The sequence below is a fragment of the Chryseobacterium sp. GW821-FHT04C04 genome, assembly GCF_059420365.1.
In genome coordinates this window covers 1,307,916-1,356,130 of sequence record NZ_JBWKTO010000001.1, presented here as the reverse complement: position 1 = coordinate 1,356,130, position 48,215 = coordinate 1,307,916, and the positions used below count along the sequence as shown (strand labels likewise).

The following is a 48,215-nucleotide window of genomic DNA, read 5'->3' as shown; positions in this document are numbered from 1 at the left end:
CCAGCGCCGATGGTACTGCTAACGCGGGAGAGTAGGCCGCCGCCAGTTTTTATTTTATTTTTAAAAAGTCCTTTATCATACGATAAAGGACTTTTTTGTTGTTATATACTTATCTTATACTTATACCTACAGCAAACTCCTATAATCACTTAGAATTCTTCTCTTATCTTCCTATTCCTATTCCTATTCCTATTCCTAGCTGCTTCTGGTTTATGAGTAATATAGGGTGAGAATCCAGCCTCATCCCCAGCTTCCAGTCTTTACTATCATTATTGATCTATCTTCCACTTAGCTGTCACTCCGTAGGAGTCTATATAATCATTATTGTACTTCATTGTATTTTCTTATTTTCTTCAGTTAATAAGAATTAATTAAAATATAAGTTTGAGCTAAAGCCATATGGAAATGGAACTTTTGACCAGAACGGGCTAAAGTCCGCTTCTATTGAATATTGTAAATGTAGAATAATCAAAGCTGATCAATCGCAGCCTGAAACCCTAACCTCGAATCTCATAATTCATAACTTATCATTCATAATTTTCTTCCTTTTAGCCCTGATAGTAATGGTTACCCCGCAACAAGCGTGGGACCTTTCGTGAACTAACAGAGTTGTATCTCTCATAATAAAGCTTTGGCGTGAGGAGTATGAATGGATAGCGGGATAAAGCTCCTGAAATAGCACAAGGTGGTCAATAAAACTATTTCCTTATACAACCCTGTTTTACTCGAATAAATTCAATAAGTTTGCAATAGTTTTCCAAAAATAATTATATGTCAGGAAACATTCTGATCATTGATGATGAGATCAAACTCCTTAAGTTATTAGGAATGATCCTCTCCCAAGAAAATTTTAATGTAAAAGAAGCATCTACAGCACGTTCAGCCATGACAATGCTGGAGCAATATGAATTTGATGTTGTTTTAAGCGATGTCCGGCTGCCTGATGCTTTTGGAGTAGAACTTGTAAAGTCTATCAAAAGTAAATACCCTCAGTTGGAAATTATTTTGATGACGGCATTTGGTAATATTACGGATGCTGTTCAGGCCATGAAGAATGGGGCTTATGATTATCTTGTAAAAGGTGATGATAATGAGAAAATCATCCCATTGGTATATAAGGCTCTGGATAAGGTAAAAGACAATAAATCAAGGGTTACGCAGCAGGTTGTGACCAAAGGATTTGACCAGATAATTGGTAAATCACCTTTAATCCTGCAGGCTAAGAAGCTGGCTGAGAAAGTGGCTTTAACAGATGCTGCTGTACTTCTTACAGGAGAAACAGGTACAGGAAAAGAAGTTTTTGCCAGCGCTATTCATGAGGGAAGTGACAGAAAGAAAAATAGTTTTGTAGCAATCAACTGCTCAGCCTTCAGTAAAGAGATTCTTGAGAGTGAACTTTTTGGTCACAAGCAAGGCGCTTTTACCGGTGCTTTGAGAGATAAAAAAGGATTAATTGAAGAGGCAAATGGTGGTACTTTGTTCTTAGATGAAATTGGTGAGATGCCTATAGAACTTCAGGCAAAGCTTCTCAGAGTTCTGGAAACCAGAGAGTTTATCAAAATGGGTGAAACCAAAGTTTCAAAGTCTGATTTTAGATTGATTGCAGCCACCAACAGAGATCTTGAAGATGAAATAAAGCAAGGAAACTTCAGAGAAGATCTGTATTTCAGACTGAATGTATTTGAGATAAGCCTGCCGGCTTTACGAAATAGAAAGGAAGACCTGAAAGCACTTGCCAGGAACTTTATTGATATTTTTTCACATAAACTTCACTTATCCTCTGTTCAGGTTGATCCTAATTATTATAAAGAATTAGATAAGAATGATTGGAAAGGAAATATTCGTGAGCTGAGAAATGCTGTAGAACGGAGTTTAATTTTAATGGAGAACAATATCCTTGATGCTGACAGCCTTCCTCATTACTCTGAAAAAGCGGTCCCGGAAAGTGATTCTTTAAGTATCCGGTCATTGGAAAAAATACATATACAGAAAGTATTGCAATATACAAAAGGAAATAAAGCGGAAGCTGCGCGTTTACTTGAGATTGGTATTGCTACGCTATATCGTAAACTGGAAGAATACGGATTAAAATAAATCTTTTATCATTTTAATAAAGAGCCTATCATTTTGATAGGCTATTTTGTTTTTATATAGGTTGGTGATGTTGTTTAATGTGTTGTTATTTAGTTATTTACGTGTCTTTTTTCCAGAATGGACCTTCTTTTGGCATATAGTACCTGAATAAAATATTTAAAAATGACAATTTCAAGAAAAACGTTTAAAAAACGGGAGCATTCTACCTTTAGTCTGCTGGTTGTATCGTACGTATTATTGACTCTTTTAACCCTAATGATTAAGATATGATGCTCATAAGTTTAATCCTGCTTTTCGCAGTGCTATTTTGGCTTTTATATAAATCAGTTGAATTTTTTGATAGAATATAAATTATGTGGAGTTTATTTTTCCTCTCAATACTTGCCTTTGTGTATATCTGTTATGTTTTAATTAAACCTGAAAAATTTTAATTGGTCATGAATACAGAAATTTTAGGCATTATAGCAATGTTTGCTATCACATTAGTTATCGGAATATTTCTAGGAAAATATATAGCTAATGTTTATGGATACAAAAAAACTTTTCTGGATCCGGTTTTTGAACCGATTGAAAAGTTAATTTATAAATTATCCGGAATTAATCCTACCCGTCAGATGAATTGGAAACAGAATATGTATGCCATGCTGACGATTAACCTTGTCTGGTTCATTATTGGATTTCTTATTTTACTGAATCAGGCGTGGCTTCCTTTAAATCCTGATGGGAATCCTAATATGTCACCCGATCTGGCTTTTAATACGGCCATATCATTCCTGGTCAATTGTAATTTACAGCATTATTCGGGAGAAACGGGAGTAAGCTACCTGAGCCAGCTTTATCTGATGTTTTTACAGTTTGTAACGGCAGCAACAGGGATGGCGGCAATGGCGGTTCTTTTCAAAGCTTTTAAAGAAAAAACCAGTACTGAACTAGGGAATTTCTATGACTTTTTCACAAAATCAATGATCAGAATCCTGGTTCCGATAAGTGTTATTGTCGCTTTAATTCTTTCTATCAACGGAAGTCCGATGACTTTCGAAGGAAAAGATCATATCATCACACTGGAAGGGCAGAAGGCTGATGTTTCCAGAGGTCCGGTATCTGCCTTTGTTGCGATTAAACACTTAGGAACCAATGGTGGCGGATTTTTCGGAGCGAATTCAGCTCATCCGCTTGAAAATCCTAACTATATCACCAATATGACAGAGATGATCGCTCAAATGATCATTCCGTTTGCATTGGTATTTGCACTTGGATTTTATCTGAATAAAAGAAAACTTTCATGGGTAATTTTTACCGTAATGACGGTCGGATTTCTCGCCCTTACTGTTCCGAATGTTGTGAATGAAACCGGGGGAAATCCTCTGATTACACAAATAGGAGCAGATAGCAGTCTGGGAGCAATGGAGGGTAAAGAAATCCGTTTTGGAAGCGCTGCATCAGGCTACTGGAGTATCGCAACTACGGTTATTTCAACAGGATCTGTGAACTCTATGCATGATAGTACAATGCCTCTTTCGGGAATGAACGAGCTGCTTGCTATGATGATCAACTGTTTCTATGGAGGCTGCGGGGTTGGAGTTCTGAATTATTTCATCTTTATCATTCTCGCTGTATTTATCAGTGGTCTGATGGTAGGGAGAACCCCGGAATTTATGGGTAAAAAGATTGAAGCCAAAGAGATGAAAATCGCTATGATCGTGGCTTTGTTCCATCCTTTCCTGATTCTTGCAGGAACAGCTTTAACGGCTTATTTGCCAGAATTTGGAACAAAAACATTGAATAATCCTGGGTTCCATGGTTTCAGTGAAATGCTTTATGAATTTACTTCTTCTGCCGCGAATAACGGATCTGGATTTGAAGGACTGGGAGATAATACTCCATGGTGGAATATTTCAACAGGAATTGTCCTGTTGCTATCAAGATTCATCCCGATCATAGGACCGGTAGCGATTGCAGGACTCTTAGCCCAGAAGAAATATATCCCGGAAAGTTCAGGAACACTGAAAACAGATACGGCCACTTTCGGATTTATGACCCTGGCGGTGATCTTACTGATTGCAGCACTGTCTTTCTTCCCTGCATTGACGTTAGGACCTATTGCAGAGCAGATTCAGTATTTCTCAAAATAAATGTGAACATTAAAAATTAGAATCAATATTCAACCATTAAGGGAGCCGAAAAGTGGGAGGAAGCTAGTCTGACACTTACTGAAACGTTCACTTATATTATCCATATCTATCCTTATTATTTGGCAGACCTTGATGGTTATTATTGATTTACAATGATATAAATTCTTTCAAAAAAATGAAAAATCAGTCACAAACATTGTTTCAGAGAGATTTGGTAAACGAAGCGATAAAACAATCCTTCGTAAAACTGAATCCGAAAATTATGTTTAAAAATCCAGTAATGTTCCTGGTGGAAATCGGAACCGTTGTCATGTTTATCGTAAGCATGTTCAGTCTTACTGGTGATAAAACCCAGGGAAGCTTTTCCTATAACTTTTTAGTATTTATTATTTTATTTTTCACTGTTCTGTTTGCCAATTTTGCAGAAGCTATTGCAGAAGCAAGAGGAAAAGCACAGGCTGATACCCTCAGAAAAACAAGGGAAGAGACTCCAGCTAAATTAGTGCTTGATAATAAGCCGGGATTCCAGGTAGAAACAAGGCTGAAGATGTCTGCTGAAATGACATTAGGCGATATTTTCCTTTGTGAAGCCGGAGATCAGATTCCAATGGATGGTGAGATTATTGAAGGTCTGGCAACTATTGATGAGTCGGCAATTACAGGAGAAAGTGCACCGGTAATCCGTGAAGCAGGAGGAGACAAAAGTTCTGTAACAGGAGGTACAAAAGTACTTTCAGACAGAATTAAAGTAAAAGTAACCACAAAACCGGGAGAATCCTTCTTGGATAAAATGATCGCTCTTGTAGAAGGAGCATCAAGACAGAAAACACCTAACGAAATCGCATTAACTATACTTTTAGCAGGATTTACCCTTACATTTATTATTGTTACCCTCACTTTAAAGCCTTTTGCAGACTATGCGCAGACGCCGATTACTATTGCGGCATTTATATCTCTTTTCGTTTGTCTTATTCCGACAACAATCGGCGGTCTGCTTTCTGCAATCGGAATTGCGGGTATGGATAGAGCACTCAGAGCGAATGTGATTACCAAAAGTGGGAAAGCTGTAGAAACGGCAGGAGATATTGATGTTCTTTTGCTTGATAAAACAGGAACAATCACGATCGGAAACCGTAAAGCAACCCATTTTCATCCTTCCAATGGAATTCAGCTTAATGAATTCATTAAAGCTTCTGCTTTAAGTTCTGTAGCCGATGAAACACCGGAAGGAAAATCAATTATTGAGCTGAGTGCACTACAATCTGAAGATTTATTGGTTCCCAATCCTACTTATATCGATTTTACAGCGGAAACGAGAACTTCGGGAATCGATTTTGATGAGACAAGAATCCGTAAAGGAGCGTATGACACGATAAAAAAACTGACTGAAAAAGCCGGGAATATCTTCCCACAGGAAACCCAGGATGCGGTAACCAAAATAGCTGAAAACGGAGGAACTCCTTTGGTAGTCGCCGTAAATGAAAAGGTATGGGGAGTGATAGAACTTCAGGATATCATCAAAACCGGAATCCAGGAACGTTTCCAGAGACTTAGAAAAATGGGGGTGAAAACGGTAATGGTAACCGGAGACAATCCTTTAACAGCAAAATTCATTGCAGAGAAAGCAGGAGTAGATGACTTTATAGCCGAAGCTAAACCTGAAGATAAGATGAACTACATCAAAAAAGAACAGCAGGAAGGTAAGCTGGTAGCCATGATGGGAGACGGAACCAATGATGCTCCGGCACTGGCTCAGGCCGATGTAGGAGTAGCGATGAACAGCGGAACGCAGGCTGCAAAAGAAGCCGGCAACATGGTAGACCTTGATAACGACCCGACAAAACTGATCGAAATTGTGGAAATCGGAAAACAGCTGCTGATGACACGAGGAACCTTGACGACCTTTAGTATTGCCAACGACGTAGCGAAGTATTTTGCTATTATTCCTGCACTCTTCATCACTTTTATTCCTTCCCTACAGAAGCTGAATATTATGAATCTTCACAGTCCCGAAACAGCCATATTATCAGCGGTTATTTTCAATGCGATCATCATTCCGTTTCTGATTCCGCTGGCTTTGAAAGGAGTAGCCTATAAGCCGATTGGTGCAAGTGCATTACTGAGAAGAAATCTTTTAATCTACGGTCTGGGCGGGGTAATTGTTCCATTCATTGGGATCAAAATCATTGATTTGGTAATCAGTTTATTCTATTAAAATTAAAAAAATGAAAAATCATATTGTTTCAGCATTCAGATTAACTCTTGTAATGTTGATAGTTACAGGTATTTATCTGGCAGTTGTATATGCAGGTTCTAAAATACTTCCCAACAAAGGAAACGGAGAAATTGTTTACAATAAAGGGCAGAAGTTCTATGCTAATATCGGGCAGGAATTCAAAGCTGAGAACTATTTTCATGGCCGTCCTTCTTCAGTCAATTATAATGCAGCAGGAAGTGGGGGAAGTAATAAAGGCCCCAGCAACAAAGAATACCTGGAAACCGTACAGAAAAGGATTGATACTTTAAAAATGAATAATCCTGAAATGGGAAATACCAAAGTTCCTGTAGAGCTGGTTACAGCAAGCGGAAGCGGGCTGGATCCGGATATTTCTGAGGAAGGAGCATTGTATCAGGCAAAGAGAATTGCAAAAGTGAGAAACCTTTCAGAAGAGCAGATCAAAAACTTAATCAATAATCAAACTGAAAAGCCTTTCTTAGGACTTTTCGGACCTTCAAAACTGAATGTTTTAAAACTAAACATGGCTTTGGACCAGTTACATTAAAAGTATATTCATAGAATCAAAAATATTCTCTTTTTAAAAATTTTATTCAAATAAAAATCAAAAGAGAACTCTCAGTTAAAAAATGAATTCTGTTTAACATTTTAAATCACTTTCAGAGCAGAATTCATTTTTTCAATCATCAGGTGTTTTTAACGTGGAAATCTATTACCACACAATTATTCAGCACATTATTATCAATATTTATATAATGAAATCAAAAACTTTTCAAGCAGCATTTTTTCTTGGGCTTAGTACCTTAAGTTTTATCAATGCTCAGGAAATAAAAAAAGACTCAGTTATCGCTCAGCCTAAAGATTCCTTAATAGCAAAAACAGATTCTAAAATTCCCTTTGACGGCTATGATCTTACATGGATCAATGGGCAAAACCGCCAGACCGACTTTCCTTTAACCTTAAAAGATAAAAATGGAGAAACTATACTTACTGGAGTAACCTATGTGGATGCTTATTATAATTATGATTTTAACCGTCCAAAAGATAATACACATACCATTTCCTCCGCAATAGGACGTTCTAATGAAGTGACGATTAACATGGCCAGTATCGGATTGGAAACCAATTATAAAAATGTGATAGGCCGTTTATGGCTGCAATTTGGACAAATGGGTTCTATTGTTCAGGATCTTGACGGAACGCTGAATCATGGTAAAAATACAAGCGGAAGCAATTTAAAATACATTCGTGAGGCTGCAGCGGGATACCATTTTAATGTGATGCACGGTTTGAATGTGGAAGCGGGTATTTTCATGAGTTATATCGGTTTGGAAAGCTATGTTTTGGGAGAAAACTGGAACTATCAGAGGAGCTTGGTTTGTGATTTTACACCTTTCTATTTTCAGGGCGCAAGAATTCAGGCTTTTCCTTCTAAGAAATTCAAAACAGAGATCTGGGTGCTGAACGGGTGGCAGACGTATAATTCCTGGAATACAGGTCTTGGATTGGGAGTTTCCAACTATTACAGACCGAACGAAAATTTACAATTGGTTGCCAACTTTTACCTTAACGGGCAGGATACGAGAAACAATTCCGGAGTTCGAAGATTTCACCATGACCACAGTATTGTCGCCAGATATTATAAAAATAAAGACAGTGATGGGTTGTCACAGGCTGCCTTCAGTATCAATAACCATTATGGATTTCAGAGTGGAGGCGGTGTAAAAGCTAAAGACAACTACATGATCGGTACTTCTGTGGCCAACAGACTTTGGTTTCATCATAATAAAATTGCTTTAACGTTAAGAGCTGATGCTGTTTCCAATCCAGGAGCTTATTTGGCATTTACCCCTTCACCCGTAGCCAATAATGACTTTAATGACGCGATTGCTGCGGGAGACAAGCTTAAAATGTTTCAGGGAACCGCAACTGTTGATATTATGCCCAATCAATTTGTAACTTTCAGATTGGAATATGGATTCAGAAAAAGCAATATCCCATATTTTGCAGGCAGAGAAGGAACTACCAGTCCGGATGGATGGATTGATACCCCTGTAGAATCATGGAGACCCGATTTGAGAAAGTCTGACAGCAGGTTTACGCTGGCAGTGATGTTCAGACTATAATATATCATAAATGAAATAATGATTAAAAACTATATGAAAAAATATATTGTTGTTGGGATATTAGCAGGGATATTTTTTCCAAAAGCCCAAACTTCAGACTCCGTGAAGCATACCTCTAAAATAAAATTTTCTGCCTATGCAGAACTCTTTTATACGTATGATTTTAATGAGCCGTCTAACCATATTCGTCAAAATTTCCTGTATTCCTATAACAGACATAATGAAGTAAATCTTAACTTAGGTTTGGTAAAAGCTTCTTATGAAAGTGATGTGCTTCGTGCTAATTTTGCTTTAATGGCTGGAGTGTATGCACAGGATAATATGGCATCGGAACAAAATGCCTTACATTATGTCAATGAAGCCAATATTGGAATTAAAATTTCAAAAAACAAAAACCTATGGATTGATGCGGGAATCATGCCGTCCCATATTGGCTGGGAAAGTGCTATAGGAAAGGATAATATCAATCTGACAAGAAGTTTAGCAGCGGAAAATTCTCCCTATTTTGAAACAGGAGCCAAAATTTCTTACACCTCAGATAATGGGAAGTGGTTTTTAAGCGGATTGGTACTGAACGGATGGCAGCGAATTGCAAAGCCTGAAGGGAACCAGACTCTTTCTTTCGGACATCAGGTGACTTACAAGCCTAATGATAGAATTACCCTGAACAGCAGTTCATTTATCGGGAATGATAAACCTAAGGATGATAAAAGAATGCGCTATTTCCATGATCTGCATGGGATTTTTCAGGTGACAAAACAGTTTTCTACTGTATTAGGGTTTGACATTGGGGCAGAACAGAAATCAAAAGGAAGTGAGCAGTATAACATCTGGTATACCCCGAATATTCTTATGAAATATCAGTTGGATGACAAATGGGCTCTGGCCGGAAGACTGGAATATTATAATGACAAAAATGGAGTTGTTATCAACACCAAAACGGCGAATGGTTTTCAGACCTTTGGATATTCCTTAAACGTAGATTATGCTATTTTAAAGAATGTTGTATTTCGTACGGAAGCCAGAGGTTTTACCTCTAAAGATGCAGTATTTGTTCATCATAACGAGATGAAGCAAAGCAATTTTTTCATTACGACAAGTCTTGCAGCTTGGTTTTAGCAATCAATTCAGGCACAGAAAAAAGTGTTTAAAGTAAAATTAAAAAGAATAAAATCAATGTCATCAGCAAAAGATTTTTTAGAACTGATTCAAAAGTCCCGAAAAGGAAAATTCAAAATCTATATCGGGATGAGTGCTGGTGTAGGAAAAACTTTCCGGATGCTTCAGGAAGCACATTCCCTTTTGCGAAATGGCATTGATGTAAAGGTGGGCTATATCGAAACCCATGGTCGGGAAGAAACGGTAGCGCTTGTAGAAGGTCTTCCTGAAATTGAAAGGAAATCAGTTTTTTATAAAGGAAAAAATCTTGAAGAAATGGATCTTCAGGCCATTATCAATGAACATCCGGAAGTCGTTCTAGTGGATGAGCTGCCCCATACTAATGTAGAAGGTTCCAAAAATAAAAAAAGATGGCAGGATGTATTGGAGATTCTTGATAACGGAATCAACGTCATCAGTGCAATGAATATCCAGCACATCGAAAGCCTGAACGAAGAAGTGAAGAAAATTACCGGAGTAGAAGTGGCAGAGCGCGTTCCGGATAAGATCCTGGCTCTTGCTGATGAAGTGGTCAATATAGACCTTACTGCTGATGAATTGCTGACCCGCCTAAAAGAGGGTAAGATTTATAAAAAAGAAAAAGTTCAGACCGCACTCAGCAATTTCTTCCAAAGCGGACATATTCTACAGCTTCGTGAGCTGGCCTTAAAAGAAGTAGCCACTCATGTAGAAAGAAAGGTAGAAACAGAGATTAAAACCGAAAATTTTAAACCTATAAAATTCCTGGCCTGCATCAGCAGTAATGAGAAAATCGCCAAAACAATTATCCGGAAAACAGCAAGGTTAGCCAGCTATTATAACAGTCCATGGACTGTTATATACATTCAGAAGCCCTCCGAAAATCCTGAAAAAATAGCGCTGGATAAGCAGCGGTATTTAATTAATAATTTTAATTTAGCACAAGAATTAGGGGCAAAAGTAGTCCGGATCAAAGAAAGCAGTGTTCACAATGGAATTCTGGAATATGTGATTGCCCATAATATTACGACAGTCTGTATTGGAAAGCCACATGCCCATTTTTGGCAGCGGCTGTTGGGGTACAGCTGGATTTATACTCTCATGAACAGATTGAATGAGAGACAGATAGATATTATTATTTTATCTTAAAAAGTAATGAAACTTAAAACGAAACTTACCTTAGGTGTTGGCCTTTTATTTCTGCTGATCGTTCTGCTTTCAGTGATAGGTTCTGTATACATCAATAAATTAAAATCTGATACTGAAAAAATTCTCACAGCCAATTACAACAGTCTGGAGTTTTCCAAAAATATGCTTCTTGCTCTGGATAACATCAGTACAGACAGTACGGTTGCGGTCGCAGATTTTAAAAAAAATAATAAGCTTCAGGAAAAGAACCTTACAGAGTTTGGAGAAAAAGAAGCCACTCAGAATCTGAATCTGCATTTCAACAGCTATCTGAAAGCTCCTGATTCTAATAAGGAGAAGTTGATTCGTGAAGATCTGGCGAAGATTATGTCTTTAAACATGAAAGGGATAGAGCGGAAGAGTGACATTGCTATCATTACGGCAGAAAATGCCACATTCTGGATTGTAAGTTTAGGAACCGTATGCTTTCTGATTGCTTTTATCTTACTTTTCAATTTGCCTCAGGCTATTGCAGAACCTATCAGTCAGCTTACATTTGGTATAAAGCAGATTGCCGGTAAAAACTACAGTGAAAGAGTTCATTTCAAAGGAAGTGAGGAGTTCAATGATCTTGCAGAATCATTCAACACTATGGCAGAAAAGCTTCAGGAGTACGAAAGCAGTACACTTTCTAAGCAGTTGATGGATAAAAAACGGATCGAAACATTGGTCAACAATATGCATGATGCTGTGATTGGTTTGGATGAAAACCATTTTATCTACATGATCAATGATGAAGCCCTGAAAATTACCAACCTCCATAAAGAAGAAATTATTGGAAAAACAGCTCATGAAGTAGCCATCAATAACGATCTTATCCGTGAGCTGCTGAAAAATATAGATCATCCGGTAAAAGATCCTATCAAGATTGTTCGTGATAATAAGGAGAATTATTTTGAACAGGATATTATTCCCATCAATATCGTAAAGACGGGCGAAAAGGAAAAAAAATATATTGGAAAAGTAATTTTGTTAAGAAATATTACCCCTTTCAAAGAACTGGATTTTGCCAAAACCAATTTCATTGCGACGATCTCCCATGAACTGAAAACTCCAATTTCAGCTATCAAAATGGGCGTACAGCTTCTTGGAAACCAAAAATTCGGTGAATTGAATGAGCAGCAGCAGGAATTGTTGAAAAGCATCAATGAAGATGGACAGCGTTTATTGGATATCACGGGTGAACTGCTCAATCTTTCTCAGGTAGAATCCGGAAATATCAGACTGACCGTAGAGAAATGTTCCCCTAAGGAAATTGTACAGACTGCTATGAAAAATGTTGAAAAACTGGCAGAGCAGAAAAATATTTTGATCAGCACCCAATATCTTTTGGAAGATAATGATTCCGTGACTGCAGATTTTGATAAAACGGTTTGGGTGATGAACAATTTTTTGACCAATGCAGTGAAGCATTCTTTTCAGGATGAAAATATTCAGATTGTGGTAGAAAAACGGGACGCCTTTATTCAATTTAGTATTATTGATACCGGAAGCGGAATTGATGAAAAATACCACCGTCAGATCTTTGACCGTTATTTCCAGGTTCCCGGAGAACATCAGAACGGGACAGGATTGGGGTTGGCTATTTCAAAAAACTTTATTGAAAAACAACACGGAGAAATAGGAGTGAAGAGTTCTTTGAATAATGGAAGTACATTTTACTTCAGACTGCCGGTTTCATAGGGATTATTGTTATATCTTTGAATAAGAAAATATCTGATTTTCTTATTTAAAGATTTGTAATTCTATCCTTTTAAATTCATGGATCCTTTTTTCTATTTGCCACTGGTGGGTGTAGCATTTTTTATCATTTCAAGAATTTACTTTTATATCCAGAAAAATAAAATTATCGAAAAATACAGGCAGCCTGATGCGATGAAACTAAACAAGATTAATGGAACAATTGCTACAGTGACTAAAGGAGGACTTAGAGCTAGTAAAAGATTCCAATGGTGTAGTTTTGAAATTTTCATGAATCAGAATTCTATATTTTTGTTTCCTAAAGATTTTTACATTATTCCCGGTAAGTGCATTAATCTGAGATTTGGATCAGATCGAAGAAATACAAGAAAGCCGGAAGTTCTGAGAGAGTTTCATATACATGATAATTATGTTGAACTGATTCTTTATCCTGACTGGATGCCCAATACAAAACGTACCATTTCTTTGGAAGGATTAAACAAGGAAGAAATTTTACTGTTCCGGAAAGCTTTGATTAAAGAATAGTAATTTAAATATTAAGGTATTTAAATCTATTTTAATAAGAACTTTCTCAAACAAAACTTCAACTCCTATTATTTATATTTGTAATAAAAATAGAAATGAGAAAAACGTTAGGACTTTTATTATTTTCAGTTGTACTAAGTATTCAGATTTCTGCTCAGACCTTTACATTAGAACAGCTTAAGGGATTCAACAAACTTACCATGGATGAGTTTAAAAAAGAGATGAAACAGCTTCAGTTCAAATTTTATGACAGAACAGAAGGCTTAGGCTTTCTTTTAAACGAATATGATTCCCCCGATTACACCTCAAAAATTGGGAAGTTTGAATATGCTGAAGAAAAATCAGAAGACAGAATTGAATTTGAGTTTAAAACAAAGAAAGAATATGATCAGTACTTTAAACTGATTTTAACAGACGGATATAAACCAACAGAAAAAGGAAAAATTATCACCAAAGAGCCATATGTGGATTACTACAAGGATAAAGAACATATCAGGTTGATTTTGCCAAAGACAGGAGAAAGTTCTCCCTATACTATTATTGTTTTCAAGTAAATAGGATTGCACATATAACCTGAAGTAATATTATGCAAACACTGCAGATTTTATGATTTTGAGTAAATGGCTTTAAATAAAATTTCTAAATTTGAACTTAAATCACACAAGATGAATACGTCAGATTTAAAAATTAATTTGATCAACAGGATCACCCAATTAAAAGAAGTCAGAATTATTGAAGAAATTCAAAAAATTCTTGATTTTGAATTGGACCAGAATGAATATATTCTTACTAATGAGCAAAAAGAAAGAGTTGCTGAAGGAAAAAAAGAATATAAAAGTAAAGCATACCTTACTGAAGATGAAGCCAACCAGGATATAGAAAGATGGCTAAAAGAAAAATAATCTGGATTTTACAAGCCAACAAGGAAAGAAAAAATAAAAGTGAATAATTGCATTTACTTTGCTGAAATAAAAAGGCTGTGAAATCTATCACAGCCTTTTTATAACATTTTGTAAACTTACTCTTTAATAAACTTCTGTACAATTGCTTTTTCCTTCGTGAAAGCTTTCAAAATATAGTTTCCTTTAGAAAGTTCTGAAATATTTATTGAGTTTCCTTTTACATTTGTTGAATTGATAATTCTTCCTGCAGCATCATAGATTTCAGCTTTTACAATTTCATTTTTAGATTGAATATTTAGAATATCCCTTACAGGATTAGGATAAACAGAAATACTCTGGTTTTTCTTATCAATTTCTGCTGTTGCTAATACATTTTGAACGCTTGTTGTGTAAGTATTGGTAACAATCGGGTTGTTGTAATCAAAATAGATTTTGGCTGTATTGCTGAAGCTGTCCCCAAGATTTAAGGTAGACTTTGTTTTGATTTTAAACGATACATATCCATCATTATTCGTATTATTAAAAGGAAGCTGAATATTTTCAAAGATAAATTCAATAATATTCGGACTGCTGATTTTAGTAACAAAATTATGGCTTCCATTTAACGCAACAAGCGAAGAAATATTAAATTTATTTATGTCAATTTCATCCTTTACCACAATATTCTGTGCATTGGCTGTCCCTGTATTTTCAAATCGGATTAGATAATGTACATAGTCTCCCACCTGAGTTTGGGTGATAGAAGTTCCTTCCAGACAGGTTTTATCATTAGGATCAAAAGAGTTGACAACCGTTTGGTTTAAAGTAAAACTATTGTCAGCAGGTGTTTCATCAGTTGCACCATTGATCTGTGCAGTGTAATGCAGAATATCACCGCCATTGACTGGCGGAGTTTGTGTTGGAGTATTTAATTTCAGAGTTACGGTAATTTCTTTGGTTTCAAAAGGAAGAAGATTCGTGAAGTTCCAGTTCAACATTCCGGTAGATTGAGCGCTTGGAGATGTCGTTGCACTAAGATAGTTCATCAGGTTATTATTGAAATTAAAAACTATATTTCCCGACTGAGCTGCAGTACCTTTGTTTTTATAGATGATTTTATATTTTGATTCAAAGCCAGGTGAAGCTGCTGTCACAGGGATAATAGCTGTTTCTAAATCATTGTGAATCCCATTGGGAGTTATGCAGAAATTTTGAGTGAAAGGACTTATCTGTTGAGGGAAATTAGCCGTAAAACTTGCCGGAGAAATATTGAAATAGGTAGGGTTTTCCAGAACCGGAGTTACTGTATGACTACCTGTCTGTACCGGAATATTGTAATTTCCGGAATTATTGGCAATCATACTTCCCGTTATTCCGCCTCCTGCTATTGTGAATTTCTGAAAAGCTTTGTTGGGATCATTGGGATCGCATCCGTTATTGTTGATGTCAACTTTTGTATTCCCTTGAATAGTGTAGAATGTACCTCCCGGGGTGAATGAGCAATATGAATTGACCATAGTAGTGGGTAATAATGAAGTGATATTGGGAATTTCAAAATCATCTGCACAGATATAAACAAGATTGGGAGTCCCTGAAAATGTTGAAGTATTATTTTGTGTAAAGTTATTGACCCCATTTTTAATAAATAAATACTTAAGATTCGGATTCATATCACATCCGAAAATTTGAAGTTTTTCATTTTGGGAGAGATCAATACTTGTAAATTTATTGTAGGTACAATTTAGGGATTCAATTTTTGGAAAAGCACTGAAATCGAGTGACGTAAACTTATTACCGGGGATCCCTAAAAATTTCAGATTAGGGGTTTGGTTTAAAGGAAGTGTCTGAAGATTATTGGAGACCAGTGATAAGTTGGTCAGATTCGTGTTGTTATTTAAAAAGATATTAGAAAGCTGGCACTGGGTCATATTCACATCATATAAATTTGTCAGTCCTGATAGATCAATCGAAAGGACTTTAGTAAAGAAAATATCCAGATCATGCAACTGGCTGCAACCCTGAAGATTTACTGATGACAAAACATAGCATCTGCTGATATCCAGTTTATATAATACTGTATTATTACTAAGATCTATACTTTGTAACAGGGGAAAATTGTCAATATTAAAATGTACCAGATTCGTAAAGCTTTTTATCCCTTCTATTGAAATCACATTATTAGAAAAGGAGGTGTAATTTTGCAAAGTAGTGGTGTCAAAGTTTAATTTACTGATATTGGCGGCTTCAGATAACTGGATTTCTCCATCATGGTTGGTATCAATAATCGTACTGTTACCCATAATATTTGTAGCCAGATAAGGTATATTGGCTACCAGCAGGCTTTTAAAATTAGCATCAGGAATATTGACAATCTGTGACTGAAGTATAGAAAATAGAGTCAGCAAAATGGCTGAGTAGAGTTTTTTCATGGTTGAGTTGGTTACGTTTTAGTTTTTTAGTATTTGATTAAAAATCAAAAGCAAAAATAAACTTTTAAGTGAATACTTTATTATTTTTTATGTCTGAATTCAAAGCATTTATGTCAAAATGAAAATAAAAAAGACTGTGATAGATTTCACAGTCTTATATAAATGATTAAATCATTATTCTTTATTGCTTTTCAATCAGATCCAGAAACTGCTGTTCATCCAGAATTTCAATTGTTCCGATATCCTGTGCTTTTTTCAGTTTGCTTCCTGCCTTTTCACCTACTACAAGATAGTTGAGGTTTTTTGAAACTGCCGAAATATTTTTCCCGCCATGTTTTTCTACCATTTCTTCAGCAGATTCTCTGGTGAATAAGGACAATTTTCCGGTAAAAAGGAATGTTTTCTCTTCTAAAATATTAGACAAAACTTCATTCGTGCTTTCTCCTTTTTCAAGCTGTACTCCATAAGATTTTAAACGCTCGATCATCAATATATTTTCAGAATTCTGGAAGAAATCTACAATACTTACTGCAATTTTAGCTCCGATATCTTCTACCTGACAAAGTTCTTCTACAGTTGCACTCTTCAACTCTTCAATCGTTGGGAAGTTTTTGACCAGTTTCTTGGCAACCGTTTCTCCCACATGCTTGATTCCGATTCCGTACAGTACTTTCTCAAAAGGAATTTCTTTAGATTTTTCAATTCCGGTGATAATGTTCTGAGCAGATTTCTCAGCCATCCTTTCCAGTGGAAGCAGCTGTTCTTTTGTCAACACATAGAAGTCAGCAGGGTTTTCAACCAGTTTTTCCCGGTAAAGCTGTTCAATTGTTTCACTTCCAAGATTATCAATATTCAACGCTTTTCTGGAAACATAATGAATCATTCTTCCCACTACCTGTGGCGGGCAGTGAAGTTCGTTCGGGCAGAAATGAATCGCCTGGTCTTCAATCTTTACCAGTTCGGTACCACATTCAGGGCAATGCTTGATGTATTCTATTTCTTTGCTTTCTTCCGTTCTTTTATCAATGTTTACGCCTACAATTTTTGGAATAATTTCACCCCCTTTTTCTACATACACAAAGTCATTTTCATGAAGATCCAGTTTCTTGATGATATCTTCATTATGCAGAGATGCTCTTTTTACAATTGTTCCAGCCAGTAAAACAGGTTTAAGGTTGGCAACAGGAGTAATAGCACCTGTTCTTCCTACCTGATAAGACACACTTTGAAGTTCTGTCTCTACCTTTTCTGCTTTAAATTTATAAGCCATCGCCCAACGTGGAGATTTTGCCGTATAGCCAAGCTGTCTCTGCTGCTGTAATGAATTCACTTTTAAAACAATCCCGTCGATTTCAAAAGGAAGGTTATGACGCTCCGTATCCCAGAACGTTATAAATTCCTGTACCTCAGCCATTGTTTTACATAATTTTGCCTGCTGTGATGTTTTGAAGCCCCAGCCCTGAGCTTTTTGAAGTAATTCCCAATGGGTTTCTGCAGGTACTTCATCGGAGATAAATTGATACAGTACAGAAGAAAGTCCGCGTTTTCTTACCTCAGCACTGTCCTGCATTTTCAAACTTCCGCTGGCTGTATTTCTTGGATTCATGAAGGGATCAAGACCTTCTTCCTGACGCAGTACATTAAGTTTATCAAAGTTTTTTCTGGTCAGATAAATTTCTCCACGCATAAAAAACTGAGTTGGGAAATCCCCTTTTAAAGTCAAAGGAATATCTGAAATGGTACGTACATTCGGAGTGATTTCATCTCCCTGGAAACCGTCACCACGGGTAACAGCCTGTGATAGCTTTCCGTTTTCATAAAGAATAGAAATGGAAGCACCGTCATACTTCAGCTCAGCAACAAATTCTACCGGATCTTCAATTGTTTTGATGATTCTTTTTTCCCAGTCTTCCAGATCGTCAAAATCATAGGAATTATCCAGAGAATACATTCTGAATTTATGCTGAATCGTAGGAAAAACTTTGGTAACACCACCACCTACACGTACCGAAGGAGAGTTTTCATCATAAAATTCAGGATATTGGGCTTCCAGATTTTGTAATTCCTCCAGAAGCATATCGAATTCAAAATCCGAAATAGTGGGAGTGTCCAGTAGATAATAGTTTTCGTTATGCTGGTGAAGCTCTTTACGGAGCTGTTCTATCTTTTGTTGAATGTTTTCAGACATTGCTTTTCTATCTTTTGAGCAAAAATAACTAAAGTAATCGCATTTAAAAAATAATGGAATTAAATAGTACAGGAAAATTAAGAATCCGTAATATGCTTTAACAGACTGGTTTTGTATGGAATAGATCGCGTGTTTAAAGTAAATTAACATAATGTTCTGATTTAATTAAAAAAATGTTAAAACTTTCTTAAACAGCTCCCCTTTAAAGTCAAGATACCTTTGCACATCTAATTGAAAGAAACCTCAACATGATCTATCAATGTGAAAATCAAAGAGGTTTCCTGGTTATTATCAAAAAATTAATAATATACATCTTCGGAAGAAATGAAAAAAGTAAAGATTGTACTGGGATTATTGTTTTTAGGGCTGGGGACTATGGCTTATGCACAGACCACACAGGCTTCTATTGTAGGGAAAGTAACCGGACCGGGAAGTACGGCTCAGGAAAAAGTGAAAGTAACGATCGTGAATGAGTCTACAGGATTCAAAACGGAAACGGAAACGAACTCAAAAGGGGAGTATATTTTTAAAGAAATTCCTCTTGGAGGACCTTACACAGTTATTGTAAACGATGATAAAAGAGAAGGCTACAATGTTAACTTCGGGGATCAGGTGACTGTCAATATGGATCTGGGAGCTGAAAAGCATATCGAAGAAGTAAAGATTACCGGAAATCTTAAAAACAAGATCGGAAACCTTGGAGCGGCTACAGCAATTTCTGCTAAAAACATCAGTATGCTTCCGGTAAACGGACGAAATTTTGCCAATCTTGCCGAACTATCACCATTAAGTGGAAAAGGAGGAAACCTTTCCGGGCAGCTGGGATCTTCCACCAATTTTACCATTGACGGGATGACTGCCAAAAACCCTACTTCTGCAGGAGCTACCACCAGTCGAAGCGGCGCCCCTTTTTCTATTTCTATTGAAGCAGTACGTGAATTCAAAATTACCACCAACCAATATGATGTGACATTGGGAAGAAGTGGTGGTGGAACCGTAAGTGCTGTTACCAAATCCGGAACCAATAAATTTTCAGGGAGTGCCTGGGAATATTTAAGAACCAACTGGCTTTCCAGTCCGTATGACATCAGAGGAAACAAAAGAGATAATGATTTCTCTACCTCTCAGTTCGGATTTTCATTGGGAGGACCGATTATTAAAAATAAATTACACTTCTTCGTAGCATGGGATCATCAGCTGGATTCAAGACCGTTGGCTATTGCTGATATCAAATCTCCGGATGATGAGAAGAGATTCAGTACTACCACGCAAACCCTTAATCAGTTTCTGGATATTGCAAGATCAAAGTATGGGGTAGGGAACAGTCCACAATTCGGAACTTTTGATAAAGTAAGAAACTCGGATGCTGCATTCTTACGTTTAGACTGGCAGATCAACGAAAAAAACTTATTAACATTAAGAAATAACTTCACTTACGATCTAAATAAAAACGGTCTTGGTGACAATACAAATATCAATTTCTTTGAATCTTACGGGAACGATAAAAACCTTGACAACAGTTTATTGTTAACCTTAAGAACCAACCTGCAGTCTAATTTAACCAATGAATTAAAGGCTCAGTATCTTTATACTTTCCAGGACAGTTACCAGAACAATCAGTTAGGAAAACCTGTACCGAGAGCTATTGTTGAAGGAGTAGCTTCAAGTGCAGGATCTACTAATATTCAGATTGGAGGACACCGTTTCGGACAGGAAAGTTTTAGAAATAATGTAATCCAGATTGTAGATAACTTATACTATAATACCGATAAGGTAAAATATACTTTCGGAGCTGATCTGATGTATACAACAGCAAAATCTGTGTACGGAAGTGAAGTAAACGGAAGATTCCATTTCCAGGGAATGAGTAATTTTGATGCGATGACCCCTTACAGATTCTATAGAGAAGTTCCATTAATGGAAGATCCGTCTGTAAGATCAAATATCTGGAATATCGGAGTATATGGACAATTCCAGACAAAAATAGCAAAAGGTCTTGATTTAATGGCAGGTTTAAGATTAGACTACGGAGGCTATCCAAAAGCAGAGCTCAACCAGAAATTGTTTGATGAAATGGGAATCAGAACGGATAACAAAATCAAATCATTCGTGATTCAGCCAAGATTCCAGTTTGACTGGAACATCAATGAAGGAAATAAAGACTTCCTTAAGTTCGGGGCCGGAATTTTCTCTTCCGATATCAACAATTATATGATCATCAACAACCTTGTATTCGACGGAAAACATTTGGCTACTGTGGATGTGAATCCTACAGCTATTGGTCTTACTCCTGATTTTAATAGCTATAGAAATGATTATGGATCGGTTCCTTCACTTGCTCAATACCAGATTCCAACCATCAATTATACAGGGAAAGATGCAAAAATTCCAATTGTTTATAAAGCGAATATTTCTTACACCCATTTCTTCAATGAAAGGTTCAGAGCAGGAATTGCAGGATATATGGCTTTGGGTAGAAATAATTACTATTACTATGACAGAAACATGGTGGCCAATCCTTTCTTCACCTTAGCTAATGAAGGTGGAAGAGGAGTGTTCATCCCTACAAGTGCTATTACCAATAACGCGAATAACAGTGTAAGCTTTGACTGGAAAGCAGGAAGAATCAATAAAAATTTTGGTAGAGTACTGGAGCTGGTGAGTGATGGTAAAGTAAACCAGTTCTCATTCGTAATAGATACAAGTTACCGTTATTGGAAAGATGGGGAGATCACAGCAAGTTATACATGGTCTGACATCAAAGACAATACTTCCTACAACGGAAACGTAGCGAACTCTGCAACACTATCTACCATGATTCAGAGTGATCCGAGAGATTTAAGAATGACCTACTCGGATAATCAGTTCCGTAATAAAGTGGTGATCTACGGTAACTCACCTACCATTGCAGGATTTACATTGGGGATCAGATATTCAGGAATCGGAGGTACCCGTTTCTCTGCTACAACAGGAGGAAATATCAACGGAGATTTTGTAGATTCCAATGACCTTGCCTTTATCTTCCCGAATATCACCAAAGCCATTCTGGATGATCCACAGGTAGGACAGGCTCTGAAAGATTATATCAACGAATACAATGGCAAAATTGCAGAACGTAACGGAGGTAAAAACGGATTTTATGGCGTTTGGGATGTACGTGTAGCGAAGAAAATTAAATTTGACAAAGTAGGTGCTTTTGAACTTTCTGTAGATATTTTCAACGTAGCCAATCTTCTTAACAAAGAATGGGGGGTAAACAAGTCATACGGCAATACATCTTTGTACAAAGTGACTAAGTTTAATAAGGACACGATGCAGTATGAATACACCAAAAACGTAAGTGGCGGTGGTTTGGTTCCTCTTTCAGGAAATCCATATCAGATCCAGATTGGTGCGAAGTATAGCTTCTAACCTTACTTTTAAACCATTGAGGCATAAAAGATTTTAGGTTAAAACCTAGGGTAAGGTTTACATTATTCTTTTATGTCTCTGTGGTTTCAACATTTTATTAACTACCTTTATCAGAAAGTTTCAGGACTTTGTTTTTAAATATCTAAATTATATTATGAAAAATTTTATCTTAGGGTTAGCAGTTTTAAGTACAGTTATGATGAAAGCACAAACCCAGATCATTGCCCATAGAGGATATTTCCAGGCTCAGCCTCCTACAACGGAGAACTCACTTCAATCATTGGAAAATGCCCAGAAATTGAAAGTATATGGGTCTGAATTTGATGTAAGAATGACAAAAGATGGTGTATTGGTGATCAACCACGATGAGCATCATGGTAAAATGGAAATTTCAGAAGCTACCTTCAAAGAATTGGAAGCATTGAAATTATCCAACGGAGAAAAATTTCCGACGTTAAAAGATTATTTAAAACAAGGAAAAAAAGATAAAGCTCTGAAGCTGATCGTTGAAATCAAACCTGCCAAGACTCCGGAAATTGAAAATGAGATCACTCAAAAAACGATCAAAATGATCAAGGATATGAAACTGGAATCTCAAAGTGAGTTTATTTCTTTCAGTCTTAATATCTGCAAAGAGATCAAAAAGCTGGCGCCTGCCTTTAAAGTTCAGTATCTGAATGGTGAACTGTCTCCTGAGCAGATCAAAAAAGAAGGATTGGATGGTATGGATTATCACTACAGCGTTTTCCAGAAAAAACCTACCTGGATTGCTGAAGCAAAAACATTAGGATTAATTACTAATGCATGGACAGTAAATGACATTGCTGTATATGATGAATTGAAAAAACAGGGAATCGGGTTCGTAACAACCAACATTCCTGATCAGTTAAAGAATAAATAACGATTGAATATCCTTCACCAATAGTACAACTGAAGGACAAAATATTCCCATTCCTTGGAGGGGTGGCAAAAATTCAAAGAATTTTTGGCGGGGTGGGTTAAAAAGACATCCCAGTTAAACCAATAACAATCATAATTTACACAGTCTGCCTTATTTTAAAAGGGCAGACTGTTTCTTTTTAGACACTAAACACATCTTCTTAATAATAGCGAAAGAAAGAGTATAATTGAATTCTTGGTATATTGCTGAAAATCAACTGTTTGTACGTGTTGTGCAATATTATCTCAAGGAAAGACAATAAAGATACATAATTATAGTTATAGAATACTATTAAAAACACTTAATTGCTTAAGTGTTTATTAATTAGATATTTATCCAATGTTATTAAGGGTGGGTTAATATATCGTTTAATAAATTTTTAAGAAACGTTAAAATTGTGTTAAGGCGATCCTTGTTATGTCGTTCTAATTTTGCGCAAACAAAAAGGAAATGCGTAAAGAGACACAGAAACTGTTGGTTTTGTCACTGTTAGGATTGGTCAGCGTCAATCTGGCAGCTCAGCAGAAAGCTAAAAAAGACACGATTAAAGGACTTGATGAGGTGGTAGTTACTGCTTTGGGAATTAAGAGGCATGACAGAGCCCTGGGGTATGTTGCAGAAAAAGTAGAAGCCAAAACATTTGAAGAAACCCAGAACAACAACTGGGCACAGTCCATGGAAGGGAAAGTGGCAGGTCTTAAAGTTCAGACAGCCGGTGCAGGGCCGCTTGGGACTTCCAGAATTACCTTGAGAGGAGAAAAATCCATTATGATGGATCATAACTACGCCCTGATTGTAGTGGATGGTGTTCCATTAGGAAATTCTACCACAGGTTCCGGGACAGCAGCATACGGAGCCGGTTCCGGAGGAGATGTTCCGATTGATCTTGGAAATGGACTGAACAGCATCAATCCGGATGACATCGAATCTGTAACGGTATTGAAAGGAGCTTCTGCTGCCGCATTATACGGATCCCGAGCCGCTAATGGAGCCTTAATGATTACCACAAAATCCGGAAAAACAAAAAACGGGAAACTGAGAGTAACTTTTAATTCTTCTTCAAGCTTTGATAGCGTATTGAAATGGCCGGACTGGCAATATGAATACGGACAGGGAACGCTGGCAACCAATACAGCAGGAAACTTTTACTACTCTTATGGTCTTTCCGCAGATGGACCGAGCACCGGTGGTACAAGTAGTGCTTTCGGGCCTAAATTTGCCGGACAGTATTACTTCCAGTATGATCCTAATATACAGGGACAAAGTAAAGACAGGCAGTTGTGGAGACCTTACGAAAATAATATCAAAAGTTTCTGGAGAACAGGTTCTACCTATTCCAACAGCATTTCCGTAGAAAGTTCCAATGAGAAAACAAGCTTCAGATCTTCGCTTACGTATCTTAATAATGAGTGGATGATGCCAAACACAGGCTTTGACAGGTTCAATTTCGCCTTATCATTTGCCCATCAGCTGACTAAAAAATTAAAAATATCAACCAAATTTGCCTATAACACTACTACCAGTGACAATCTTCCTGCAACGGGATACAACAACCAGTCGATCTCCTATTTTATGATTTTTCAAAATCCGAATGTGGATTTGGAATGGTATAAACCCATCTGGAAACCCGGACAGGAGCAGGTAGATCAGATACATCCTTTCAGTTCCTATATCGACAACCCTTACATGATTGCTTACGAAATGCTGAATGGAGTCAGAAAGAAAACAATTACAGGAAATATCACCGCAGAGTATCAGTTTAATAAAAATTTCAGCTTAATGTTGAGGTCAGGACTTGAAATTCTGAACGAAAAAAGAACCACCAAAAGACCGTGGAGTTCTGCCAACTACCTGAAAGGTTTCTACAGAGAGCAGTTTATCAAAAATCAGGAATATAACAATGATGTTTTATTCTCCTATAAAGCAGATTGGAATAAATTCAGTATTTCCGCATCAGCAGGGGGAAGTATCCGTTATAATGAATATCTGATGACCGATTTCCAGGCCATCGGATTGAAAACTGCTGGTGAATACAGTCTTACCAATGCGCTTTCTATTCCGGTTAAATATCCTGCACCAAGAGATAAACATGTAGACAGCGTTTATGGATTGCTTACATTGGGATATGACAATAAAATATTTGTAGATGTTACCGGAAGAAATGACTGGAGTTCCACTCTTCCGAAACAGAACAGATCCTTCTTTTATCCTTCGGTGAGTACCAGTTTTATTCTTTCAGAGATTTTTAACCTGAAAAGTAATAATCTGAACCTATGGAAACTGAGAGCTTCATGGGCGAAAGTAGGGATAGACAGTGACCCTTATCTTCTAGATAACTATTATACCGCAAGTAATATTACCGGAAGCGTAGTGGCACCAAGCACCTTTAACAATCCTTCCCTTAAGCCAGAGAACAATACCAATATTGAAGCCGGTATGGATTTCAGCTTTTTCAAAAACAGATTGAATCTTAATCTTACGGCTTATCAAAACGTTAGTGAAAACCAGATTATCCCGGTGTCTCTGCCTTATGAAAGTGGCTATTCCAAAAGGGTAATCAATGCAGGGAAAATCCGAAACAGAGGACTTGAACTTTCAGCCGATATCTTTGCTGTAAAAGGTAAAAATTTCTCATGGAAAGTAGGTGGAAACTGGTCTGCCAACGAAAACAGAGTAATGACCTTACCTGAAGGATTTGACGGAATTGTTTCCAACGTAGGCGATGTGGTTTTCTATAAAATGGAAGTAGGAGGTTCACTGGGAGATATGTATGGATTTAAATTATTAAGAACTCCGGACGGAAAAGTAATCTACGGAGACAACGGACTTCCCGGAAGACCTGCAGACATCGAAAAAGTAGGAAATGCATTCCCGAAATGGAGAGCGGGTCTTCAGAATGATTTCAAGATTAAAAACTTTACAATAAGCTTCTCGTTTGACGGTCAGTATGGAGGGGTTGCTTATTCTCAGTCGCATCATAAAATGTCTGAGCAAGGTAAACTGAAATCTACCCTTCCGGGAAGAGATAATCCGGGCGGAATCATTGTAGGAGAAGGGGTCGTTCAGAATCCTGACGGATCTTACAGCCCCAATACAAAAGGAGTAACGGTATCTTCTTATTATGCAGATTATTACAGAAGAGCTAATGTGGAAACCAACAGCTTCAGCACCGATTTTATTAAGCTTAGGGATGCCAGAATTGCCTATTCTTTCCCGAAAGAAACCATACAGTCTTTAGGGCTGGATGATCTTACGCTTGCCATTTTCGGAAAGAATCTGTGGATGTGGACGAAGTTTCCAATGTTTGATCCTGAAGTAGCCACGCTGGATAATGCAACCATTACTCCGGGAGTGGAAATGGGTCAGCTGCCTACAGCAAGAACTGTTGGGTTTCAGTTAAATCTTAAATTCTAAAATCTTTAAAAATGAAAAAAATAATCATACCTCTTGCATTGGCTGTTTCTGTTGTCATGCTTCAGTCCTGCGACAGAACATTCGAGGAAATCAATACAGATACCAGCAAGATCAAAGATCCGTCGGTAGGAAGCCTTCTTGCACCTATCCAATATGAAATGGGAAGTTATGGATATAACAGAGCAGACGATTTCACTTTTGATATCATGCAGATCGCTTTAGATTTTCCGAGTGAAGGAAATACCTACAGCAGATATTATATGGATGAAAAAAGTGGTAACGGCTATTGGAATACTTCTTATAAATGGTTGAAACAGGTAAGTGACCTTAAAAAATATGCCACAAAAGAGCAAAATAATAATTATCTGGCCATATCAATGGTTTTAAATGCCTGGATTGCCTCTAATCTTACCGATGCATTCGGAGATGTACCTTTATCGGAAGCGGTGAAAATTGAAGAGAATATTCTAAGACCGAAATATGACAAACAGAAAGATATCTACATCCAGCTTTTAAATGACCTGAAAACAGCCAATTCACTATTTAATACAACACAGGCACTCACAGAAACGGATTTGTTTTATAATGCCAATACCAATAGCCAGACAGGGATTTTAGGATGGAAAAAATTCTGTAATTCATTGTCATTAAGATTGCTGACCAGAATTCTAAGCAGAAACGGAGAAGTAAATGTATATGAAAGAATTCAGGGGATTGTCAACAATCCGGCTCAATATCCTATTTTTCAAAGTAATACAGACAGTGCTGTATTACCGCTCTCCGGAGTATCTCCATACTTGCCGCCAATTGCCCGACCACAGGATTTTACGGCGTACAGATCAGCAGGCGAGTTCTTTGTGAATGCGATGAAAGATAATAATGATCCAAGGATGAGTATTTTTTTTACGAAAGCTAAAGCTACCACTGGAGAAGATCTTGGTTATAAAGGAGCTCCTTCAGGATATGCGTTGGGAACAGCTTTCAACTATCAGCCTTCTAACCTTAACCAAAATTTAGCAAAAGCACCTTTAAAGATCTTAATCATGACCTATTCTGAAGTTCAGTTTATCCTGGCAGAGTTGGTCAATAGAGGAATTGTTGCAGGAAATCAGCAAACCTATTACGAAACAGGAGTGAAATCTATTATTGAACAATGGGGAGCAACGGTTCCGGCCAATTATTTCAGCAATACAAAAGTAGCTTACGATGGTTCTCTGGAAAAACTTATGCTTCAGAAATATATTTCATTGTTTTTTGTAGACCATCAGCAATGGTATGAATTCAGGCGTACAAAACTTCCGGTACTTCCTAATAATGGAGGACTTCAGAACGGAGGGCAGATGCCTGTAAGATTTATGTATCCAACAACGACAAAAGTGATGAATACAGATAATTATAATGCAGCTGTACAATCCATGGGAGGAGACAATATCAATATAAAAATGTGGTGGAATAAATAATAACCTCAATTGAAAAATTTAAAAATAATTTAAAGATTTAAAAATGATGAGTATCAGTATAAAATTTTTAATGCCTTGTATGTTGGTTTCAGCAATGGCATTTTCACAAACTTCTGTTTCAGGATATGTTTACGAAGACAGCAACAAAAACCAAAAGAAAGAAAACCGCGAGAAAGGAATAGAAGGTGTATCTGTTTCCAATGGTGTTCAGGTGGTTCTTACCGATAAAAACGGAAGATACAGCCTGCCGGTTCAGGAAGATCAGACTATTTTTGTGATCAAACCTTCAGGTTATCAAACGGCTTTAAACGCAAACAATCTTCCACAATTCTACTATCATCATAAACCAAAAGGTTCTCCGGCAGATTTTAAATACAAAGGAGTAGCTGCTACAGGAGACCTTCCCAAAGAATTGAACTTCCCGCTTTACCCTCAAAAAGAAGACAAAAACTTTGATATCCTTGTTTTTGGTGATCCACAGCCTTACACAGAAAAAGAACTGGACTATTTCAAAAGAGGAATTGTAAACGAAGTGAGAAATACCAAGAAGAATGCAGTGTTGGGAATCAGCCTGGGAGATTTGGTAGGAGACAACCTGAGCCTTCAGAAACCTTACGCAGATGTGATGAAAGATGTGGGACTTCCCTGGTATAATGTAATGGGAAATCATGACATGAACTATGATGCAAAAGAAGACAGGCTTTCCGACGAAACATTTGAATCCAATTTTGGTCCTGCCAATTATTCCTTCAATTATGGGAACGTGCACTTCATCATTCTGGATGATATTCTTTATCCCGATCCGAGAGATGGCAAAGGATATTGGGGAGGATTCCGTGAAGACCAGCTTCAGTTCATCGAAAACGATCTGAAACTGGTAGATAAAAATAAACTGATTGTCATTTCTTTCCATATTCCATTAGAACATAAAAACGAAGACAACTTTAGAAATGCTGACCGTCAGAAATTATTTGATTTCTTACATCCTTTTCAGAATGTATTGCTTTTATCAGCACATACACACATTCAGCAGCAGATTTTTTACGGAAAAAAAGCAGGCTGGAACGGAATCAAAGAGTTACATGAATATAACGTAGGAACCACTTGTGGAGATTGGTATTCAGGAACACCTGATGATGCAGGACTTCCTACCTCAACCATGAGAGATGGAACCGCAAAAGGATATTCTTTCATCAGCTTTACAGACAATCAGTATAGAGTTAAATACAGAACAGCAGGAAAACCGGAAGACTATCAGATCAAATTATATGTTCCGAAAGTGATTCCATCCTCAAGAACTTCTGCAAAAGTATTGGCTAATTTCTTCATGGGAAGCAAAAAAGACAAAGTAGAATACAGAATAGACGGAGGGAAATGGGAAGAAATGGAATACGATGAAACCATAGATCCAAATTTTGCTCTTTCCGTTTTCAAATGGGACACCACAGAGAAAATTCTTCCGGGAAGAAGACCTTCCAATCCCGAAATGTCAAAGCATATCTGGGAAGCTGACTTTCCTAAAAAATTATCATTAGGAAGACACAAAGTTGAGGTGAAAGCTGTCGACATGTATGGCAATGAATTCTCGGCTTCAGAAGAATTTGAAGTTCAGAATGCCATTCAGATTCCTTAAGCATTTTATTTTTTTTACTATACCTTTTTTAGATTTTGAAACCGGTTCTCATGAGCCGGTTTTAATTTTTTGCTGAACCCTAGATTAACCACAAAAGTCACAAAAGTTTTTAATTTTTTTTTATAAAAATCTACATTTTCATCTTATGTAAACTTTTATGCAGGATGATTACAACTTTCAAATATTCTCAATATTAATCATCTTTTGTGACTTTTGTGGTTAATGAAATATAAGTTAAATCTGTGTTTTCACCACCTCATAAAAATGTTCTTTCGTAACTTTGTATCAAGAAAAGTATCATTACTATGAATATAAAGGGAAAAAATGCCATCGTAACAGGTGGTGGAAGAGGACTGGGGAAAGCGGTAGCATTAGCTTTAGCCAATGAAGGAGTAAACGTTGCCATTACAGGAAGAAACGAGGAAAATCTTAAAATGACGGTTGAAGAAATCAAAAAGCTGGGCGTAAACTCAGCCTATGCTGTTTTTTCTGTAGACAATGAAATTCAGGTAAAAGCTGGGATAGAATCTTTAGCAGAGCAATTGGGAGGAATTGATATTCTGATCAACAACGCAGGAATTGGAGACTTTGGATCCATTGAAGAAATGCCTTCTGAAACTTGGGAGCAGGTTATTAAAACCAATCTTTTCGGAGTGTATTACGCAGCCAAAGCAGCTCATCCATTTATGAAAGCTAAAGGTGAAGGAGATATCGTAAACGTAGCATCTACTGCAGGTCTGAAAGGTGGACCGAATATGTCTGCATATGCCGCTTCAAAAGCAGCAGTAGTATCTCTGTCTCAATCCATGATGGCAGAATGGAGAAAACAGAATATCCGTGTCATCACTTTAACTCCAAGTACCATTGCTTCTGATATGAGCATCCAGGGAGGACTTACAGACGGAAATCCTGATAAAGTATTACAGCCGGAAGACTTCGCAGAATGGGTAAGAGATATCCTGAAAATGAACAGAAGAGCATTAATTGCAAACGGTTCTATTTTCTCTACGAACCCATAATAAGGTTTAAAAATTTAAAGTTCAAGGTTCTGAGTTTAATGTTTTCGACAAAGAGTAGTTGATCTTCCTTGAATAATAAAAATCAATAGGAGCGGGCTTTAGCCCGCTTTATTTTTTATCATACTTCTGGGGCTTTAGCCAAAACCAACAATCAAAAAGTCAACATAATAAAAATAACCCGGGAATTTATTTTCAGGTCTTTTATAATAGGTTTTGGGTAAAGCCAATGGAATTAATCTTCATTTTTTAAACGGGCTAAAGCCCGCCTCTATTGAATATACTGTATGCAAACATCTGTGCAATCAATGTAATCTGTGGAATAAATAATCACAAAAAACTCCCCGGTTTCAGCCAAAAATCTCTTCATCATTTTTTTAACCGTAATAACATTAGTATTTTTGCAGCAAATTAGTCACATGCAAAATTATTTAGAATTCAATTTCAAGATTTCTCCATTGCAGCCTTGGAATGAGATATTAATGGCAGAGCTTATAGAAATAGGTTTTGACAGCTTTACAGAAGAGATTGACGGAATTTTAGGATATATCCAGACAGAATTGTTTCACGAAGATCAGTTGAAAGCACTTCCGATCTTTGAAAACGAAAATGTAAAAATCGAATATTCTTTCGAAGAAATGCCGAACATCAACTGGAATGAGGAATGGGAAAAGAATTTCTCTCCAATTAATATTGATGATAAAGTATTGATCAGAGCAGAGTTCCATGAGTCTGTACCGGGAATGCATGAAATTATTATTCAGCCTAAAATGTCTTTCGGAACAGGACATCACCCTACAACCCACCTGATGATCCAGCAGATGATGGATATTGACATCCATGGTAAAAAGGTATTGGACATGGGATGCGGAACTTCTGTGTTGGCCATTTATGCAAAACAGCAGGGAGCAGGAGATACAAAAGCCATTGATATTGATGAATGGTCAGTAGAAAACTCAAAAGAAAATGCGGTAAGAAATAATGTAGAACTGGATATTGAACTGGGAACTGCAGAAAACCTGGGAAAAGAAAATTTTGATATTATTTTAGCCAATATCAACAGGAATATTTTAATTTCAGATATTCCGACGTATGTTTCAGTATTGAATGAGGGAGGAAAATTATTGCTTTCAGGATTATGTTTCTTTGATGTGGCTGATATTCTTGAAGTATGTAAAGAAAGCGGACTTGAACTGAAAAAGCAATTACAGCGTGAAGAATGGGTAAGTCTTCTGCTTGAAAAATAATACACAAAATACAAATATGAAAACTTTATGGACTGCTTTATTGATACTGATGCTGCAGTTTTTTACAGCTCAGGAAAATGAAGTATATGCAGATGGAATCTTTGGTTTTGAAGAGAATAAGACTCAGAAAATTTTTACAGACTGGACCCGCGTGAGATCAGATCCCGGAGTGAATACTAAGATTATAGACTCATTGCAGACCAATCAGCAGGTGGTGATTCTTAAAAAAGAAGATACCGTCCTGAAGTTGGGAGAAAGAGCCGCCAATTGGTATAAGATCTCTTATCAGAAAGGAGAAAATACATGGGAAGGATATATCTGGGGCGGTAACCTTTGTGTAGGATACCGTAATAAAAATGGGTATGATTTCCTTTTTGGGCTTTCCAAAACGATTGACCGAAAGAATAAAGAATATAACGAGATCGAAAAGAAGAATATTGCCGGAATAAAAGTAATGGAGGGAAATACACTCATTGATGAGGTATATTTTGATACAGGAAAAGGAGAGGAGTTAAGTTCTGCCTCTTTCAATATAGAAAGTGGTCATAAACTGCAGAATGTTGAATGCACCCTGAAAGCGATGGTTTCCGGTGAAGCCTGTGGTATAGCAGCATATGATCAGTATGTTCTTTTTAAAGATAAAAAACTCATTGCGCTTCCACAGCTAATGAATGTAGGGGATGCCGGTGCTTTTTATCACAGTGAAGAATATGTTTTTCCTAATGATAAAGGAGGAATCTCCAACGCATTTATCCTTAAAGTAGAAGATATGGAGGTGGATGAAAAGGATAGGGAGAAGAAAAAACACGCTACCAAAACGTATCTTTGGAACGGAAATTCTTACAAACTGAAATAATGATATGTACTCAATACAAAAACCGTTGCCTTTGCAGCGGTTTTTTTGTGTAAAGATCTTTTACAATTGAAAAAAATCAAATAAATTTAGAGAATAAAAATTACACAAATGGATTTACTTGATGATCTTCTCCCCATCTTATTTTCGGTTTTTGTAGGAGGCATCATAGGAATTGAACGGGAATACCAGCTGAAGTCTGCAGGGCTGAGGACAATGATTCTGGTGACATTGGGATCGTGCTTATTTACCATGCTTTCCATGAGTTTGGGAGGCCCGGGAAGTCCGGATCGTATAGCGGCCAATATTATTACAGGAATAGGCTTTGTAGGAGCAGGCGTGATCTTTAAAGAAGAAAACAGAGTGTCCGGCCTTACGACAGCCGTTACAATATGGATATGTGCTTCCCTGGGAATGACAATAGGTGCGGGTTATTATGAGGAGGCTATTGTGGGCTCCATCGTTGTGTTTTTGCTGCTTATCATGTTCAAATATGTTCAGAATATCATCGAAAAGATCAGCATCCGTTACACGTATCAAATGACACTTCCTTACCAGGATGGAATAGCAGAAAAATATGAGCAGATTTTCAAAGAACACCATCTGAAATCCGTCAGAGGAAAACAAGTAAGAATGGGAGATCAATATACCATTATCTGGCGTGTACAGGGAGCTGCAAAAAAACATGAAATATGTACAAAGATTCTGCTTAATGATCCGTCTATTGAAGAATTCCGATTTTAATTACCTATTAAAATAAATCTCATTTATATCCATAAAAATCGGTGGAAATCTGTGCCATCTGCCGGGAAAAACAAAAAATAGGACTGGAACAAACCAATCCTACCCAAACATGATTAAGTGTATCATTGAGCCCTAAATGGCTACAAGGAATTAAAGCACAAAAAGATTTTTATTGATCCTTAATCAATGCTTCTTTTGATACTAATTAAAAACTAACTATGTAATCTTTCACTAAGTTTACCCTATAAAATTAGCATGTATTACTCCCTCTCAGAGCAAAAGTTAAACTGATGCAGTAAAATGAGTACGTGAAACGGTATTTTTATCCTATGAAACGGATGGAGTAGAATCTATTGGCTTTTTATTACTCTTTGTTTATTTTAGCCAATCATTTACCGTAATAATATCGGCCTGTCTTGGGAAAACTTTATTCATTAGCACATTATGGACCTCTTCATCCCCGTCTTTACAGCAGTTTTCAATCACAGTGAGTCTGTAATCTTTATCCGAAGCTTCTCTTAAAGTCGATAAAACCACTCCGCTGGTGGATACTCCGGTCAGTACCAGATGTTGAACATCCAATCCGCGTAAGACAACCTCAAGATCACTCCCGGTAAAAGCACTGAATCTTTTTTTGGTAATGATGATCTCTTTTTCTTCGGGACTAAGGTCAGGATGAATAGTTACCCATTCTTTCATATTGATATCTCCCATATGCTGCTTTAACCCTGAAAATACTTTATTGTTAGCGCTTATTTCAGGCATTCCCTGTCTGAACCCTACTACGATGTAAATAACCGGAATTTGGCGGTTTCTTGCGTTTTTGATAACCTCTTTGACATTAGATACCAACTCTTGTGTATCAGGTAAGTTGCTTAGTATTGATGACTGCATATCCATCACCAATAATGCTGTTTTCTTGTTTTCCATTTTTAATTATACTTTATTTATGAATTGTTCTTCTGATTCTTCTAAAAGTTGGTTGTTGACAGTTTTGGTCTTATTCTTTTTGAATAATAAACGTCTGAAGACAATGGCAATTAAAATACCTGCAATTCCTTCTATCAACAAAGTTTTTGGTGCTCCTATTTTCTCTGATACAAATCCGATAAGTACACACCCCAAAGGCAGCATCCCGAATATGGCAGTCAGCAAAATACTGATCGCTCTTGACCGCATTTCGGGAATCACTTCAGACTGCACAATAATGTTACAGGTGGTAAACTGTGCAACACCTCCCAAGCCTGTGAGCGCCGCAAAAAACATAGACCAGTAGAAATTGGTGGCGTATGAAAAACAGATCAGTCCAATACTCAGAATAGCTGTACTCAGGATAAGAATGTTCCTCATAGAGGCTCCTTTTTTCATCGAAGCCAGAAATACTGTCCCAAGAACAGCTCCAATTCCAATGAAACTAGATATATAACCGAATGTTTTAGCATCACCTTTAAAAATTTCTTTGGCATAAACAGGAATTAAAGTATCATAGGGCAAGATCAATAAACCTGTAATACTCAGCATAATGATAACCAGACTGATGGATGGTTCTTTTTTGAGATATTTAAAACCCTCAGCTAATTCTGTAAAAGTTCCCTTTTTCGTTAATTTTTTAGGAATAATCTTTATTTTCATCATGGAAATGGAAACCATTACTGCTGCAAAGCTGGCTGCATTAATCAGAAAACAGGTTCCTGCTCCGAATTTTTGTAAGATGATTCCGGAAAGGGCAGGGCCTGCTAATTTGGCGATGCTTGCCATGGCTGCACTCAGTGAAAGAGCGCTTGGAAGATCTTCATCATCAGTTACCACTTCATTGATCATCGCTTGCCGTGCCGGAATGTCATATGCATTGATAATGCCGAGAAAGACACTCAGCACAATGAAACTCCATATATTTTGATGCCCGGTCATTACCAGGAAAGCCAGCACAGATGCCTGAATTAATGATAAAATTTGAGTGATCTGTATAATTTTATAGCGGTTGTACCGGTCTGCGGCCACCCCTCCAAAGGCAGAAAATAAAAAGGAAGGGAACTGTTCCGCAAAAATGGTTAACCCCAGCATAAACGCAGACTCGGTCATGCTGTATACGACCCATACTACGGCTGTACGCTGCATCCATGTCCCAAACTGGGAGACAGAACGCCCGAAAAAATATAATGTATAATTTGTACTCCTAAAAGCCCGGAATGTACTTATGTTAGTTATTTTGTTCATATTTTAAAATAAACTATTTGACAAATAATGTAAAAATGTCAAAAATGAGACAAAAAATTTTTAACCAATATGTTTAATAACCATAGAGGTCAGTGTATTCACTGTATTGTTCAAATTTTCAAAATTGTTTTTTAAGCCCATTTCGCGCCTTATTCCCCTGATACTGCTCTGAAGGATGAAGACAATGGTTTCCTGTTCTTCAATGGTAATTTTTGGAATTTCACCATTGTTCATACTTGTTGAAAATAAAGTAAGCAGCAGATTCCTTTCAGCCTCCATCATTCGGTTGTGGGCATCAGTAATATGCTTTGATTTTTCCTCATTGTCCATTCCTGCTTCTATAGCCCTGAAAAATGAAGATCTTTCTTCTGAGGTCTTTACTTTGGCAAGACAAAACTCGTGGATTTTTCCTTCAAAAGTCTTTAATTTCTTCATATTGGCATCAATCTCAGAAATAACTTCTTTGATCAAATTCTCCAGAACCGCCTGAAAAACCTCCTCACGATTTTTATAGTAATAATAAATAGACGTTCTGCTTTTGCCAACAGCCTTCGAAATGTCATCCATTGTCACTTTCTTCAATCCATACTTCAGATAGAGTCCGGAAGCGGTCTCCAGGATTTGTTGCGAAAGCTGATCTTGTTCTGTATGAGATGACATTGTCTGAAATATGAGTACAAAAATAATATATTTTTGACATAAAAACAAATTTTGTCAAATTGTATAAATTAATAGTTTAAAAATGAATCATGAAATGATCTTAGTACAAAATTTATTTATTATTGCTGAGAATAGAAATATAGATGAAATAGTTTTAATCCCTGTTTTTTGAAAAGAACCCTTGATTGTTTTTTAGACTTAACTATGTTTTTATATTTATCCAATTTATCCAGACTTGCTCTTTATTTCTGTATTTTTCAAAATTTTGAAGTATAAATTTCTTATTATAATCTATTTTTTGAGTGTGATATAATTTTCCGTTTAGATAAACTTTAATTTTTTTGTTAAGATCGATCATTTCAGGAGAAAGATTGATCGAAAAAGATTGTATACAAGAGGTTTCAATATAGAAAATATTGTTTTCATATTTTGCTTTTATTTTTCCGGATTTCCTTGTGAGGTCAAAGGCATTTTTATTAACATTTTCGACAATCAAACTGTCGTTTTTATCATAACTCAGCCATTTTGTTATTTTAAAATTCAATTCTTTATGCCAAGGCGCTTTTACTTGTAGCGTATCAAGTTTTATATCCGATATCCAATCGATATTGCCATATTTCTCATCATCAAATTCCCAGGAAATTTCCTTAGGGAAGGGATTTCTTTTTCGGTTCATCAAATCTTTAAAAAGTATCTGAAATGCAGGTTCAGATTCTCCAAATTGAGGAAACCAATGAGGAAATCCATTGTATCGATAGTCTTTATAATCTGCTTTTATCCCTTTCATTAGTTTTGTAAGATCATCATTGGCATTGGGAGGATAATAGTAATCTTTATCTGTAGAGAAATTAATGAATGAGTGATTTTTGATATTCTCTACAAAAGTTCCTCCAGTGAAAACTTTAGGATAGGTATTAAATCCGTAAAAGCCAGCAAATGGTGTAGGCTGTTTCATTAAATAAGAGAAAGAACCTGTTGCTCCGTTGGAATGCCCGGAAATAAAAACCCTATTGTCATCAATATTAATAGTTTTCTTGATTTGTTTCAGCATTTGCGGTATCATAAAAAAACCGTTATCTGGGGTCATCCAATTGTATTTTTTGCCTCCTTTAGGAAATACTAATATTACATCATTTATATTTGCATATTTGGTGTAAAATCTGTTCCAGCCACCTAAATTTTCCTGAACCATCTGGTAATCTGACAGGACATTGTTACGAACAGCGCCGTGCAGAAAAAAGAGTAGGGGATATTTATTTTGTGGATTGTAATGTTGGGGTAAATGAATAAGATAAGAAGTTGTTGCAGAATCATTTATTTTAAATGTAATGGAGTAATTCAACTGCTTTTTCGGTAAATATGGATTGTAATTTTTTATTTTTTCATACAGCATTTTCCCATTTTGGATCTTATCAAGATCATAACTCTGTGTTTTGAAAAACTCATCTTCAATTTTCTTTAATTCTATGTAAAATTTTTCTTTATCTTTTATAGCATTTTGTTTTAAAACATTCCATCTTGGATCTTGAAGTAAATTTTTATATTCACTTTCTGCGGACTCTCCAATGACATAACTCCAGCCGGGAAAGCCATCCTTATCAGTCTGCATTTTCGCCAATGGAATAATATATTTAAAAGCTCTATCATAATCTTTCAACTCTGATGCGATCACAGAAGATTTGTAAAGTCCAGTTCCATCAATGCTGTCAGGATATATTTTAAAAGCCTCTTCATACATATCCAGTGCCTTTTTGTAACCTGCTTCATCTTTTGATTTCCACATTGTTTCCAATGCCTTTTGTGTCAATACTGAATAATTTTCTTGTCCGCTGGCGAGAAAGCTTATTGAAAGTAAACTAAATAATATAATATATCTCATAAAACCTGAAATTCGATGAGACAAAATTATAGATAATAATCGGCAGAAACTTGTAAAAATGGAACATTGCTAATTATGATTGCAATCTCCAGAATGTGCCTTGAGTGCCTATAACAGTTCCTTTATCGAAAAAACTTTTAGGGGAATTGTCGGTAAGATTTTTGTAGATTTTATTAAGGTGTGATTGATCATTGTAATTGAACTCATGCGCCAGTTCAGTAAAGTTTCTTTTGGGCTCTTCAAATAGTTTATTATTGACTGTTCTTCTAAAAAGTACTATTTCGTGGAACTTTTTAACGGAAATTCCCAATTGCGATTGAAAATTCCTGTTGAGGTGTTGTCTGCTTATTCCGATAGTATCAGAAAGGTTTGCAACGGAAAAACTTTCACAATTGTTAAAAATATATCGAATAGATGGATCCAAAATAGAATTCTCAAAATGTTTAAATCTTTTTTCTAAAAATCTGTCTAGTGAATTTGTTAATATATCAGGATTTATTGTTGAGAATATTTGGTTAAGCTCATTTTGTTTGAAGAAGTTAAAAGTTGTAATATAATCTGTAAAATTAAGATCTTTGAAAAACTGTTGAACTCCTAAAGGATGAAATACAATTACGATTCGATAGACTCTTCCTATTTGTTTTACATTGAGAAGTTTCTGGCGGATAGGTGTGAAGATTTGTAAAGTTTTTGCCCCTTTTTCAAAAATAATTTCACCATTTTCAGATCGGAGATGAGATTTATAAAGCGATATTGTATTGTTAAAATGAGGAAAACATTGAAATTCATTAATATTATTATTTGGTTTTACATCCAAATAATAATAATCCACATATTTTTTTATCAGTATATTCCTGGGTTTGAAGGTTTCAAATATTTCTTTCATTGTAAATACTATAAATCTCATTTATAAAAATAGATATTTTAACTTAAAATTTCACTTTTTGTAAGTTTAGAATTTCCAGGTAAGGTGTTTTTTTAATAAGTAATTGATTGTGTTACGTGAATATTAGGTTTTGTCCTAAAAGACATCTTTCTGGCCAAGGATTCGAATCTTTGCTGTCCCGATTAAAATCGGGATGCTCTATTTTGTATGATTTTTTAAATAAGGAGTAAAAACAAAAAAGACTCGCTATTTCTAGTGAGTCTTTAAGTGAGCGCGAAAGGATTCGAACCTTTGACCGTCTGCTTAGAAGGCAGATGCTCTATCCAGCTGAGCTACGCACCCATTAAGTAATTTTGAGAAAACTACTAAAACAGTCGGGGCGGCAGGATTCGAACCTGCGACCTCCTGGTCCCAAACCAGGCGCGATGACCGGACTACGCTACGCCCCGAAGGTGTCATCAGTAACGATATTTACTTCGTTTTTGCGGTTGCAAAGGTATAATATTTTTTCAAATAAAAAAATAAAATAAAGAATAATTTTTAATTAATTTTTCATGAATCCTTTTTGATTAACCATACTTGTTTAAAAACCATAGTCTTATATTTTTTTATTATCACTTGCTAAAATGGCTGACCCTTACCCAGAATTCAGCAAAAACAAAAATGACTCACTGTTTCCAGTAAGTCTTTTTTAAGTGAGCGCGAAAGGATTCGAACCTTTGCCGTCCCGATTACAAATCGGGATGCTGTATTTTTTTTGCTGTAAAAGCTTTCTGGTATTGTATGAAAACAAAAATGACTCACTGTTTCCAGTAAGTCTTTTTTAAGTGAGCGCGAAAGGATTCGAACCTTTGCCGTCCCGATTACAAATCGGGATGCTGTATTTTTTTTTGCTGTAAAGGCTTTCTGGTATTGTATGAAAACAAAAAAGACTTACTGTTTCCAATAAGTCTTTTTTAAGTGAGCGCGAAAGGATTCGAACCTTTGACCGTCTGCTTAGAAGGCAGATGCTCTATCCAGCTGAGCTACGCACCCATTAAGTAGTTTTGAGAAAACTACTAAAAACAGTCGGGGCGGCAGGATTCGAACCTGCGACCTCCTGGTCCCAAACCAGGCGCGATGACCGGACTACGCTACGCCCCGAAGGTGTCATCAATAACGTTTTTACTTCGTTTTTAGGGCTGCAAATTTGCAATTCTTTTTTTAATAAAAAAATAAAATGGAGGATAATTTTTTAATTAATTTTTTTGAAACCTTTTTCATTACCTTTAGCCTGTTAATAACCATTGATTTAGCCTACTTTTAAAATGATTAAAAAAAAATCGCTTTTTTTGTTCACATTAAACATTCTTATCCCAAAATATAAAAAAACAGCTTTGAAAACGGGAGTTCATTTTCTTCTGCTCAGTTGTTTTTTGATGATGATGTATTCTTGTTGCAGGGATGAAAAATTTATAATCCATAAAATTGCCAATATATCTCTTAGTTTACCCGAATCATTTGCCGTTAAGCAAGAACACGCCATAGATTCAAGGGTATATAGCATCAATACAGGAAACAAACGTATTGGCTATATTTATTATGGTGATTATAAACCCTTTGAAGAAGATAATTATATGGTTACGGTGGAACCTGAAATTTTTGAAAAGTTTAAGAATAACAGAGAAGTTAAAGCCTATTTATCTGATAATTCTGATAGAGATTACAAAAATGGAATTTATAACGTTAATTATTATTACTACGATACCATCAATAAGCACAGGGCTCAGATTATGCTGCCTAAGAAAATGAATAAAGGATCCATCGGGATTCATTTTGACAGTGTGAATGTTCACAAAAATAAAATGGCTATTATTGTTAGTGACATCAGCGAAGAGAATAAAGAGGTATTTTTAAAAGTCTTTACAACCATTAAAATCAATCCGTAAACATTAAAATTTATGAAATTAGGGTTATCATTTCTAAGTTCTATTATCACTCTTTTCGCAGTGTTTTGTTTTCTTGTTTCCTGTAATAAGGAATACTCAAGCTCCTACGGATACGATCATATTAAGGAGTATAAGTACAATAAAAAGTCTGGGGATTCTGATACATGGAAGAATAAACTTCATCAAAGTACATTATCTGACCAAGATAGTATTCTTTATCCGAAAATAGAAAAATTGAATTTTACCCTTATAGATTCTCTGAAACCGAGCCATAAAATTGATTCGATACTGTTTAAATCCAGATATGATGTGTATTTTCCAAGACCAAACTGTCCGGCAGGGAATAAGCATATCTTATTATTTTATCATGGATCTGTTTTAAAATATGTTGCGAAATTCAATAATTATTGTGATGAATGTTTTTTAATCAACTATACAACACACCAGAGTTCTTATATACAAATCGGCTATAAAGATTTTATGAAGCTGGTAAAATCTGATCAATAAATATTAAAAGTCGATTATAAATAAAATTTTTAAACTTAAGTAAGACATGATCATTACTAAACTACATATAATTGATTGGTATGATGATATTATAACGTCGGTTATTTCATTTGAAAATGAGGAGTATATATTTAATTGTATTCAGAAAAATAGCCATGGAGAGAAAACATATTATTGTGTGAAAATAGATGAAGAATCTTTTAAACACATTGGAAATATAATAGAGAAGAAGATTTTTACTAGAAGTGATTGGAATATTATAAATCTGATTTTTGAAAAGAACAATAAAAATGACAATGTTTTTTTATTGAAGACAGAATCATTATTCGTAGGTTCGGATATTATTTTAAAAAAAGCAGAGAGTTGGGATATCATAGATATAAAGTTTCCCTTTGATATTTCAAATTTATATACTACATAGGATTATTAACCAAAATAAGGATGAAGGATATATTTGAGTTTAAAATTACGATTCATGAAAATATACCGGATACTTTTGTAGTAGACAGTTTCATTGCTTTTATTGAAGATCGGTCGGTGTATTGGGGAGGTGGTTATTCTGACAATCAGATTAATGGAGGATTATATGCTGATGAGAGTGTAATAATTAATATCAATGATTTTGTGAAAGAATTTGTTGAATTTTTTTTACACCTGGAAATTACGATCCATAAAATTGAGATTAATATGGAAGACTTTTATTTTTATCGTTTTGATCATGATGCTTTTGTTGAAAATTATTCTTCTCTACCTGTCAATATTGGCTGTTGGGAGTTATAATTATTTCAGCAAAAACAGAAATACCCTCCAAAAAAAGCATTAATTTTTTATGAAGAAATATAAAGATATCCATCATTATTACCTTTTAAACTTTTTTAAACACAGTGAATTGAACTACGATAGCTTCTGGTTGTTTTATAATCATGAATATGGAATTCAAATGGGTGATCTTTTCCCTGGCCAAAAGGTTTATTCTTTTTTATGGGAATATGCAGATACAGATATTTTAATAAAAATAGATGAATGGAAAAGAGCTTTCAGAAGAAATAATATTGAGATCACAAAAGAATCTAAGCTGCATACTCAGAACTACTTATCAGCTGATAGAAAGGTATATCTGGATTGTCTGGAAATAGATCTTACAGCTGCTGATAAAAAATTTAAAGACCTGACAGCATATGATACCGGACAACATTTTGTTCAAATTGTGGCGGATAATCATATGTCTTTTACCGATATCGATTTAAGTTGTCTGGAATTAACAGATAGAGTTGATAAACTCAAAGCATTTGTCAGGATTTTAGATAAAGAAGGTATTCAGGCATTAATTTTAAATGGCTATCATCATCGTGGAGAATTACTTAAAGTCTGTATTGTGAAGAGTGGCAACACCTGCTTAAAAACAGCCGAAGCTTTGCCCTTAAATATTTTTGAAAATACTTATGTAGCCATGCCATTTAACTGGTGATAGTATTACAAATATAATCTGTTAGAAATAGTTTCTGTAAGGATATAAAATGGATTTTTTAAGATTAGAAATAATAAATAGAAGTTTAGTAATCATGTTGATTATTATTGCTACTGTGTTTTTATACAATCTTATGTTTTCTTCAAAAAGGCAGGGTGGTTTTTTAGGTGAAATGAGAGAAAAGGAAATAAAATCAATAGTTAGCAAAAAGTATATTAATTATGATAATCACAATATACCATTCTTGGTGTATGGCAATAAAGATAGTATATTGGTTTATAGAGATTGGTGGGATAAGGTTTCTGTTGGAGATTCAATACTAAAACCAAAAGGCTCTTTAGAGATCGTTATTAAAAACTCTGATAAAATTGATAAATTTGATTATGGAGATAAATTTGGTTTAGAGGGGCAATAATTTATCTTGTTTTAGCTGATGCCAATAAACCTGACAGCTTCACAAATTTTGTTATATACAAAATTGCAGACTTTGCCGGATAAGATCCTAAGAATAAGGTCGGTTATGGAATAAAAACAATTTAGTAAATAAAAATGGAGATATTTTTAAATAATAATAAAATAGATTATTTAGATCTTACTAGAGATAAGAAAATTGTCAATGATAAATTATTGCTGAAGGTTAAGCCTGAAGTTAAATCCATTATTTTAGAGGAATTAGAAAAACCTGAAATTAAGCTGAACGTAAAAATTTACAATAAAGCAGGTCTAAAAAGAATATTATATAAAACCCGATTTATCATAGACTATGTTTTAACTGAAGAGGAGTATAGTGAGCCAGATGGGATTATTCTTTATGGAACTATGATTAATAAAATGAGTATTACAGGAAGGGGATATGATCAATATCTTATGAGAATTTTTTATGATTGGTTTAATCATTCAGATTTTAACTGGCAGAAGTCTGAGAATAGAGAACTTAAAAGCTCTTATATCCTGGCTTGTTTTATTTGGAATCACGGTCTTTATAAAATGAGCAAAGAGAATACCATCATGAAAATGGATGGAAGTCTTGTTAAAGATGACAAAGATTTTTTCTGTTATTTAGGTGAATTGTTTTTTGGAAAAAAAGGTTTTATGGGAAATGGATTGGACTCACTTCATGATCATACTATAGATGTGAGTGTGAATAATGACATGAAAAAATTTCATCTGTATATCAATTCAGTACAAGCGATAGAAGATGCCTTGGGAGTTAGCTATTTTGCAACATCTTTAGAACTTTTAAAAAGAGCAGGTCTTAATATTTATATTGATCATTTAGTCTTTTAAGATTCTCCGCTCCGCAAAGTCTCCTGACTTTAAGATCAAAAAAAATAACTTAATATTATAAGTGACCTTGCATTTTGTGAGGTTTTGTACTTTAAGAATAGTCTTTATCATTTGTAATGTTATTTATTGCAGTGATAGGAGTACTCAGTTTTTCTTAAATTTACCGTTCGGGGAGACCATGCTGGAGCAGAAAACAGGAGTATATGATAACCCATATAAGTTCAATGCAAAAGAGCTTGACAGAGAAACAGGGCTGTATTATTACGGAGCAAGATATTATAACCCGAGAGCAAGTATTTGGTATGGAGTGGATCCATTAGCTATTTACAATCCGGTGATGGAGACTCAGTTTTATGGTGATGGGCAGCATAATGAAGGAGTATATTTCTGGGGAAATCTAAACCCATATATTTATACGTATCAAAATCCAATTAGATATATAGATCCAAATGGAAAACAGGTAGAATGGGATTTACTATATAATAAGTGGCCTAAAACACAAGATGATATGACCTGGAAAAATGGAGAAGTCTCTAATTTGGATATATTTTCTTATGTGTATGGTGAAAAATATGATAGAGATAATGAGGTATTAAGGCTAGTTGGTCAAAGACCAATTAATATGACTAATGCATGCGCAACACGAGGTTCTATAGCATATAATAAAATGGGGTATGGAAAGTATTTAACACCGGATTTTAAAGGATTGTCTGGTAAAATGAAAGATTTGAATATCACGTCAACAGCAGGGCAATTTAAAAAAGTATTAGACAAAATTTATAAAGGAAATGAAGACAAAATTATAAAAGTGGAAAATCCAACTTCTGAAGAACAAGTTCAGGAAGCTTTTGGTGGTAAAAAGGGCACTTTTGTTATGATTGCAAAGAAAGATGCAGGCTATACAGGACACGTAACAATATATAATGGAAAGATAGTTATAGGTGGAAACAGCCACATGTATCTAAAGGATGCTCAAACTGTTTACTTGTACGTTGCAGATCAAAATAATAAACAAAGTAAGTGATGAAAAAAAAATTCATTGTTGTAGTTTTTTTGCTATTTAATGTGATAATTTGGGGACAAACTCATGTCGGAAATACCAAATATGAAAAATTGCAAACATTTTTAAAAAAAGATAGTTTAGCATTTCAACAGTTTTTAATGGCTAAAAGGTGTTTTTGTAGAGAGAATTTTTTGACTCTTGATGAACGTAGATCTGAAAAAAAACTTGATAGTTCTTCCAAAGATTTATATGAATTATCTCGACTGTTAAAAAAAGGAGGGTATTTATTCTTCGTAGCAATTGATGTGCAAAAATTAGCCTCTTTTTTTAATAAGAAATTGATTCAGGAATATGCTTCAAGTGGAGGAAGCATCAGCGATGATGGTAATAGAATTGACAATAAAAATATACTATGCGAAACGATTTCTTCACAAACTAAATACAATTACAGTCAATACATTAGTCTCATTAATAATTTAGACAATTATATAATACCAATAAATAAAGGAACTTCCTTTCTTAAAGAGGATACATATTTGGATGAATTATACTACTATTATCCTGGTAAAAAAGAACGCTGGTATAATTTTAACGATGTTCATAAAGTATTGGATGTTGAATAATTCGGTCCGCAAAGTCTCCTTACTTTGAGGCAAAAAAAATCAAATAGTTCAATTTGACATAAAAAAACCTCGCATTTTGCGAGGTTTTTTTCATTAACAAGCCCCACGAATCCCTATCTTTGGCACATGAAACGATTAATGCTGCTGTACGTACTTTTCCCTGTATTGCTATTCTCACAGACAACCGGAAAAGTGATCAAAATTTCAGACGGAGATACCATTACTTTACTGCTTAAAGGCAATCAACAAAAAAAAATCAGACTGGCTGAAGTCGACTGTCCGGAAAGTGGACAAGCGTTTGGGAAAAATGCTAAACAGTTTACTTCTGCCCAGGTATTTGGGAAAACGGTAAGTTTTGTTGAAACCACTACAGACCGTTATGGAAGGTCTATTGCGAAAGTGTATTATGACAATGGAAAATACCTTTCCAAAGAGCTTATCAAAGCTGGATTGGGATGGTGGTATTTCTCTTACTCTAAAGATACTTCTTTGGGGAAGCTTCAGGAAAATGCACAGTATAGAAAAGCCGGTCTTTGGCAGGATGCTAATGCTGTAGCTCCCTGGGAATATAGAAAAATGAAGCGTGAACTTAGAAAACAAAAATACGAAGCATCCAAAAACGAAACAAAAGTAAAAGGAGCTGCGTAAATACTCGGATAAGGAAGCTTGAAAATGGGAGTTAATTGAAATCAATTCATTGATAGGTTTCCATCCTCCAGCTCCTATCTTCCATCCTTTTATCCCCCTTTCTTCCTTATAAAAAGATAAAAACTGGCAGCCATGAATATCAATATAGAGGCTATGTTAACATAATCCATTCTTTCAAAAGCAATATTTTCGTTCAGGAAATTCTCCATTGATCTGTACCCTCCGATATAAATCAAAAAATCAGCGGATTCTTTCTCATGAATAATCGTAGTAAAGAGCAGCATGAATACTCCAAATCCGATAGGATAAATAAAGTTTTTGAAAAGAAGACTTAACGTAAGCTGTACCATTGAGATCGCAGAAAGGGTAATGAAAAATTTCAGGAAAACATAAAACAGCACTTCCCTGAAGTCATAATTCTGAAATCCAAGCTGTGGAAAAGCAATGCCTAAAAGATATCCGCTTAAAAGTAAAGCGAGATAAGATAAAAGGGTAGAGAAAAAAACAGTAAGTTGTATAAATACTGCTTTTGAAAAAAAAATTTTCGTCTTGGAGACGGGAAGGGTAAAAAGAATTTTATAATTATTATTTCGGTATTCCACATCACAGCAGGCATGTACAAAAAGAGCAACCAAAATAGGAAATAGCAGATAAAAGAACATAAAAACAGTTCTTCCCAATGTCGATTTCCATGGATTGACGGTTCCTTCTGTGGTTTCAATTCCTGAGCGGATGACATCATACGAAATATAGAAAGCAACCGCAAAGATGATGAGAACAGGGATAAGTAATATTCCGAAAATCTCTTTGTTTTTGGAAAGTTTATATTGCTCAGATGAAAAAGCTTTTAAAAAAGTATTGGTATTAGTCATGTTTTTTAGAGATTAAATTAATGAAGATCTGCTCAAGATTGGTGCTTTGAGATTCTATATCATAGACCTCAATGTTGTTTTGAATCAGCTTCGAGAGGAGTCCATTGAATTCTTTGTCATCGTTGATCTTTACAGAGATTTTGTTCGGACTGTTTAGAGCTGCAGAAAAAGATTCCTGGAGAACAGATAAAGCTTTTTCGGTATCATTCACTTTCAGAACAACTTCTTTCTCAACCTGGCTTAGAAGTTCATTCTTTGTCCCCTGGAAAACCATTTCCCCACCTTCAATAATTCCGATATGGGTAGCCGTTTTTTCAAGTTCACTCAAAATATGACTCGAAAGAAAAATGGTTTTTCCCTCTTCGTTCAGATGCTGAAAAAGTTTTCTCATTTCAAAAATTCCCTGTGGATCAAGCCCGTTGAGAGGCTCATCCAGAATCAATAGTTTCGGATCATGAAAGATGGCCATGGCAATTCCCAAACGCTGCTTCATCCCCATGGACAGGGCGCTTGCCTTCTTTTTCTTTTCATTATGGAGATCTACAAGTTCCAGAACCTTATCGATTCTTTTATTTCCTTTGCCATAGATAATATCCAGATATTTCAGATTTTCAAAAACCGTCAGTTTGGTATAGAAACAAGGTGATTCAATCAAATTTCCTGTATTCGAAAGAATCTCTGTCCGGTTTTGTTTTAAACTTTTATTCTGAATAAAAATAGAGTCTCCCTTGGATTCCAAAAGGCCTAAAAGAAGTTTGATAGTCGTAGATTTTCCAGCTCCATTTCTCCCCAGATACCCGTAGATACTGCCTTCAGGAATATTGAGATTGATATTGTTCAGAATGGTTTTAGAACCTATCGTATAGTTGAGATCCTTAGTTG

40 protein-coding genes and 4 tRNA genes (1 of these 44 only partly in view) are annotated in these 48,215 nt (G+C 35.7%); 31 read left to right on the top strand and 13 right to left on the bottom strand.

Annotated features, from left to right (window positions below):
- Window positions 1–771 precede the first annotated feature (771 nt).
- The 12 genes from AC07UM_RS06130 (at window position 772) to AC07UM_RS06075 (ending at window position 14,041) form a co-directional block, all read left to right on the top strand.
- Window positions 772–2,094, top strand: a complete 1,323-nt coding sequence (locus tag AC07UM_RS06130) for a sigma-54-dependent transcriptional regulator (protein WP_494684864.1) — start codon at window positions 772–774, stop codon at window positions 2,092–2,094.
- A gap of 353 nt (window positions 2,095–2,447) precedes the next feature.
- Window positions 2,448–2,525 carry a potassium-transporting ATPase subunit F gene (locus AC07UM_RS06125; RefSeq protein ID WP_077415921.1) on the top strand — a complete coding sequence of 26 codons (78 nt, stop codon included), beginning with the start codon at window positions 2,448–2,450 and terminating at the stop codon, window positions 2,523–2,525.
- A gap of 6 nt (window positions 2,526–2,531) precedes the next feature.
- The gene (kdpA, locus tag AC07UM_RS06120; protein ID WP_494684863.1) at window positions 2,532–4,226 is read left to right on the top strand and encodes a potassium-transporting ATPase subunit KdpA; all 1,695 of its coding nucleotides are present in this window, start codon (window positions 2,532–2,534) and stop codon (window positions 4,224–4,226) included.
- 175 nt (window positions 4,227–4,401) lie between these two features.
- Entirely contained in the window at window positions 4,402–6,441 is a 2,040-nt protein-coding gene (kdpB, locus tag AC07UM_RS06115; protein ID WP_494684862.1) for a potassium-transporting ATPase subunit KdpB, read from the top strand.
- A 10-nt stretch (window positions 6,442–6,451) separates the two neighbouring features.
- Entirely contained in the window at window positions 6,452–7,009 is a 558-nt protein-coding gene (gene kdpC / locus AC07UM_RS06110) for a potassium-transporting ATPase subunit KdpC (protein ID WP_494684861.1), read from the top strand.
- Window positions 7,010–7,217: 208 nt separating this feature from the next.
- The gene (locus AC07UM_RS06105) at window positions 7,218–8,588 is read left to right on the top strand and encodes an outer membrane beta-barrel protein (protein WP_494684860.1); all 1,371 of its coding nucleotides are present in this window, start codon (window positions 7,218–7,220) and stop codon (window positions 8,586–8,588) included.
- Window positions 8,589–8,621: 33 nt separating this feature from the next.
- Complete coding sequence (locus AC07UM_RS06100; RefSeq protein WP_494684859.1) at window positions 8,622–9,707, top strand: porin; 1,086 nt, start codon at window positions 8,622–8,624, stop codon at window positions 9,705–9,707.
- 57 nt (window positions 9,708–9,764) lie between these two features.
- Window positions 9,765–10,874: a sensor protein KdpD gene (locus tag AC07UM_RS06095; protein WP_124530615.1), complete on the top strand. Its 1,110-nt coding sequence runs from the start codon at window positions 9,765–9,767 to the stop codon at window positions 10,872–10,874.
- Window positions 10,875–10,880: 6 nt separating this feature from the next.
- Complete coding sequence (locus AC07UM_RS06090; protein ID WP_494684858.1) at window positions 10,881–12,596, top strand: ATP-binding protein; 1,716 nt, start codon at window positions 10,881–10,883, stop codon at window positions 12,594–12,596.
- A gap of 78 nt (window positions 12,597–12,674) precedes the next feature.
- Window positions 12,675–13,139, top strand: coding sequence for a hypothetical protein (locus tag AC07UM_RS06085; protein WP_494684857.1), 465 nt, complete (start codon window positions 12,675–12,677; stop codon window positions 13,137–13,139).
- 95 nt (window positions 13,140–13,234) lie between these two features.
- Window positions 13,235–13,693 (top strand): hypothetical protein, encoded by a 459-nt coding sequence (locus AC07UM_RS06080; RefSeq protein ID WP_494684856.1) that lies wholly within the window; start codon window positions 13,235–13,237, stop codon window positions 13,691–13,693.
- A 111-nt stretch (window positions 13,694–13,804) separates the two neighbouring features.
- Complete coding sequence (locus tag AC07UM_RS06075) at window positions 13,805–14,041, top strand: hypothetical protein (RefSeq protein ID WP_494684855.1); 237 nt, start codon at window positions 13,805–13,807, stop codon at window positions 14,039–14,041.
- Window positions 14,042–14,157: 116 nt separating this feature from the next.
- Here the strand turns inward: AC07UM_RS06075 and AC07UM_RS06070 are convergent, their stop codons facing one another.
- On the bottom strand, window positions 14,158–16,449 hold the full coding sequence (locus tag AC07UM_RS06070) for a DUF7619 domain-containing protein (protein ID WP_494684854.1): 2,292 nt from the start codon (window positions 16,447–16,449) through the stop codon (window positions 14,158–14,160).
- Between the two features lie 181 nt (window positions 16,450–16,630).
- Entirely contained in the window at window positions 16,631–18,637 is a 2,007-nt protein-coding gene (gene ligA / locus AC07UM_RS06065; protein WP_494684853.1) for an NAD-dependent DNA ligase LigA, read from the bottom strand.
- Between the two features lie 324 nt (window positions 18,638–18,961).
- Here ligA and AC07UM_RS06060 point away from each other — a divergent pair, with 324 nt between their 5' ends.
- From AC07UM_RS06060 to AC07UM_RS06020, 9 genes are all read left to right on the top strand, one after another.
- Window positions 18,962–22,048 carry a TonB-dependent receptor gene (locus AC07UM_RS06060; RefSeq protein ID WP_494684852.1) on the top strand — a complete coding sequence of 1,029 codons (3,087 nt, stop codon included), beginning with the start codon at window positions 18,962–18,964 and terminating at the stop codon, window positions 22,046–22,048.
- Window positions 22,049–22,202: 154 nt separating this feature from the next.
- Entirely contained in the window at window positions 22,203–22,949 is a 747-nt protein-coding gene (locus tag AC07UM_RS06055) for a glycerophosphodiester phosphodiesterase (RefSeq protein ID WP_494684851.1), read from the top strand.
- 489 nt (window positions 22,950–23,438) lie between these two features.
- Window positions 23,439–26,402 (top strand): SusC/RagA family TonB-linked outer membrane protein, encoded by a 2,964-nt coding sequence (locus tag AC07UM_RS06050; protein WP_494684850.1) that lies wholly within the window; start codon window positions 23,439–23,441, stop codon window positions 26,400–26,402.
- Window positions 26,403–26,413: 11 nt separating this feature from the next.
- The gene (locus AC07UM_RS06045; RefSeq protein WP_494684849.1) at window positions 26,414–27,862 is read left to right on the top strand and encodes a SusD/RagB family nutrient-binding outer membrane lipoprotein; all 1,449 of its coding nucleotides are present in this window, start codon (window positions 26,414–26,416) and stop codon (window positions 27,860–27,862) included.
- Between the two features lie 70 nt (window positions 27,863–27,932).
- Window positions 27,933–29,495, top strand: a complete 1,563-nt coding sequence (locus tag AC07UM_RS06040) for a calcineurin-like phosphoesterase C-terminal domain-containing protein (protein ID WP_494684868.1) — start codon at window positions 27,933–27,935, stop codon at window positions 29,493–29,495.
- Window positions 29,496–29,800: 305 nt separating this feature from the next.
- Complete coding sequence (locus AC07UM_RS06035) at window positions 29,801–30,514, top strand: 3-ketoacyl-ACP reductase (RefSeq protein WP_494684848.1); 714 nt, start codon at window positions 29,801–29,803, stop codon at window positions 30,512–30,514.
- Between the two features lie 416 nt (window positions 30,515–30,930).
- Window positions 30,931–31,758: a 50S ribosomal protein L11 methyltransferase gene (gene prmA, locus AC07UM_RS06030; protein WP_494684847.1), complete on the top strand. Its 828-nt coding sequence runs from the start codon at window positions 30,931–30,933 to the stop codon at window positions 31,756–31,758.
- A gap of 16 nt (window positions 31,759–31,774) precedes the next feature.
- Complete coding sequence (locus AC07UM_RS06025) at window positions 31,775–32,614, top strand: SH3 domain-containing protein (RefSeq protein WP_494684846.1); 840 nt, start codon at window positions 31,775–31,777, stop codon at window positions 32,612–32,614.
- A gap of 108 nt (window positions 32,615–32,722) precedes the next feature.
- Window positions 32,723–33,355 (top strand): MgtC/SapB family protein, encoded by a 633-nt coding sequence (locus tag AC07UM_RS06020; RefSeq protein WP_494684845.1) that lies wholly within the window; start codon window positions 32,723–32,725, stop codon window positions 33,353–33,355.
- A 375-nt stretch (window positions 33,356–33,730) separates the two neighbouring features.
- On the opposite strand, the gene AC07UM_RS06015 is transcribed toward AC07UM_RS06020, so the two are convergent.
- From AC07UM_RS06015 to AC07UM_RS05975, 9 genes are all read right to left on the bottom strand, one after another.
- Window positions 33,731–34,285, bottom strand: a complete 555-nt coding sequence (locus tag AC07UM_RS06015; RefSeq protein ID WP_494684844.1) for a cysteine hydrolase family protein — start codon at window positions 34,283–34,285, stop codon at window positions 33,731–33,733.
- Window positions 34,286–34,291: 6 nt separating this feature from the next.
- Entirely contained in the window at window positions 34,292–35,572 is a 1,281-nt protein-coding gene (locus AC07UM_RS06010; RefSeq protein ID WP_494684843.1) for an MFS transporter, read from the bottom strand.
- A gap of 60 nt (window positions 35,573–35,632) precedes the next feature.
- Window positions 35,633–36,232 (bottom strand): TetR/AcrR family transcriptional regulator, encoded by a 600-nt coding sequence (locus AC07UM_RS06005; RefSeq protein WP_494684842.1) that lies wholly within the window; start codon window positions 36,230–36,232, stop codon window positions 35,633–35,635.
- A gap of 202 nt (window positions 36,233–36,434) precedes the next feature.
- Entirely contained in the window at window positions 36,435–38,111 is a 1,677-nt protein-coding gene (locus AC07UM_RS06000) for an alpha/beta hydrolase-fold protein (RefSeq protein WP_494684841.1), read from the bottom strand.
- A 73-nt stretch (window positions 38,112–38,184) separates the two neighbouring features.
- Window positions 38,185–38,997 carry a helix-turn-helix domain-containing protein gene (locus AC07UM_RS05995; RefSeq protein WP_494684840.1) on the bottom strand — a complete coding sequence of 271 codons (813 nt, stop codon included), beginning with the start codon at window positions 38,995–38,997 and terminating at the stop codon, window positions 38,185–38,187.
- A 268-nt stretch (window positions 38,998–39,265) separates the two neighbouring features.
- A tRNA-Arg gene (locus AC07UM_RS05990) sits at window positions 39,266–39,339 on the bottom strand.
- 32 nt (window positions 39,340–39,371) lie between these two features.
- Window positions 39,372–39,446, bottom strand: a tRNA-Pro gene (locus AC07UM_RS05985).
- 512 nt (window positions 39,447–39,958) lie between these two features.
- Window positions 39,959–40,032: transfer RNA gene (locus AC07UM_RS05980), tRNA-Arg, on the bottom strand.
- Window positions 40,033–40,065: 33 nt separating this feature from the next.
- Window positions 40,066–40,140 (bottom strand) — tRNA-Pro (locus tag AC07UM_RS05975).
- Window positions 40,141–40,328: 188 nt separating this feature from the next.
- On the opposite strand from AC07UM_RS05975, the gene AC07UM_RS05970 reads away from it, so the two are divergent.
- The 10 genes from AC07UM_RS05970 (at window position 40,329) to AC07UM_RS05925 (ending at window position 46,461) form a co-directional block, all read left to right on the top strand.
- On the top strand, window positions 40,329–40,925 hold the full coding sequence (locus tag AC07UM_RS05970; RefSeq protein ID WP_494684839.1) for a hypothetical protein: 597 nt from the start codon (window positions 40,329–40,331) through the stop codon (window positions 40,923–40,925).
- 12 nt (window positions 40,926–40,937) lie between these two features.
- A complete protein-coding gene (locus AC07UM_RS05965; protein ID WP_494684838.1) occupies window positions 40,938–41,432 on the top strand; it encodes a hypothetical protein in 495 nt (164 codons plus the stop codon).
- A gap of 46 nt (window positions 41,433–41,478) precedes the next feature.
- Window positions 41,479–41,853: a hypothetical protein gene (locus AC07UM_RS05960; protein ID WP_494684837.1), complete on the top strand. Its 375-nt coding sequence runs from the start codon at window positions 41,479–41,481 to the stop codon at window positions 41,851–41,853.
- 20 nt (window positions 41,854–41,873) lie between these two features.
- Complete coding sequence (locus AC07UM_RS05955; protein WP_494684836.1) at window positions 41,874–42,212, top strand: hypothetical protein; 339 nt, start codon at window positions 41,874–41,876, stop codon at window positions 42,210–42,212.
- 49 nt (window positions 42,213–42,261) lie between these two features.
- Window positions 42,262–42,900 (top strand): hypothetical protein, encoded by a 639-nt coding sequence (locus tag AC07UM_RS05950; RefSeq protein ID WP_494684835.1) that lies wholly within the window; start codon window positions 42,262–42,264, stop codon window positions 42,898–42,900.
- Between the two features lie 49 nt (window positions 42,901–42,949).
- Entirely contained in the window at window positions 42,950–43,315 is a 366-nt protein-coding gene (locus tag AC07UM_RS05945; protein ID WP_494684834.1) for a hypothetical protein, read from the top strand.
- A gap of 134 nt (window positions 43,316–43,449) precedes the next feature.
- Window positions 43,450–44,187, top strand: a complete 738-nt coding sequence (locus AC07UM_RS05940; RefSeq protein WP_494684833.1) for a barstar family protein — start codon at window positions 43,450–43,452, stop codon at window positions 44,185–44,187.
- 61 nt (window positions 44,188–44,248) lie between these two features.
- The gene (locus AC07UM_RS05935) at window positions 44,249–45,211 is read left to right on the top strand and encodes a T6SS effector amidase Tae4 family protein (protein WP_494684832.1); all 963 of its coding nucleotides are present in this window, start codon (window positions 44,249–44,251) and stop codon (window positions 45,209–45,211) included.
- Window positions 45,211–45,813: a hypothetical protein gene (locus AC07UM_RS05930; protein WP_494684831.1), complete on the top strand. Its 603-nt coding sequence runs from the start codon at window positions 45,211–45,213 to the stop codon at window positions 45,811–45,813. Before AC07UM_RS05935 ends, AC07UM_RS05930 begins: the two co-directional genes overlap by 1 nt.
- Before the next feature lie 126 nt (window positions 45,814–45,939).
- Window positions 45,940–46,461, top strand: a complete 522-nt coding sequence (locus AC07UM_RS05925) for a thermonuclease family protein (RefSeq protein ID WP_494684830.1) — start codon at window positions 45,940–45,942, stop codon at window positions 46,459–46,461.
- 89 nt (window positions 46,462–46,550) lie between these two features.
- Here the strand turns inward: AC07UM_RS05925 and AC07UM_RS05920 are convergent, their stop codons facing one another.
- Both AC07UM_RS05920 and AC07UM_RS05915 read right to left on the bottom strand, forming a co-directional pair.
- Window positions 46,551–47,333, bottom strand: a complete 783-nt coding sequence (locus AC07UM_RS05920; protein ID WP_494684829.1) for an ABC transporter permease — start codon at window positions 47,331–47,333, stop codon at window positions 46,551–46,553.
- Window positions 47,326–48,215, bottom strand: the 3' portion of a protein-coding gene (locus AC07UM_RS05915; protein WP_494684828.1) for an ABC transporter ATP-binding protein. It continues 13 nt past the right edge of the window; 890 of the gene's 903 nt are visible here — the last part of the coding sequence; its start codon lies off the right edge, out of view — the gene reads right to left on this strand; the stop codon is at window positions 47,326–47,328. The genes AC07UM_RS05920 and AC07UM_RS05915 overlap by 8 nt, the downstream gene beginning before the upstream one ends.

What these genes read in the sequence shown, in the direction of transcription:
- AC07UM_RS06130 (WP_494684864.1), top strand. Translation starts at nt 772, where the DNA reads ATGTCAGGAAACATTCTGATCATTGATGATGAGATCAAACTCCTTAAG.
- AC07UM_RS06125 (WP_077415921.1), top strand. Translation starts at nt 2,448, where the DNA reads ATGTGGAGTTTATTTTTCCTCTCAATACTTGCCTTTGTGTATATCTGT.
- kdpA (WP_494684863.1), top strand. Translation starts at nt 2,532, where the DNA reads ATGAATACAGAAATTTTAGGCATTATAGCAATGTTTGCTATCACATTA.
- kdpB (WP_494684862.1), top strand. Translation starts at nt 4,402, where the DNA reads ATGAAAAATCAGTCACAAACATTGTTTCAGAGAGATTTGGTAAACGAA.
- kdpC (WP_494684861.1), top strand. Translation starts at nt 6,452, where the DNA reads ATGAAAAATCATATTGTTTCAGCATTCAGATTAACTCTTGTAATGTTG.
- AC07UM_RS06105 (WP_494684860.1), top strand. Translation starts at nt 7,218, where the DNA reads ATGAAATCAAAAACTTTTCAAGCAGCATTTTTTCTTGGGCTTAGTACC.
- AC07UM_RS06100 (WP_494684859.1), top strand. Translation starts at nt 8,622, where the DNA reads ATGAAAAAATATATTGTTGTTGGGATATTAGCAGGGATATTTTTTCCA.
- AC07UM_RS06095 (WP_124530615.1), top strand. Translation starts at nt 9,765, where the DNA reads ATGTCATCAGCAAAAGATTTTTTAGAACTGATTCAAAAGTCCCGAAAA.
- AC07UM_RS06090 (WP_494684858.1), top strand. Translation starts at nt 10,881, where the DNA reads ATGAAACTTAAAACGAAACTTACCTTAGGTGTTGGCCTTTTATTTCTG.
- AC07UM_RS06085 (WP_494684857.1), top strand. Translation starts at nt 12,675, where the DNA reads ATGGATCCTTTTTTCTATTTGCCACTGGTGGGTGTAGCATTTTTTATC.
- AC07UM_RS06080 (WP_494684856.1), top strand. Translation starts at nt 13,235, where the DNA reads ATGAGAAAAACGTTAGGACTTTTATTATTTTCAGTTGTACTAAGTATT.
- AC07UM_RS06075 (WP_494684855.1), top strand. Translation starts at nt 13,805, where the DNA reads ATGAATACGTCAGATTTAAAAATTAATTTGATCAACAGGATCACCCAA.
- AC07UM_RS06070 (WP_494684854.1), bottom strand. Translation starts at nt 16,449, where the DNA reads ATGAAAAAACTCTACTCAGCCATTTTGCTGACTCTATTTTCTATACTT.
- ligA (WP_494684853.1), bottom strand. Translation starts at nt 18,637, where the DNA reads ATGTCTGAAAACATTCAACAAAAGATAGAACAGCTCCGTAAAGAGCTT.
- AC07UM_RS06060 (WP_494684852.1), top strand. Translation starts at nt 18,962, where the DNA reads ATGAAAAAAGTAAAGATTGTACTGGGATTATTGTTTTTAGGGCTGGGG.
- AC07UM_RS06055 (WP_494684851.1), top strand. Translation starts at nt 22,203, where the DNA reads ATGAAAAATTTTATCTTAGGGTTAGCAGTTTTAAGTACAGTTATGATG.
- AC07UM_RS06050 (WP_494684850.1), top strand. Translation starts at nt 23,439, where the DNA reads ATGCGTAAAGAGACACAGAAACTGTTGGTTTTGTCACTGTTAGGATTG.
- AC07UM_RS06045 (WP_494684849.1), top strand. Translation starts at nt 26,414, where the DNA reads ATGAAAAAAATAATCATACCTCTTGCATTGGCTGTTTCTGTTGTCATG.
- AC07UM_RS06040 (WP_494684868.1), top strand. Translation starts at nt 27,933, where the DNA reads ATGCCTTGTATGTTGGTTTCAGCAATGGCATTTTCACAAACTTCTGTT.
- AC07UM_RS06035 (WP_494684848.1), top strand. Translation starts at nt 29,801, where the DNA reads ATGAATATAAAGGGAAAAAATGCCATCGTAACAGGTGGTGGAAGAGGA.
- prmA (WP_494684847.1), top strand. Translation starts at nt 30,931, where the DNA reads ATGCAAAATTATTTAGAATTCAATTTCAAGATTTCTCCATTGCAGCCT.
- AC07UM_RS06025 (WP_494684846.1), top strand. Translation starts at nt 31,775, where the DNA reads ATGAAAACTTTATGGACTGCTTTATTGATACTGATGCTGCAGTTTTTT.
- AC07UM_RS06020 (WP_494684845.1), top strand. Translation starts at nt 32,723, where the DNA reads ATGGATTTACTTGATGATCTTCTCCCCATCTTATTTTCGGTTTTTGTA.
- AC07UM_RS06015 (WP_494684844.1), bottom strand. Translation starts at nt 34,285, where the DNA reads ATGGAAAACAAGAAAACAGCATTATTGGTGATGGATATGCAGTCATCA.
- AC07UM_RS06010 (WP_494684843.1), bottom strand. Translation starts at nt 35,572, where the DNA reads ATGAACAAAATAACTAACATAAGTACATTCCGGGCTTTTAGGAGTACA.
- AC07UM_RS06005 (WP_494684842.1), bottom strand. Translation starts at nt 36,232, where the DNA reads ATGTCATCTCATACAGAACAAGATCAGCTTTCGCAACAAATCCTGGAG.
- AC07UM_RS06000 (WP_494684841.1), bottom strand. Translation starts at nt 38,111, where the DNA reads ATGAGATATATTATATTATTTAGTTTACTTTCAATAAGCTTTCTCGCC.
- AC07UM_RS05995 (WP_494684840.1), bottom strand. Translation starts at nt 38,997, where the DNA reads ATGAAAGAAATATTTGAAACCTTCAAACCCAGGAATATACTGATAAAA.
- AC07UM_RS05965 (WP_494684838.1), top strand. Translation starts at nt 40,938, where the DNA reads ATGAAATTAGGGTTATCATTTCTAAGTTCTATTATCACTCTTTTCGCA.
- AC07UM_RS05960 (WP_494684837.1), top strand. Translation starts at nt 41,479, where the DNA reads ATGATCATTACTAAACTACATATAATTGATTGGTATGATGATATTATA.
- AC07UM_RS05955 (WP_494684836.1), top strand. Translation starts at nt 41,874, where the DNA reads ATGAAGGATATATTTGAGTTTAAAATTACGATTCATGAAAATATACCG.
- AC07UM_RS05950 (WP_494684835.1), top strand. Translation starts at nt 42,262, where the DNA reads ATGAAGAAATATAAAGATATCCATCATTATTACCTTTTAAACTTTTTT.
- AC07UM_RS05945 (WP_494684834.1), top strand. Translation starts at nt 42,950, where the DNA reads ATGGATTTTTTAAGATTAGAAATAATAAATAGAAGTTTAGTAATCATG.
- AC07UM_RS05940 (WP_494684833.1), top strand. Translation starts at nt 43,450, where the DNA reads ATGGAGATATTTTTAAATAATAATAAAATAGATTATTTAGATCTTACT.
- AC07UM_RS05930 (WP_494684831.1), top strand. Translation starts at nt 45,211, where the DNA reads ATGAAAAAAAAATTCATTGTTGTAGTTTTTTTGCTATTTAATGTGATA.
- AC07UM_RS05925 (WP_494684830.1), top strand. Translation starts at nt 45,940, where the DNA reads ATGAAACGATTAATGCTGCTGTACGTACTTTTCCCTGTATTGCTATTC.
- AC07UM_RS05920 (WP_494684829.1), bottom strand. Translation starts at nt 47,333, where the DNA reads ATGACTAATACCAATACTTTTTTAAAAGCTTTTTCATCTGAGCAATAT.